At 67.5% G+C, this 42,014-nt stretch carries 37 protein-coding genes, 1 pseudogene and 1 riboswitch (1 of these 39 cut by a window edge); of the genes and pseudogenes, 25 read left to right on the top strand and 13 right to left on the bottom strand.

Translation table 11 applies throughout. From position 1 onward, the window contains the following. Positions 1–10 precede the first annotated feature (10 nt). Positions 11–736, bottom strand: a complete 726-nt coding sequence (locus GOAMI_RS01265) for a neutral zinc metallopeptidase (RefSeq protein WP_006434576.1) — start codon at positions 734–736, stop codon at positions 11–13. Here GOAMI_RS01265 and GOAMI_RS01260 point away from each other — a divergent pair. From GOAMI_RS01260 to GOAMI_RS01220, 9 genes are all read left to right on the top strand, one after another. Beyond that, the gene (locus tag GOAMI_RS01260; RefSeq protein ID WP_006434575.1) at positions 735–1,046 is read left to right on the top strand and encodes a hypothetical protein; all 312 of its coding nucleotides are present in this window, start codon (positions 735–737) and stop codon (positions 1,044–1,046) included. The two genes, GOAMI_RS01265 and GOAMI_RS01260, sit on opposite strands and share 2 nt — an antisense overlap. A gap of 190 nt (positions 1,047–1,236) precedes the next feature. Continuing rightward, positions 1,237–2,133 carry a sulfurtransferase gene (locus GOAMI_RS01255; RefSeq protein WP_006434574.1) on the top strand — a complete coding sequence of 299 codons (897 nt, stop codon included), beginning with the start codon at positions 1,237–1,239 and terminating at the stop codon, positions 2,131–2,133. Positions 2,134–2,146: 13 nt separating this feature from the next. Next, positions 2,147–2,596, top strand: a complete 450-nt coding sequence (locus GOAMI_RS01250; protein WP_006434573.1) for a SufE family protein — start codon at positions 2,147–2,149, stop codon at positions 2,594–2,596. Continuing rightward, the gene (locus GOAMI_RS01245) at positions 2,593–4,140 is read left to right on the top strand and encodes a condensation domain-containing protein (RefSeq protein ID WP_006434572.1); all 1,548 of its coding nucleotides are present in this window, start codon (positions 2,593–2,595) and stop codon (positions 4,138–4,140) included. Before GOAMI_RS01250 ends, GOAMI_RS01245 begins: the two co-directional genes overlap by 4 nt. 209 nt (positions 4,141–4,349) lie before the next feature. Then, positions 4,350–6,134 carry an acetyl/propionyl/methylcrotonyl-CoA carboxylase subunit alpha gene (locus GOAMI_RS01240; RefSeq protein ID WP_006434571.1) on the top strand — a complete coding sequence of 595 codons (1,785 nt, stop codon included), beginning with the start codon at positions 4,350–4,352 and terminating at the stop codon, positions 6,132–6,134. A 121-nt stretch (positions 6,135–6,255) separates the two neighbouring features. Continuing rightward, entirely contained in the window at positions 6,256–6,618 is a 363-nt protein-coding gene (locus GOAMI_RS01235) for a hypothetical protein (protein WP_006434570.1), read from the top strand. Positions 6,619–6,795: 177 nt separating this feature from the next. Next, complete coding sequence (locus GOAMI_RS01230) at positions 6,796–7,245, top strand: DUF6841 family protein (protein ID WP_006434569.1); 450 nt, start codon at positions 6,796–6,798, stop codon at positions 7,243–7,245. Between the two features lie 166 nt (positions 7,246–7,411). Beyond that, entirely contained in the window at positions 7,412–9,025 is a 1,614-nt protein-coding gene (locus GOAMI_RS01225; RefSeq protein ID WP_051995345.1) for an HNH endonuclease signature motif containing protein, read from the top strand. Between the two features lie 89 nt (positions 9,026–9,114). Continuing rightward, entirely contained in the window at positions 9,115–10,485 is a 1,371-nt protein-coding gene (locus tag GOAMI_RS01220) for an NAD(P)/FAD-dependent oxidoreductase (protein WP_255219171.1), read from the top strand. Positions 10,486–10,503: 18 nt separating this feature from the next. Here the strand turns inward: GOAMI_RS01220 and GOAMI_RS01215 are convergent, their stop codons facing one another. Further along, positions 10,504–11,631: a nitronate monooxygenase gene (locus GOAMI_RS01215; protein WP_006434566.1), complete on the bottom strand. Its 1,128-nt coding sequence runs from the start codon at positions 11,629–11,631 to the stop codon at positions 10,504–10,506. A gap of 562 nt (positions 11,632–12,193) precedes the next feature. Then, positions 12,194–12,640 (bottom strand): hypothetical protein, encoded by a 447-nt coding sequence (locus tag GOAMI_RS01205; RefSeq protein ID WP_006434564.1) that lies wholly within the window; start codon positions 12,638–12,640, stop codon positions 12,194–12,196. A gap of 398 nt (positions 12,641–13,038) precedes the next feature. On the opposite strand from GOAMI_RS01205, the pseudogene GOAMI_RS01200 reads away from it, so the two are divergent. Beyond that, positions 13,039–13,662 (top strand): annotated as a pseudogene (locus tag GOAMI_RS01200) (dienelactone hydrolase family protein); the annotation flags it as partial. A gap of 144 nt (positions 13,663–13,806) precedes the next feature. Here the strand turns inward: GOAMI_RS01200 and GOAMI_RS01195 are convergent. Then, on the bottom strand, positions 13,807–15,129 hold the full coding sequence (locus GOAMI_RS01195) for an NAD(P)/FAD-dependent oxidoreductase (protein WP_040004488.1): 1,323 nt from the start codon (positions 15,127–15,129) through the stop codon (positions 13,807–13,809). 128 nt (positions 15,130–15,257) lie between these two features. Here GOAMI_RS01195 and GOAMI_RS01190 point away from each other — a divergent pair, with 128 nt between their 5' ends. From GOAMI_RS01190 to GOAMI_RS01180, 3 genes are read left to right on the top strand one after another with little or no spacing between them, the layout of a single operon-like run. Continuing rightward, on the top strand, positions 15,258–15,773 hold the full coding sequence (locus GOAMI_RS01190; protein ID WP_006434560.1) for a (2Fe-2S)-binding protein: 516 nt from the start codon (positions 15,258–15,260) through the stop codon (positions 15,771–15,773). Beyond that, positions 15,770–16,768, top strand: a complete 999-nt coding sequence (locus tag GOAMI_RS01185; RefSeq protein ID WP_006434559.1) for an FAD binding domain-containing protein — start codon at positions 15,770–15,772, stop codon at positions 16,766–16,768. The genes GOAMI_RS01190 and GOAMI_RS01185 overlap by 4 nt, the downstream gene beginning before the upstream one ends. Then, a complete protein-coding gene (locus GOAMI_RS01180) occupies positions 16,765–18,870 on the top strand; it encodes a xanthine dehydrogenase family protein molybdopterin-binding subunit (RefSeq protein WP_006434558.1) in 2,106 nt (701 codons plus the stop codon). Before GOAMI_RS01185 ends, GOAMI_RS01180 begins: the two co-directional genes overlap by 4 nt. A gap of 6 nt (positions 18,871–18,876) precedes the next feature. Here GOAMI_RS01180 and GOAMI_RS01175 read toward each other — a convergent pair whose 3' ends face one another. Continuing rightward, complete coding sequence (locus tag GOAMI_RS01175; RefSeq protein WP_006434557.1) at positions 18,877–19,614, bottom strand: hypothetical protein; 738 nt, start codon at positions 19,612–19,614, stop codon at positions 18,877–18,879. Positions 19,615–19,816: 202 nt separating this feature from the next. Next, positions 19,817–20,404: a nucleotidyltransferase family protein gene (locus GOAMI_RS01170; protein WP_210737723.1), complete on the bottom strand. Its 588-nt coding sequence runs from the start codon at positions 20,402–20,404 to the stop codon at positions 19,817–19,819. A gap of 56 nt (positions 20,405–20,460) precedes the next feature. On the opposite strand from GOAMI_RS01170, the gene uraD reads away from it, so the two are divergent. From uraD to GOAMI_RS01155, 3 genes are read left to right on the top strand one after another with little or no spacing between them, the layout of a single operon-like run. Then, positions 20,461–21,003 carry a 2-oxo-4-hydroxy-4-carboxy-5-ureidoimidazoline decarboxylase gene (gene uraD, locus GOAMI_RS01165; RefSeq protein WP_006434555.1) on the top strand — a complete coding sequence of 181 codons (543 nt, stop codon included), beginning with the start codon at positions 20,461–20,463 and terminating at the stop codon, positions 21,001–21,003. Continuing rightward, positions 21,000–21,326 (top strand): hydroxyisourate hydrolase, encoded by a 327-nt coding sequence (gene uraH / locus GOAMI_RS01160; protein WP_006434554.1) that lies wholly within the window; start codon positions 21,000–21,002, stop codon positions 21,324–21,326. Before uraD ends, uraH begins: the two co-directional genes overlap by 4 nt. Beyond that, positions 21,326–21,943, top strand: coding sequence for a nucleoside/nucleotide kinase family protein (locus tag GOAMI_RS01155; protein WP_006434553.1), 618 nt, complete (start codon positions 21,326–21,328; stop codon positions 21,941–21,943). Before uraH ends, GOAMI_RS01155 begins: the two co-directional genes overlap by 1 nt. 91 nt (positions 21,944–22,034) lie before the next feature. On the opposite strand, the gene GOAMI_RS01150 is transcribed toward GOAMI_RS01155, so the two are convergent. Beyond that, complete coding sequence (locus tag GOAMI_RS01150) at positions 22,035–25,424, bottom strand: pyruvate carboxylase (RefSeq protein ID WP_006434552.1); 3,390 nt, start codon at positions 25,422–25,424, stop codon at positions 22,035–22,037. A 466-nt stretch (positions 25,425–25,890) separates the two neighbouring features. Between GOAMI_RS01150 and GOAMI_RS01145 the strand changes: the two genes are divergently transcribed. From GOAMI_RS01145 to GOAMI_RS01110, 8 genes are all read left to right on the top strand, one after another. Next, the gene (locus GOAMI_RS01145) at positions 25,891–26,667 is read left to right on the top strand and encodes an SGNH/GDSL hydrolase family protein (protein WP_006434551.1); all 777 of its coding nucleotides are present in this window, start codon (positions 25,891–25,893) and stop codon (positions 26,665–26,667) included. Between the two features lie 118 nt (positions 26,668–26,785). Continuing rightward, entirely contained in the window at positions 26,786–28,315 is a 1,530-nt protein-coding gene (locus GOAMI_RS01140) for an MFS transporter (RefSeq protein ID WP_006434550.1), read from the top strand. Between the two features lie 83 nt (positions 28,316–28,398). Next, positions 28,399–28,635 (top strand): hypothetical protein, encoded by a 237-nt coding sequence (locus GOAMI_RS01135; RefSeq protein WP_006434549.1) that lies wholly within the window; start codon positions 28,399–28,401, stop codon positions 28,633–28,635. Next, entirely contained in the window at positions 28,635–29,447 is an 813-nt protein-coding gene (locus GOAMI_RS01130) for an FAD binding domain-containing protein (protein ID WP_006434548.1), read from the top strand. The genes GOAMI_RS01135 and GOAMI_RS01130 overlap by 1 nt, the downstream gene beginning before the upstream one ends. Positions 29,448–29,451: 4 nt before the next feature. Beyond that, a complete protein-coding gene (locus tag GOAMI_RS01125; RefSeq protein ID WP_006434547.1) occupies positions 29,452–32,220 on the top strand; it encodes a molybdopterin-dependent oxidoreductase in 2,769 nt (922 codons plus the stop codon). A 186-nt stretch (positions 32,221–32,406) separates the two neighbouring features. After that, positions 32,407–32,835, top strand: coding sequence for a DUF7144 family membrane protein (locus GOAMI_RS01120; protein WP_006434546.1), 429 nt, complete (start codon positions 32,407–32,409; stop codon positions 32,833–32,835). Positions 32,836–32,856: 21 nt separating this feature from the next. After that, entirely contained in the window at positions 32,857–34,251 is a 1,395-nt protein-coding gene (locus GOAMI_RS01115; RefSeq protein WP_006434545.1) for a hypothetical protein, read from the top strand. Next, positions 34,248–35,585, top strand: coding sequence for a diacylglycerol/lipid kinase family protein (locus GOAMI_RS01110; protein WP_006434544.1), 1,338 nt, complete (start codon positions 34,248–34,250; stop codon positions 35,583–35,585). The genes GOAMI_RS01115 and GOAMI_RS01110 overlap by 4 nt, the downstream gene beginning before the upstream one ends. Here GOAMI_RS01110 and GOAMI_RS01105 read toward each other — a convergent pair. The 6 genes from GOAMI_RS01105 to GOAMI_RS01080 form a co-directional block, all read right to left on the bottom strand. Further along, positions 35,547–37,271 carry a SulP family inorganic anion transporter gene (locus tag GOAMI_RS01105; RefSeq protein WP_006434543.1) on the bottom strand — a complete coding sequence of 575 codons (1,725 nt, stop codon included), beginning with the start codon at positions 37,269–37,271 and terminating at the stop codon, positions 35,547–35,549. The two genes, GOAMI_RS01110 and GOAMI_RS01105, sit on opposite strands and share 39 nt — an antisense overlap. Before the next feature lie 66 nt (positions 37,272–37,337). After that, a complete protein-coding gene (locus GOAMI_RS01100) occupies positions 37,338–38,072 on the bottom strand; it encodes a polyphosphate kinase 2 family protein (RefSeq protein WP_006434542.1) in 735 nt (244 codons plus the stop codon). 250 nt (positions 38,073–38,322) lie between these two features. Next, positions 38,323–39,549 carry an acyl-CoA dehydrogenase family protein gene (locus tag GOAMI_RS01095; RefSeq protein WP_006434541.1) on the bottom strand — a complete coding sequence of 409 codons (1,227 nt, stop codon included), beginning with the start codon at positions 39,547–39,549 and terminating at the stop codon, positions 38,323–38,325. Positions 39,550–39,661: 112 nt separating this feature from the next. Further along, a complete protein-coding gene (locus GOAMI_RS01090) occupies positions 39,662–40,147 on the bottom strand; it encodes a histidine phosphatase family protein (protein ID WP_006434540.1) in 486 nt (161 codons plus the stop codon). Between the two features lie 18 nt (positions 40,148–40,165). Continuing rightward, the gene (locus GOAMI_RS01085) at positions 40,166–40,999 is read right to left on the bottom strand and encodes a CbtA family protein (RefSeq protein ID WP_006434539.1); all 834 of its coding nucleotides are present in this window, start codon (positions 40,997–40,999) and stop codon (positions 40,166–40,168) included. Between the two features lie 34 nt (positions 41,000–41,033). Then, positions 41,034–41,267, bottom strand: coding sequence for a CbtB domain-containing protein (locus GOAMI_RS01080; protein ID WP_006434538.1), 234 nt, complete (start codon positions 41,265–41,267; stop codon positions 41,034–41,036). Between the two features lie 37 nt (positions 41,268–41,304). Beyond that, positions 41,305–41,483: riboswitch (cobalamin riboswitch) on the bottom strand. Between the two features lie 10 nt (positions 41,484–41,493). On the opposite strand from GOAMI_RS01080, the gene GOAMI_RS01075 reads away from it, so the two are divergent. Further along, a protein-coding gene (locus tag GOAMI_RS01075; protein WP_006434537.1) for an ATP-dependent helicase crosses the window boundary here: on the top strand, positions 41,494–42,014 show its 5' portion. It continues 4,114 nt past the right edge of the window; only the first 521 of its 4,635 coding nucleotides appear in the window; it begins with the start codon at positions 41,494–41,496; the stop codon falls past the right edge of the window.

Raw genomic sequence — 42,014 nt, 5'->3', positions numbered from 1 at the left:
CCTCGAAGGGTCACCCCACCTCGAAGAACTCCGGCCAGTACCGCTGCAGGCAGTCCACGGGCTGTCCCTGACGATTGAACTGCGGTCCGGTCAGGCCGATGGTCAGCGCCCGCGCGCGTTCGGTCGCCGACCCGTGCCCCATCGCGCCGCCGGTGTCACCGATGATCGGGAGCAGGGTCGCAACCTGGAGGATCTCCTTGGCGCCCAACGCATCACGCTGGTAGGCCGTGGCCGCCCAGTTGGATGCGAGGCAGTCGGCGATCAGTTCGCTGTTCTTGCCCTGAGGCAGTCGCCGCTCCGGGATGCCGAACGCCTCGGCCATCCGGAACACCACGTTGTGCCCGTACTCGTGGGCGACGACGATCGCGGCGGTGAAGTCCCCGACGATCGGCGACGGCACCCCGAAGACGTTCCCGTCCCAGATGGCGGCGAAGGTGTCGACCGGCAGCACGATGCTGCCCTCGGTCTCCTGGCCGTCGCCGTTGGGTTCCTCGTCGACCCCGCAGAAGGAGGCGTTCGCCTCGTCGGACGGAATCCGGTTGGACGCCCCGTCCTCGTCGATGCACTCGGTGGCGAACGAGGTGCCCGACTCGATCAGGACACGTCCCGGCGCGGGGTCACCCCAACCGAGTTCACCGAACCATCCACCCCACGTCTGGTCGAGGTCGTCGAGCAGCGTGGTGAGGTACTTCGGTACCGCGGTGTCGACGTTGGACGAATTCACCCCGCTGGTCATGAGTTCCGCCGTCGGCGTCGCCAGCTTCGGGCAGTCGTCCGGACGGCATCCCCTGGGGTCGGCGTCGCCCGGCGTCGACGACGGGATGCTCGACCGTGTACTCGGTGTCGGCGATCCCGGTGACGAGGAGGTCGACGTCGAGGCCGACGCCGACGGCGCCGGGCTCGACGGGTCGTCGGAGGAGATGAGCGAACATCCACTCGTCACGGCGAGCACCAGCACCGCCAACGGAACACTCCACCGGACCATTCGCGAGACATCCCGGCGCTCCACGCGAGCCCCACGTCGATCGATCATTGGGCGAACTTAGCAGGCAACCACCCCTTGACCTGGGGATTGTCATCCGACCGAAGCACGCCCTCATCAGCTGCGACAGACGGGAGCCCATCTGCCACCGGGCAGTCGCACGCGCCCATGCCCTACCCTTTGTATCCGGGACCGGTCACGGTCCGCGCGATGTACGTCGAGACGCCCGAACGCACCAAGCTGGAGAACAGACCGTGAGTGTTGAAACCGACCCGAATCCGGCCTTCGCCGAGTACGCCCACCCCGAGCGGTTGGTGTCCACCCAGTGGCTGTCGGCTCATCTCGGCGCCAAAGGCCTCAAGATCATCGAATCCGATGAGGACGTGCTGCTCTACGACATCGGCCACATCCCCACAGCGCAGAAGGTCGACTGGCACCTGCATCTCAACGATCCGGTGACCCGCGACTACATCAACGGCGAGCAGTTCGCAGAACTGATGCGCAGCAAGGGAATCGAGCGCGACGACACCGTCGTCATCTACGGCGACAAGAGCAACTGGTGGGCGGCGTACGCACTCTGGGTGCTCACGCTGTTCGGTCACGAGGACGTGCGCCTGCTCGACGGTGGTCGCGACGCGTGGATGGCCGAGGACCGGGACACCTCCTTCGACGTCCCCGAATACCCGCGGTCGGACTACCCCGTCGTCGAGCGCGACGACACGAAGATCCGCGCCTTCGCCCCGCAGGTCCTCGAGGCGCTCGGCACCGAACCGCTCGTCGATGTCCGCTCGCCGCAGGAGTACACCGGCGAACGCACCCACATGCCCGACTACCCCGAGGAGGGTGCGCTGCGCGGCGGTCACATCCCCACCGCGGTGTCGATCCCGTGGGCCAGGGCCGCTGCTCCGGACGGCCGGTTCCGTTCGCGCGCCGAGCTCGACGAGATCTACGGCGACTTCGCGAAAGACAAGCCCATGATCGCCTACTGCCGCATCGGCGAGCGTTCCAGCCACACCTGGTTCGTGCTGACCCACCTGCTGGGGCACACCAGGGTTCGCAACTACGACGGATCGTGGACCGAGTGGGGCAACGCGGTTCGCGTACCCATCGCCGTCGGCGACGAGCCGGGTGCCGCGCCCGGCCGCAAGTGAGCCCTGACCGACGATGAGCTTGCCCCCAGCCCTGGCAGAAATCGTCGAAGACTTTGCCGCACTAGGTGATTCCGACAAGATCACCTTGCTCCTGGAATTCGCCGGCGAACTACCCGACCTCCCTGAGCATCTGCAACAGGAGGCGATGGAACCGGTACCGGAGTGCCAGTCACCGGTGTTCCTGTCCGTCGACGCCGGCGATCCGGAATCGGTACGGCTGTACTTCACCGCGCCGCGTGAGGCGCCGACGACGCGCGGATTCGCGGCGATCCTGCACCAGGGTCTCGACACCGCGTCGGCGCAGGAGATCCTCGACGTCCCGTCGGACTTCTACTACGACCTCGGTCTGGGCAGCGCGGTCAGTCTGCTCCGCCTCCGGGGTATGGCGGGCATGCTCGGCCGGATCAAGGCGCAGGTGCGCGATCAGACGGCCGGCTCCGGGTCCGACACACCCGGGGTATGAAGTTCATCCAGATCCGCGACGAGCCGATCGCACCGGGGGGTCTCGTCGAGTGGACCCCCTATGTCTCCGGCGGGTTGGGCGCCTGGCGTCCTGATCCCCGCCTGACCTCGCACAACCACGAACAGCATCTGCGTGCCGCCTTCGACTATCGGGTGCGGACCCAGCGCGAGGGTGGGCGGGAGGCCTGGCTGGGCCTGTCGATCGAGTTGGACGAACCGTTGTCGATCCCGGCGATCCGCTCGGTGCTGACCCAGTGGATCGACCGTCACGAGGTCCTGCGCAGCCACGTCGTGATCACGGGGACGGGCCTGCAGCGACTCACCACCGACCCCGGCACCGTGAAACTCAAGATGGGACGCATCGGCTGGTTCGCCGAGCCCGGCCCCCTCGTCGAGCAACTGGGCGGCTCCTTCGACCGTGCCACCGCGCCGCTGCACTGGCCCGCCTACCTGTTCGCGACGGTGGGACGCGCCGACTCGTTCACCCTGCTGTTCGCCGCGGACCACTCCCTGGTCGACGGCTACTCGCTGATCATGGCCCAGCAGGAGCTCGTCTCGCTGTACCGCGCGGCACGCGAACACCGGACCGCCAACCTGCCCGCGGTCGGCAGCTACGTCGACTTCAGCGCCGAGGAACGACGCCGCGCCGACCAGACCGGCGGCGACCATCCGGCAGTGGCCCTGTGGTCGGAGTTCCTGCGCACGGGCGCCGGCGACATGCCGGCCCTGCTGCGGTCCCCGCAGGGCACCAGCCGCGGAATCGGGGACGAAGCCGATCAGCAGTACCGCGAGGAGACGACGATCCCGCAGGAGTCGCTGTGGGGCGTCGTCGCCGACGACGAGACGGCCAACCGGTTCACCGCGATCTGTTCGGAGGCCGGCGGAACGCTGACCGCGGGCGTCCTCGCCGCGTTCGCGATGGTCCATCACGAGATGACCGACGACGCGGAGTTCCGCTGCGTGCTGCCCCGGCACACCCGTGACGACGCGCAGTGGCTGACCGCGCTGGGGTGGTTCGTGGGCGTCGCGCCGTTCTGGATGGACATGTCCGACTCCCCGACCTTCGACCAGGCGGTCACCCGCGCCACCGCCGTCCTCAAGCGCGGTCGCCGGGGCGCCTCACTACCCTTTCTTCGCGTGGCCGACCTGATCGGCCACCACGGTGAGCCGCGGTTCGTGATCTCGTTCATCGACACCCGGTACGCGCCGGGCGCCGGGGCGGCCGACGCGGGCCGCGCGAAGGTGATCCGCAGCCACAGCTACTCACCGCACGAGGTCTACATCTGGATCAACCGGACGCCGTCCGGTTTGCGGTATTCGGCCCGTTTCCCGCGCGAATCCCCGCTCCGCGAACTCGGCGTCGGCGAGTCGTCGACCGACATTCCGCCCGTCGGGGCCCCGATGCCGGATGCGTCACCTTTTCCGTTCGACGCGGAGGCGAGTGACATCGACCCGACCATCGGTCCCGTACACGCCTACCTGCACAATTTCGCCGAACTCGTACGGCGACTCGGTGATGCGAGCACATTCTCCCGCGCGTTGTGACCCACGGCTCCACCGAACGATTGCTCGGTGGGCTACTGTATTTGCCGGAAGGTCGCGACGCCCGGACTCCCGGCGTCGTCCGCGCCCTCACCGTCCGCATCCCGGCCGGCGAAGGCTGCACCCCCGTCTTGACCGTTGTCCGACAACCGTGTCGCACGCGCCACCGCGCGTCGTGAGCACCTGAGTACGAGTAAGGCCCAGGAGAACAAGTGCCCAGTACCGCAATCAGCAAGGTCCTCATCGCCAATCGAGGCGAGATCGCTGTCCGTGTGATCCGCGCAGCCCGGGATGCGGGCCTCGCGAGCGTCGCCGTGTACGCCGAGCCCGACGCGGACGCACTGTTCGTCAAGCTCGCCGACGAGGCTTTCGCACTGGGCGGCCAGACCTCGGCCGAGTCGTACCTGGTCTTCGACAAGATCCTCGACGCCGCCGCCAAGTCGGGCGCCGACGCGATCCACCCCGGTTACGGCTTCCTGTCCGAGAACGCCGACTTCGCCCAGGCCGTCATCGACGCCGGGCTGATCTGGATCGGACCGTCACCCCAGTCGATCCGTGACCTCGGCGACAAGGTCACCGCCCGTCACATCGCGCTGAAAGCCGACGCACCGATGGCGCCCGGCACCAAGGACCCGGTCAAGGACGCCGACGAGGTCGTCGCCTTCGCCAAGGAGCACGGCGTGCCCGTCGCGATCAAGGCCGCCTTCGGCGGTGGCGGTCGCGGCATGAAGGTCGCCTACACCATCGAAGAGATCCCGCACCTGTTCGAGTCGGCGACCCGTGAGGCCATCGCCGCGTTCGGCCGCGGTGAGTGCTTCGTGGAGCGCTACCTGGACAAGGCCCGCCACGTCGAGGCGCAGGTCATCGCCGACCAGCACGGCAACGTCATCGTCGCCGGTACCCGCGACTGCTCGTTGCAGCGTCGCTTCCAGAAGCTCGTCGAGGAGGCCCCGGCGCCGTTCCTGACCGACGAGCAGCGCACCAAGATCCACGAGTCCGCCAAGGCCATCTGCCGCGAGGCCGGCTACTACGGCGCGGGCACCGTCGAGTTCCTGGTCGGCAACGACGGCCTGGTCTCGTTCCTCGAGGTCAACACCCGTCTGCAGGTCGAGCACCCGGTCACCGAGGAGACCGCGGGCATCGACCTCGTCCGTCAGCAGTTCCGCATCGCCAACGGCGAGAAGCTCGAGTTCACCGAGGACCCGGCCCCGCGCGGCCACGCCTTCGAGTTCCGTATCAACGGTGAGGACGCCGGCCGCAACTTCCTGCCGGCCCCCGGCCCCATCTCGGTCTACAAGGAGCCCACCGGACCCGGCGTCCGCGTCGACTCCGGTGTTGTCGAGGGCGACGTCATCGGCGGCCAGTTCGACTCGATGCTGGCCAAGCTGATCGTCACCGGCGAGACCCGCGAGCAGGCGCTCGAGCGTTCGCGTCGCGCACTCGCCGAGTTCCAGGTCGAGGGCCTCGCCACGGTCATCCCGTTCCACCGCCACATCGTCTCCAACCCGGCGTTCATCGGCGACGGCGAGAAGTTCGACGTCTACACCAAGTGGATCGAGACCGATTGGGAGAACCCGATCGAGCCGTACACCGGTGGCGAGCCGATCGAGGAAGACGACGCCGCACCGCGCCAGAAGGTCGTGGTCGAGGTCGGCGGACGCCGCGTCGAGGTGTCCCTGCCCGGCGATCTCGCCCTCGGTGGCGGCGGCGGCTCGACCAACGGTGTCATCCGCAAGAAGCCGAAGGCCCGCTCGCGCAAGAAGGGCGGCGGCTCAGCCGTCTCCGGTGATGCCGTGGCCGCCCCGATGCAGGGCACCGTCGTCAAGGTCGCCGTGGAAGAGGGCCAGGAAGTCTCCGCCGGCGATCTGGTCGTCGTCCTCGAGGCCATGAAGATGGAGAACCCGGTCACCGCCCACAAGGACGGCGTGGTCACCGGTCTGGCCATCGAGGCCGGCGCCGCGGTCACCCAGGGCACCGTGCTGCTCGAGCTGAAGTAAGCACCTTCTCGCGACTCGCCCCGACGACTGCAAGCTCCATGCTCTCTGACTAGCGAGCTTGCACAGCTCCCCTGCTCCCTGAGTAGCGAGCTTGCGAGCGTATCGAAGGGTCAACGCCACTGTGCAACCAGTCGAGATCAACGCCGGGACGTGGTACCTGCGTTCGCTTCGTGCGGACGACCGGATCACCGACGTCCCGGCGTTGTCTCTTCTCGGGGTCGACTCCCCCGCCGACTACGTCGAGGCAGCCAACTCCGACTGGGACGCCGAGACGCGTTTCGTGTGGGCCATCTGCATCCCCACGACCGGCGAGTTGATCGCGCTGATCGGGGTGACGCCGGACGGCTCCTCGGGCCGGTTGTGGGGTCAGGCGCGCGACGGCTACGACGAGGCGCTCGACGCTGCGATCGGGCCGGTGTCGCGGTTTGCCGAAGGTGCGCTGTATCTCACTGTGGCCGAACCCTTCTCGCGTTCGATCGGCTGAATCGACCGAGAGTGTCAGGTGTCGCTGTCTCCTCCGAGGTCTCAGCGCTTGTCTGCATTGGCCCGTACAGTTCGGCCACGCCCAGAATGCGTTCGGGAAGCTCTGACGCTCTCATCTCGAACCCGCAAGCCCGCAAGCCGACATAGCTGCAACGGCGTTGGTAATAGGTTCAGGGACATGAACCAGATCGACGCGGAAATCGACGACTACCTGACCCGCTACGCCGCAACGCTGAGCGCCTTCGACTCGACCGCGGCCGCACAGTTGTGGGCCACCCCGGGCATGATCATCGATGATCGTTTCGCCGGTGTGGTTGACGACCGCGAAACCATGGCACACAGCCTCGAGCAGTCCTACCCGCTCTACCGCGAACTCGGCTTGGCATCGGTCAGCCACGAATGCCTGAACGTCGAACGCCTCACCGCCGCGATCAGCCTGGTCAAGGTGCGCTGGATCTTCTATGGCGCCAACGGTGATCAACTCACCGACAGCAACGCCTACTACATCGTGCGCCGCGACGACGATGGCCTGCACGCCTGCGTCTGCATCCAACTCGACGACGCCGAGAAGCTCCGAGCACTGGCCGCCGAACACGACATCGACCTCGCCGAGTACACCCGCGAGTAGTCGAAACCAACGCCCGCCGGCAACGGGTGAGGGCCGCGTTCGGCGTCGGTCACAGCTTCCTTCAAGCTCCGTGCGTCAAGATCCTGCACTCAGCGACCCTGCCAGAAGGTTTGACGCACTGAAGACCACCCCTTGACTCGAACACATGTTCGAGTATTGTGGTGACATGGCGCGGGGAGCTGGCATCGAATCCACGGATTCGACAGGTATCGCAGAGCACTCTGTCGAGCCCACCCTGCGTCCCGATGCCGAACTCTCGGCCGCCGAACTTGTCGAGGTCTTGAATCATTGCGCCGGACTCGCCGCATCGACGGCCCATCGAATGATGACCGTTGCCAGCCTCATTCACGACGAACGCGAGATGGATTACGCGCAGCGTCGGGCTGAGATCCACGACGGCCGACTCGATTCCGTCGAGGCCTTCGACGAGCTCGCTGCCCGGGCGGCGGCCGGCGAGGACCCGTACTCCGAGTTCGGCCCGGACGGGCTCGAACAGGCCATTGCCGAGGTCGGCGCGACACTCACCGTCACCCCCGCCGAGGCCAGAGAACTCATCACCGCCGGGGACGCACTGCGCTACCGGTTGTCGTTCACCGGTCACGCCCTGGCCTGTGGCCGCATCGACAAGAGGCGATTCCTCATCGCGCTCAAGCGCACCGAACTGGTCACCGACCTTGACGAGATGCAGACCGTGGACGCCCATCTCGCCGAGGCGATCTTCGCGCGCGCACCGATGTCGACCACCCGGTTCACCGCCATGGTCGATGCCATCGTCGCCAAGTGGGCACCCGACGCGGTCCGCAGGCGTCGCGAGCGAGCCACCGACGACCGCAAGGTCACCGTCGGACCCGATCGGTTCAACCCCGGACAATCCCGCGTGTCCGGGACACTACCGATCGCCGACGCTGCCGCGTTCGACGCCCGCTTGTCCGCGATGGCGGCCGAAGTACATGGCGCCGACCCTCGCACCGTCGCACAACGCCGCGCCGACGCGCTCGTCGCTCTCGCCCGCAGCGAAACATCGCTTGCCTGCGCATGTGACGACTGCTCCACGGGCGCACAAGGAGCCGACGAGGCCACCGAACCCGAGGACTCCCCGGCGGCCGCCGCTTCTGAGGTCGAAGCAGCGCCCGCTGCCGGTTCCCGTACCGTCGACACCACAGCCCCGCGCGCGACCTATCACGTCGTGGTGAACCTCACCACCCTCCTCGGTATCGACGATGATCCGGCATTTCTCGACGGCCACGGCATCATCGACGCCGAGACCGCCCGCACACTGCTGAACGAAGCCCGACGCACCTACCTCCACCCCACCACCGCACCAACCCCGGAATCGGCGCTGCGCTATGCCCCGTCGAAGAAGCTGCAAGCCCTGGTGCGGGCCGGCGAACTGTGCTGCACCTTCCCCGGATGCAACGCGCCGGCCTGGCAGATCGACCTCGACCACACCCGACCGTTCGACCATCAACAACCCCGACGCGGTGGCCGTACCCTCGAACGCAACCTGAAACCACTCTGCCGGTTCCACCACCGGATCAAGACCTTCACCAGTTGGCAGGACTACCAAGACGAGTTCCTGACCGCCTGGTTCACCACACCGACCGGACACATGTTCGTCGGCAACGCCTACAACGGCCGCGACCTGTTCGGCCACCTCGCACCGATACGTCCGCCCGATCATCCAGCGCGTGTCCGACATGACACCCAGCGCGACGATCGGTCCCGCCGAGCCCGGCGGGCCGAACACCGGTGGAACCAAGCCAACCCACCACCGTTCTGACGCCAATCGGACAGAAGTCGCCACGCACCTGCGCGTTCGGCGACTACTGTTCGTTGACCAGCGGCCGATCCGAGCCGATGGAGGTCGCGGTGAGCCACACCGGAGTGAACGCAGCCGAAGAGTTCGACGCCATCATCGTCGGCGCGCGCTGCGCCGGATCTGCCACCGCGATCGCACTCGCCGGCCGCGGATTGCACGTCCTGGTCATCGATTCGGCGCGCTTCCCTTCCGACACACTCTCCACGCATCTGCTGTGGCCGTCGACGATGGCCGAGATCCACGCTCTCGGCGCCCTGCCCGCCGTCGAGGAGGCCGGCGCACCGCGGCTTCCGATCGCTGAGGCCATCCTCGACGAGACCGGCTGGCGCACCGGGTATTCGCCGGTGTCCGGTATCGACTACGGAATGTGTCTGCGGCGTTCACATCTCGATGACGCCCTCATCCGGACGGCGTCGTCCCTCGAAGCCGACATCCGGCAACAGTGTCGGGCAACGGGATTGATCTCCGATGACGGGCGCGTCACCGGCATCCGCTATACCGATGCCGACGACCACGAACGGGCGGCGATTGCTCCCATCGTCATCGGAGCCGACGGCCGCAAGAGCCTCGTGGCCCGCGAGGTGGGAGCGAAGACCCCGCTGATCTCCTCCCGGAGTGGCCGATCGTGCTACTTCGCCTACTGGACGGACCCACGAGACGACCTGCGCCACATCGCCTCCCAATGGCGGGTCGACGGGCTGCTCGGCACCGCATTCCCCTGCGACGCCGGCCAGACGCTGTGCCTGCTGCAACCACCTGTCGAGCTCGATGACGAGTTCCACGGACGTAAGGTCACCGATGCCTACCGCGAGGGCGTCGCAGCGCTGCCCGGCCTGGCGCGGCGCCTCGAAGGCGCGGAGATGGTGTCCCGGGTGCGCGCCTGCACCGGCATCGAGTCGTACTTCCGCCGGTCGAGCGGACCGGGATGGGCACTGCCCGGCGACGCCGGACACTTCAAGGATCCGGTCACCGCGCAGGGAATCCGCGACGGCTACCGGTACGGCCGGTTGCTCGGCGAGCGACTCGCCCCGATTCTCGGCTCTCGCGGTGGTCCCGACCCCGGCGCGGTCGACGCCGCCACCGCGGAATGGGCCGCTCGACGCGAGCAGGACTGCGTCGAGATCTACCAGTGGACGAACGTGCTGGCGTCCGGCTCGCCACCCTCCCCACTCGAATACGAGGTCTACCACCGCGCGCGGGATCACCCCGAGTACGCCCAGATCCTGAGCGACATCTACGACCGCGTCCAGGCGCCGTCGTCGATGCTCCCGCTGACCGCTCTCCCCAGCCTCATCCTCGGCGCACTCCGCCAACCCGCGTCGTCGACGCGGGAGGTCGTCGCCGATGTGCGAACCCAGGTCCGGCGTATCCGCGATGACCGGAACGAAAGGCGAGCCCTGGTCCGAGCATCCGCCGGATGAGCCCGCCCCTCGTCCGGTCTAGGTCGTCGCGTTGGCGAACGTGTCCAGATTGCCGGTCGCCTCGATGTACTCGGTCACCCAGCGCTCGATGACCGCCGACGTCTTCTCGACCTTGCGGAACTGCCCGACCACCTGACCGACGGGATTGAAGGCGACGTCGATGCTCTCGTCGGGATGCTTGTGCGTCGCGGCGACCGCCATACCGGAGACCATGTACTGCAACGGCATCCCCAGCGGATCGGGGTTCTCGGGGTTTTCCCACGCCTCGGTCCAGTCGTTGCGCAGCATGCGGCACGGCTTGCCAGTGAACGAGCGACTGCGAACGGTGTCACGGCTCGACGCATCGATGTAGGTCTGCTGCTGGACAGGGGTGTTCTCGGCCTCTTCGACCATCAGCCACTGCGATCCGCTCCACGCACCCTGCGCGCCGAGCGCGAGCGCAGCCGCGATCTGCTCGCCGCTGCCGATACCACCGGCAGCCAGAACCGGCACGGGCGCAACCTCTTTGACGACCTGCGGCCACAGCACGATCGAACCGACCTCACCGCAGTGACCACCGCCCTCGCCACCCTGGGCGATGATGATGTCGACCCCGGCGTCGGCATGCTTGCGCGCCTGCTTCGGGGAGCCGCACAGCGCCGCGACCTTGCGACCGGCCGCCTGGATCTTCTCGATCATGTCCTTCGGGGGCGTGCCGAGCGCGTTGGCGATCAGCGTGACCTTCGGATGCTGCAGCGCGATCTCCACCTGCGGCGTCGCGGTGGCCTCGGTCCAGCCGAGCAGCTGCAGCGAGTTGTCGTCGTCCTCGGCGAGGGGCACCCCGTGGTCGCGGAGCAGCTTGCGCCCGAATTCCAGGGTCTCGTTCGGCACCATCGACTGGAGCAGCTTGGTCAGCTCCTCGCCCGACATGTTCGAGTCCATGCCCTCGTACTTGTTGGGGATCACGATGTCGACGCCGTACGGGTGGTCGCCGATGTGCTCGTCGATCCAGTTCAGCTCGATCTCGAGCTGCTCCGGCGTGAAGCCCACCGCGCCGAGTACTCCGTAGCCACCCGCCTTGCCGACCGCGACCACCACGTCACGACAGTGGGTGAACGCGAAGATCGGGAACTCGATACCGAGTTCGTCGCAGATCGGGGTGTGCATACAGACTCCTCGCCAGGTCAGAATTAGAACGTGTTCTAATCTGAATACCAGGCTCCGCGACGACGGACAAGCGTTCCGCGGAACAGCCTGACGGGGGGCGCCAGACGACAGCGGCTGCAAGAAGTCAGGTGCTGCTGTGCACCAGTGGCCACATGCGTATCGGATACCCGACCGGGTCCGGCCCGGCGACGGTTTTCAGACCAAGACCGTCCCTCCGGACAGTCGACGTGGTTGAATCCGAAGACGTCACCGGAAAACAACTCAACCGACCGGCGGCCGGTTCGGCTCATCGAATGATGTGAGTGCCGGTCCAGACGATGCGGAACTATCCCACGGAGGTTCAGATGCCCCGGAATGCCGGAGACCGCTACGAGTGCCAGGATTGCGGAGCGAGGCTCGTCTATGAGAAAGAGTGCCCATGCCCCGAAGGAATGGAACACCGGGAGATCTGTTGCGGCAAGCAGATGACGCCGGTGAAGGACTGACTACCCTGACCTTCGTTGACCTTCGTCTGACGTGACCTTCGTGTCTTACGCCGAGTCCGACGACTCGGCTGTGGGACTCAGAGCGAGGGGTAGCTGCTGATCGAGATCACTGACCCGTCCGTGCCGGGGGCCACGTTGATGGACGCTCCCCTGCCGCGCTTCTTCACCGTGATGCTGGCCGCGAACCGTGACACCGTCTCCGACACGATGTCCCAGTCCCCGTCCCGGACTGCGTTCTTGTAGAACTCGCCGATCTTCTCCACCGAGTCCGGCGAGGTGAGAACCAGCGATCCGGGCGCCTTGCTGACCTCATCGGACGGCTCATAAACAGGCAGACCACCGAAGGTCTCGCCGCCCGAGTCGTCGCCGTTCCCCGTCGTCGCAGAACCCGTCTCGGTACTCACCGCGCTGGTCGCCGAAGTGGTGTCCTCAGATGACGTGGTGTCGCTGTCACAACCCACGACCGCGACCCCGATCGTGATCGCGGCAAAGGACGAAACCAGCGCTTTCTGACGTCGGTTCATGATCAGGGCTCCTCAGGGATTGTGCCGCGATCCTCTTACGCCTCTATCCGTAGCACGCGATCAGCCCGCTCGACACGCCGTTCGGACATTTTGGGCCCGAGATCCGCACGGCCGCCGGGTCAGGCCGCATGCCCCCGCCCTCCGAGCTCTCCGGTGAGCGATTCGGTGACATTGCCCCTCTCGACCGATGGATACTGCAAGGACCGGACACCCTCACGGCACGGACGGAGGCGAACATGCAGTTGGATCGGGCGGACGCCTGCCGCCACTTGGCCATCCATCTCGACGATGAGGTCGGCAGTCTGCTCGACCGGGCGCGCACGACAGCCCGCAACCGAACCAGACAACCTGAATGGTGAGAAGACATGAACTCTCAAGCCGACGGTCACCGCGTGGGTGACCACGAGGTCGAGGTGGAAGCGGGACCGGTCAAGGTCGCGGGACACCTCACCGTTCCCGAGAACGCCAAAGGAGTGGTCGTTTTCGCGCATGGCAGCGGAAGCAGCCGGTTCAGCTCCCGCAACATCTACGTGGCCGACGTCCTCAACGCGGCCGGGATCGCCACCTTGCTGTTCGACCTGCTGACGCCGGAGGAAGAACTCACCCGCGCCAACGTCTTCGACATCGACCTGCTGGCACGAAGACTGGTCGATGTCACCACCTGGCTCGCCGCCCGAACAGACGTGGGGTCGTTGCCGGTCGGCTACTTCGGCGCGAGTACCGGGGCGGGCGCCGCGTTGCGTGCCGCCACCGACCCGGGTGTGGATGTCCAGGCGATAGTGTCGCGCGGCGGTCGGCCGGATCTCGCCGGCGACGCACTGGCCCGGACGACAGCGCCCACCCTGCTGATCGTCGGCGGACGTGACGAACTGGTCCTCGACCTGAATCAGCGTGCTCGAGAATCGATCACCGCCGAATGTGAGATCACCGTGGTACCCGGTGCCACCCACCTCTTCGAGGAGACGGGTGCGCTCGAGCAGGTCGCGGTCCTGGCCCGTGACTGGTTTCTGAGCCATCTCTGAACAGGGCGCGGCGGTCGCGGCGTTCACGCGTCGGAGTTGTCGCCGACTCCCAGACTTCGTCTCGACTACCAGACTTCGATCGAGGTCTGGAGGTCGAGATGAGGTCGACCGGACGACAAACTCTCAACGGACAACGCGGCGGACCTACTTCGGTTCCCGGCGCGCGTACGGTGTCCGGGCGGTCTCGGTGTCGCCGTAGATGATCGCGCGTTCCCGGCGGGAATCGGTCATCAGGGTTGCGCCCCAGGTCATCACGGTTCCCAGGCGGTTTCGGACGCCGGCCAGGAAGGCGATGTGGATGGCGCCCCATGCGACCCATCCGGTGAACCCCGACATCTGGAAACGCCCCGACTGCACGATGGCGTGGCGCCGCGCGATGTAGGCGGCGGTCCCGAGGTCCCGGTACTTGAACGGCGCCCGTTCCCGCTGCCCTGCAACGCTTTCCGCGATCACTCGACCGACGTGGTGACCGCCCTGCATGGCGACCTCGGCGACACCGGCCAGGTCCTTGTACGCCATCACGTCGCCGGCCACGAACACGTCGGGATGGCCGGGCACCGAGAGGTCTGATTCCACCGGGATCCGCCCTGACCGATCCTGTTCGACGCCGAGGGCCGTGGCCAGGGTGGTGGCGAACGGGACGGCCTCGACGCCGGTGGTCCACAGCGTCGTCCGCGCCGGATACACCTCTTTGTGCTTGTCGGCCTTGCGGGTCGTCTCCACGTAGTCGTCGCCCACATCGGTCACGTGCACCCCGAGGTGCGTCTCGACGCCCAGGGCGTCGAGGGTTCGCTGTGCACTCGCCGACAGTCGTGCGTCGAATGACGGCAGCACCCGATCCCCGCCGTGCAGCAACAGCACTCGTGCCTGGGCGGGATCGATGGCGTCGTATTCACGCTCGAGGGCGCGGGTGGCGAGCTCACGGATCTGCCCGGCCAACTCGACCCCCGTCGGCCCTCCGCCCGCGACCGCGAAGGTCAGCCAGGATCGCTGTTCCGCGGGGTCGGTGATCGTCTCCGCCATCTCGAAGGCGGCCATGATCTTGCGGCGGATCGTCAGCGCGTCGTCGAGCGACTTCATCCCCGGTGCATATTTCGCGAACTGATCGTTGCCTCGATACGCGGTACGCATACCGGCTCCGACGACGAGGTAGTCGTAGGGCAGACGGAACGACGACCGGTCGAGACGGTCCACGATGATCTCGCGCGTCTCGACGTCGATGCCGGCGGCCTCACCCAGGACGACATCGAGATTGCGCTGACGCCGGGTCAGGTGCCGGATCGGGCTGGAGATCGCGCCTTCGGACAGCAACCCGGTGGCGCACTGGTAAAGCAGCGGCTGGAAGACGTGGCTGGTTCCGCGGTCGACCAGGGTCACGTCGACCGCGGCCTTCCGCAGGCGCCGGACGCAGTGCATGCCCGCGAATCCTGCTCCGATGACGACGACTCTGGGTCTCGAGGGTGCCATTCCGCCGATTGTTCCAGACGGATCGGCCCACGGGCTGAACATCGCGGCGCGCCACCGCACCGGGCGGATACGGCAGGGGACGCCGTCGACCGTGGTTTAACCCCCATGCCGGCGGGTATCCGCGCCCTGTGGAAGCCAGGGTTTCTCTGTCGGTCAACGGTGTGGCCCGCGATGTCGTGGTGGACACGCGCACCACTCTCCTGGACGGCCTCCGGGATCGACTGGGCGTCTTCTCGCCCAAGAAGGGATGTGATCACGGCCAGTGCGGCTCGTGCACCGTCCTCGTCGATGGTCGCCGCATCATCAGTTGCCTGTCCTTCGCCGTCAGCTACGAGGGCACCGAGATCGTGACCGCCGAAGGACTCGCCGACGCCGACGAACTCCACCCCCTCCAGCAGGCGTTCATCGATCAGGACGCCTTCCAGTGCGGGTACTGCACGCCGGGCCAGGTCTGTTCGGCGGCCGGCATGCTCGACGAGGCCAAGAACGGGCACCCGAGTCACGCCACCGACGACCTCGACCCCGACACCTCGGACGAACCCCTCAGCGACGACGAGATCCGGGAACGGATGAGCGGCAACCTGTGTCGCTGCGCGGCCTATCCCAACATCGTCGCGGCGATCCGGCAGGCGGCGGGACGATGATCCCCTTCACCTACGAACGCGCCGACGACGTGGCCGGCGCGGTCGACTTCCTCCGCGACCATCCCGGCGCGAAGCTGCTCGCGGGCGGCACGAACCTCGTCGACCACATGAAGCTGGGCGTAGCCAACCCGCCTGCGCTGGTGGACATCTCACGACTTCCTCTGGACCAGATCGACGAAAACCCGGATGGTTCACTGCGTCTCGGCGCGACGGCGCGCAACGCCGACACCGCCGCCCATCCCCTGGTCCGCCGTCGCTACCCCATGCTTGCACGCGCCCTGCTCTCGGGCGCATCCCCTCAGCTGCGCAACCTGGCGACCAACGCCGGAAACCTGCTGCAGCGGACACGATGCGTCTACTTCCAGGACGTCACGACCCCGTGCAACAAACGCACACCCGGCAGCGGGTGCTCGGCGATCGGCGGCTACACGCGCTATCACGCCGTGCTCGGTGCGCCCGACACCGATGCCCAGGCAACCTGCGTGGCCACCCACCCGTCGGACCTGGCCGTGGCGCTCACCGCCCTGGACGCACGTGTCGTGGTGCAGGGCCCGGACGGTGAACGCGACTTCGACGTGCGTGCGCTGTACCGGCTACCCGGTGAACATCCCGACCGCGACACGGTTCTCGAGCCCCACGACGTGATCGTCGCGATCGACGTGCCCGCCCCGACCCCCGGATCGACGTCGACCTATCGCAAGGTCCGCGACCGTGCATCGTATGCGTTCGCGCTGGTCTCCGTCGGCGCCGAGATCAGTCTGAACGATGGGACGATCGCGGAGGCGCGGGTCGCATTCGGCGGCGTCGCCCACAAGCCGTGGCGCGCCGAACGGGCCGAGGCCGTGCTCCGCGGACAGCAACCCTCGCGCGAACTGTTCGCCGAAGCCGCCGACGCCGAACTCGCCGCCGCCCGGCCGCTCGACGGAAACGAATTCAAGATCCCCCTCGTCCGACGCACCCTGACCGCCGTTCTCGAGGAGCTGACCACCCGATGAGCGTCGTCGGATCGTCTCCAGCCCCCATCGGCCACGCCCGGATCGACGGCGTCGAAAAAGTCCGCGGCACAGCTCCGTACGCCTACGAACACGTCACCGACGCGGTGTACCTGTGGCCGGTCACCGCGACCGTCGCCCGGGGCCGGGTCACCTCGATGGACACCGCCGCAGCCGAGTCGACCGACGGCGTCGTCACGGTCCTCACCGTCGACGACGCGCCGCGTCTCGCCGACACCTCCGACGGCGATCTCACGATCCTGCAGTCCCCGGAGGTCTCCTACCGCGGCCAGCTCATCGGCGCGGTGATCGCGGAGTCACCCGAAATCGCCCGGGAGGCAGCCGCATCCGTGACGGTCTCCTACGACGAGGCTCCCCACGACACCGCGTTCCGCGTCGACCACCCCAATCGCTACCGGCCCCAGAAGGTCAACGGCGGATTCGAAACCACCTCCGAGACAAAAGAACCCGACCGAATTCTGGCGGATCCGCCGGAGGGCGCCGTCGTGGTCGACGAGTGGTATTCGACGCCAGAAGAGCACAACAATCCGATGGAGCCACACACCGTGGTCGCATTGTGGGCGCCCGACGAGGAGCTCCTCACCCTGTACGACTCGACGCAGTCGACGCAGGGCGTGGTCTCCGCGTTGGCTCCCGTCCTTGGACTCGAACCCGCACAGATGCGGGTGATCGCTCCGCATGTCGGGGGCGGGTTCGGGTCCAAGGGTTCACCCCACTCGCACGACGTGCTGGCCGCCATGGCCGCGATGCGAGTGCCCGGCCGTGCCGTGAAGTTCGCGGTCACCCGACAGCACATGTTCGCCTACGTCGGCCACCGTGCGCCCACGCGATCCCGACTCCGCATCGCCGCGGACGCCGACGGCAACATCACCGCGCTGATCCACGAGGCGCACACCCACAGCGCACATGCCAAGGAGTTCGCCGAGCAGGCCGCCGTCTCGTCGCGGATGATGTACACCGCGCCGCACCGGCGCACCGATCACCACGTCGTACCACTCGACGTCCCGCCGCCGTTCTGGATGCGTGCGCCGGGCGAGGCACCGGGGATGTATGCCGGCGAGGTGGCGATGGACGAACTCGCCCATGCCGTGGGGATCGACCCGATCGAGCTGCGTATCCGCAACGAACCCGCCGACGATCCCGAGACCGGGAAGCCGTGGTCGTCGCGACAGCTCGTCGAATGTCTCCGCGAGGGCGCCGAGCGATTCGGCTGGGACCGCCGTCGTCCAGAACCCGGGACACACCGGGACGGCCGGCATCTCGTCGGATTCGGTGTCGCCTCCTCGACGTACCCGCACATGGTGAACCCGGGCAACGAAGCCTCGATCTCGTACCGGGGCACCCGGTATTCGGTGAGCATCGCGGCCACCGACATCGGGACCGGCGCCTGGACCGTGCTGACGCTCATCGCCGCCGATGCGTTGGGAGTCGAGCCGGACCGCATCGACCTCCAGATCGGTGACAGCGCCCTGCCGAGCGCCACCGTCGCGGGCGGCTCGTCGGGCACCTCGTCGTGGGGTTCGGCGATAGTCACCGCGGCACAACGCTTCCGGACACGTTTCGGCGACGATCCCGCGGACGGCGCCGAGGTCAGCGCGAAGACCCACGAGAACCCCGATCTGGAGAAATTCGCCATCGCCTCGTTCGGCGCCCACTTCGTCGAGGTCCACGTCGATGTCGACACCGGTGAGATCCGCATCCCCCGCATGCTCGGCGTGTTCTCGATAGGACGCGCCATCAACCCGCGGACCGTGCGATCACAGCTCATCGGCGGGATGACCTTCGGCATCTCGATGGCGCTGTACGAGGAGAGCGTCCGGGACCCGCGCTTCGGTCACGTCGTCACCCAGGACCTCGCCGAGTACCACGTCCCCGTGCACGCGGACATCGCCGACGTCGACGCCATCTGGCTCGACGATCCCGACGAACACGCGACGCCGATGGGTTCCCGAGGTGCCGGTGAGATCGGCATCGTCGGCAGCGCCGCAGCAGTCGTCAGCGCCGTCTACAACGCCACGGGTGTGCGCGTCCGAGACCTGCCCGTCCACCTCGACGACCTGCTCGAGGGACTGCCGGACAGCTGAGCGGGCTCAGCCGACGCCCGGGTAGGCAGACCAGCCCGGGACCGCCGGTGACACCGGCCACGGGTCGTCGCCCTGCGTCGGCAGCCAGTGCGGCATCCCCGCCTGTCGCGTTGCCGCACAGACCTTCTGGTCGGTGGTCGGCGTGGGATACAGCGCAGAGAAGTCGTATCGCGAGGTGTACCAGCCGCCGAAGACGTTCACCTCCGGTGTCCGTTGACCACCACGCGGGGCAGCCGGTGGCCGGTCGCCGGTGCGCCGGATGTCGATCTCGACGGGCCGGGACGTGTCGTATCCGATCGCCCAGCTCCGGTCGGGTCCGGAGCCGTCACGCTCGACCGAGTGATATCCCTGTCGGCACAGCACGATTCGCGTCCAGTCGGCGTCGTCGGTGCGCCGTATGCCGGTATAGAACGCACTGCCCACCTGCCGTCGGGCGTCCGAGACGCCGGATGGGTAGGCCGTCACCATCTGGTCGATGTTCGACGGTGAGGCCTCGGCGAATCCCGGATATCCCCACTCGACCGAGGCGCCGGCGTTGGCGAGCTCGAAGGACTCGACGTAGGCGCGCACGAAGGTCCCCTCGGCCGACTGCGGGTCGAGCACCGGTGTGGCCGACCAGCGGAAGGTGGTATCGAAGCCCGGTGGCAGATGGGCGTCCTGGGTGGCGGCGGGCGACGTGGCCTGCGGTTCCGGCGACACCGAGCACGCGGCCACTCCGAGACCCGCGGCCAGCGCGGCGATCATCGCGACGATTCGACGGTGGTGTCCTCGCGCCACGTGATCACCTTCTTCGCCGGTGATGGTCCTTTCGGCCCGGTGTGCACCGATTCTGGCTGTTCCGATGCGGGCTCTGTCTGCACCCTATGCACCCTCGCTCGCCAGAAGCGGGATCCCCATGCACCGGAACGGCGACGAGAAGGTCTCGAAATGGGCACATCACGCCGGCTCATCCCCTGGTGTCGACGTCCTCACCCGACGCGAGATCCCCGCACTCGACCGCCGTCACCTCCCGGCTCCTCAGGTAAGCCTGCGCACCGACGTCGCCGCAGATGACCTCGAGTGCAGGGCCGAGATGATCCGCACCGATGTACACCGGATGGCCCGGCCGGCCGTCGAAAACCGCGCGCACCAGACGCTCGCGCCGACCTTCGGATGTCCCGAGGATGCGTCGCACCACGTCGGCTCCGACGTCGGGGGTGTCGACCACGGTGAGCAACACCCCGCCCACCCCGGGCCGACGCGACGCCCATGTCAGCGCCGCCGACACCGACGCACCAATTCCGTCGGCCCAATCGTCGACGACGAGCGCGGTGGCGCCGACCGGCGGCTCGACGACCGCCGCGCCCATGGTCACCGCGATGTCCGCGCAACCGCCGGCCCGCAGCGCGTTCGTCGCCGCATCCAGCCAGTCACCGTCGTGGGCGAGAATCTTCGGCATTCCGTACCGGGTACCGGCGCCGGCGGCGAGCACCACACCGAGAACCGCACCGGTCGTGCTCTCCTCCGGCAACGCTGTCACCGTTCCATCTTCCATGTGTCGGCCGGGCCCGTGAACCGGCGGTACTCGGGTCGACATCCTAGGCTGGACCCGTGCGCCCAGACGATCGCCGCGATGCCGACGAAGGAGACGTCCGCCGCTTCAACGAGCTGAGCGTCGACGCATGCGTCGAACGGTTGCTCGCCTGTTGCAGTTCGCCGACCTGGGCTCGGCAAGTCGCGACGGCACGCCCCTACGTCGATGCGCATGACCTGCTGGACCGGGCGGATCAGATCCTGACCGAACTGACCGAGACGGACCTCGACGACGCCCTCGCCGGGCATCCCCGGATCGGCGACCGGCCCGACAACGCCTCGTCGGCGCGGGAACAGTCCGGCGTCGCCGGTGCCGACCCCTCGGTACTCGCCGAACTCGAAGAGTTCAACGCGGCCTACGAGCAGCGGTTCGGGCACGTCTATCTGGTCTTCGCCAACGGCCGCCCGGCGGACGAACTGCTCGGGATCCTCAAGAAGCGCATCGACAACGACGCCGAGACCGAACGACGCGTGATGCGTGCGGAACTGGCGAAGATTAACCGCAGCCGCCTCATCCGTATGCTGGCGACACACGACACCGACGAGGGAGCTTCCGCATGACCGGCCTGTCCACCCATGTACTCGACGCGACGTCGGGGGCCCCGGCAGTCGGCGTCGAGGTGTCTCTGCAGGACGCCTCCGGCACCGAATTGTCCTCGGGACAGACCGATTCGGATGGTCGTATCGGCGAGATCAACCCCGAACCGCTTGTCCCGGGCATCTACCACCTGGTCTTCGACACCGGGAACTGGTTCTCCGACAACGACATCAAGGCGTTCTACCCCGAGATCGACATCTGCTTCGAGGTCGACGACGCCGATCGCCACTACCATGTCCCGGTGCTGCTGAGCCCGTTCGCGTATTCGACGTATCGCGGTAGCTGATGCCCGTTCGAGAGGACATCTCGGCTCTCCTCGACACGGCCGACCGAGTGCTCGTCGGCATCACCGGGCCTCCGGGCGCCGGGAAGACGACGCTCGCACGGACGCTCGTCGACGACTTCTCGTCGACGCCGGGCGCCGACGCCGTCGGGTACGTGCCAATGGACGGCTTCCACCTGTCGAACGCCGTCCTCGATCGACTCTTCCGCCGCGACCGCAAAGGCGCACCCGACACCTTCGACGCCGCGGGATTCGTTGCCGTGCTTCAGCGCATCGCCGACGGCAACGAGACCGTGTACGTACCCGACTTCGACCACACCGTCGGCGAGCCGATCGCGGCGTCGCTCCTCGTGCCCGAGACCGCGCGACTCGTGATCGTCGAGGGCAACTATCTCGGGCTCGACGAACCAGTGTGGGACGGCGTACGGCCCCTCCTCCATCGCCTCGTCTACGTCGACGCCGACGTGGAGGTGCGACGCGAGCGGCTGCTGAAACGGCACATCGCCGCCGGGAAGACCGAAGCCCAGGCGCGCGCCTGGATCGAGACCGTCGACGAACCCAACGCGGAACTCATCGCGGGTACGCGGTCCCGGGCCGACGTGGTCATCGACGGGCTCTAAAAGTGCTGCCGCGCACGGGTTCCGTTCCCGCTCACCAAGATCGGGTGAGCGGGAACGGAACCTGTGAGCGAGACCCCGGAGGAAGCCGAGATCAGCTGAGCTCGATGAGCAGATCACCCGGCGAGACCTGGGTGACCGGGCCGACCGCGACCCGAGAGACCTTGCCGCCGACCGGTGCGGTGATGGCAGCTTCCATCTTCATCGCCTCGATGGTGCCGATCGTTGCGCCTGCGGCGACCTCGTCACCCTCGTCGACCGACAGGGACACGACCCCGGCGAACGGCGCCGCGATGTGCTTCGGGTTGGAGCGATCGGCCTTCTCGGCGGCGGCGACGGCGGAGTCGATGCTGTGGTCGCGCACCGCAATCGGGCGAAGCTGACCGTTGAGCACACACATCACCGTGCGCATGCCCTTCTCGTCCGGCTCGCTGATCGCCTCGAGACCGATCATCAACTCCACACCCGGCTCGAGCGAGACGCGATGTTCCTCGCCGTACCGCAGGCCGTAGAAGAACTGATTCGCCGACAACCGCGAGGTGTCGCCGTAGGTCTCGTAGTGCTCCTCGAACTCCTTTGTGGGACCGGGGAACAGCAGGTGGTTGAGCCGGACCTGACGATCGCGGCCGGGCTTGTCCAGGATCGCCTCGTCGTCGGTCGTCAGCGTCGCCATCTCCGGCGCGGGTGCGCGGCCCTGCAGCGCCAGGGTGCGCAACGGCTCCGGCCATCCACCGGGCGGGTCACCGAGTTCGCCACGCAGGAACCCGATCACCGAATCGGGGATGTCGTAGGAACTCGGGTCGGCGGCGAAGTCCGACGCGGTGATCCCGCGACCCACCAGCGCCAGGGCCAGGTCACCGACGACCTTCGACGACGGCGTCACCTTGACCAGACGGCCCAGCATCGAGTCGGCGGCGGCATAGGCCTGCTCGACGGCCTCGAAGCGGTTGCCCAGCCCCAGCGAGATGGCCTGCTGCCGCAGGTTCGACAACTGACCGCCGGGGATCTCGTGCGAGTACACGCGACCGGTCGGAGCCGGCAGACCGGATTCGAACGGCGCGTACACCTTTCGCAGCGCCTCCCAGTACGGCTCGAGATCACAGACCCGGGCCAGGTCCAGACCGCTGTCGCGGTCTGTGTTCGCAGTCGCGGCCACGATCGCCGACAACGGCGGCTGACTGGTGGTGCCGGCCAGCGCCGCACTCGCACCGTCCACCGCGTCCGCGCCGGCCTGCCAGGCCGCCATGTAGGTCGCGAGCTGACCACCCGGGGTGTCGTGGGTGTGCACATGGATCGGCAGGTCGAAGTTCTTGCGCAAGGCCGAGACCAGCGTGGTCGCCGCCGGCGCGCGCAACAGACCGGCCATGTCCTTGATGGCCAGCACATGGGCACCGGCCTCGACGATCTGCTCGGCCAGACGCAGGTAGTAGTCGAGGGTGTAGAGATCCTCCGACGGCGACGACAGGTCGCCCGTGTAGCTCATCGCCACCTCGGCCACCGCGGTCCCCGTCTCGCGGACCGCGTCGATCGCCGGGCGCATCGCATCGATGTTGTTGAGCGCGTCGAAGATCCGGAAGATGTCGATACCCACATCGGTCGCCTCGGAGACGAACGCGGTGGTGACCTTCGTCGGGTACGGCGTGTACCCGACGGTGTTGGCACCCCGCAGGAGCATCTGCAGACAGATGTTCGGGATCGCTTCCCGCAACTGCGCCAGCCGATCCCACGGATCTTCCTTCAGGAAGCGAAGGGCCACGTCGTAGGTTGCGCCGCCCCAGCACTCCACCGACAACAACTCAGGAGTCAGCGCCGCGACATACGGTGCGACGTTGACCAGACCGGTGGTGCGCACGCGCGTCGCCAGCAGCGACTGATGCGCGTCACGGAAGGTCGTGTCGGTGATACCGAGACGCGGATTCTCCCGCAGGTCGCGGGCGAAGCCCTCGGGTCCGAGCTGCAGAAGACGCTGACGCGAACCGTCGGGCGGCGACGCGAGCACCGAGCGCTCGACGGTGGGCAGCTTGTCCCGCGGGTACACCGTCGTCGGACGCTCCCCGTGCGGCTTGTTGACCGTCACGTCGGCCAGGTACGAGATGATCTTGGTGCCGCGGTCCGCCGACGACCGCGAGGTCAGCAATTCCGGGCGCTCGTCGATGAACGATGTCGTGACCCGACCGGCGCGGAAGTCCGGATCGTCGAGCACGGCCTGCAGGAACGGGATGTTGGTCGCCACACCGCGGATGCGGAACTCGGCCACCGCACGCCGCGCACGACGCACCGCGGTCGGGAAATCTCTTCCTCGACAGGTCAACTTGACCAGCATCGAGTCGAAGTGCCCGCTCACCTCGGCGCCCAGGTTGGCGCCACCGTCGAGGCGCACACCCGCGCCACCCGGGCTGCGGTAGGCGGTGATGCGACCCACATCGGGACGGAAGCCGTTGGACGGATCCTCGGTGGTGATGCGGCACTGCAGCGCGGCACCGCGAATGCGGATGGACTCCTGCGACAACCCGAGATCGTCCAGGGACTCCCCCGCCGCGATGCGCAGCTGCGAACTCACCAGGTCGACGTCGGTGATCTCCTCGGTCACGGTGTGCTCGACCTGGATACGCGGGTTCATCTCGATGAACACGTGGCGTCCCTGCTCGTCGAGGAGGAACTCGACGGTGCCCGCACAGGTGTAACCGATGTGGCGGGCGAAGGCCACGGCGTCGGCGCAGATCTTCTCCCGCAGCTCGTCGGAGAGGTTGGGTGCCGGCGCGAGCTCGATGACCTTCTGATGGCGGCGCTGCAGACTGCAGTCGCGCTCGTAGAGGTGGATCACGTTGCCGTGGTTGTCGGCGAGGATCTGCACCTCGATGTGGCGCGGGTTGACCACGGCCTGCTCCAGGAACACCGTGGCGTCACCGAACGCGGATTCCGCCTCGCGCGATGCCGCGGCGATCGACTCGGCCAGGTCGGCACGATCGTCGACACGCCGCATACCGCGACCGCCACCACCGGCGACCGCCTTCACGAACACCGGGAACTGCATGTCCTCGGCAGCGGCGAGCAGCTCGTCGAGATCCGACGACGGCGCCGAGGACGCCAGCACCGGAATGCCCGCGGCCTTCGCCGCGGCCACCGCGGTGGCCTTGTTGCCGGTCATCTCCAGGATGTCGGCGCTGGGTCCGACGAAGGTGATGCCGGCCTCGGCACACGCAGCCGCGAGACCCTGGTTCTCCGACAGGAAGCCGTAGCCGGGATAGATCGCATCGGCGCCACAGCGCACTGCCGCGGACACCACTTCGTCGACCGACAGGTACGCCCGCACCGGATGGCCCGGCAGACCGATCTGATACGACTCGTCGGCCTTCAGGCGATGCACCGAGTTGCGGTCCTCATACGGGAACACCGCGACCGTGCGCGCACCCAGCTCGTAGGCGGCGCGGAACGCACGGATCGCGATCTCACCCCGGTTGGCAACCAGAACCTTCTCGAACATCGGGTGTTCCCTTTTCTCCCGCTGCGACATTTTTATCGAGTTATCTCGGGTCCGTTCACTCGACGGACCTGTGCAGTACATCACGTGATCCTACTCACAACACAACCCACCCCGAGCATCCCGCGACACCTCCCCGACGAGTACCGAAACAGACTGCCGGACAACATAACCGGGAGAGATTGCACGGGGGTTGTGGAATGCTCTCACCGCAGGTTGGCACGGTGAGAGATCACCAGCGCGGAATATGCCCGAAAACCGACCGATCGCTCTGTCGAGAATTGTTGCCGCACAGTATCCGGATTACGAATAAATCGATCCGAATCGCGCAACCCGAGCACTCGCCTCGGTCAGTGACGCACGCCGCAGACTTTGGTTCGGCAGGCCCGGCACAACTAGCGTCGACTCCGGATTCGCCGTCGCCGTTCGTCACCGGCATTCGTCACCGCCGACCAGGAGGGTCAACATCGTGGGCTTCACACGCTTCGTCGCGCTCGGGGATTCCTTCACCGAGGGTGTCGGCGACACGGACCCGGCCCGACCGAACGGCCTGCGCGGCTGGGCCGACCGCGTCGCCGAACAACTCGCCGCCCGTAACGAGGACTTCAGCTACGCGAACCTGGCGATCCGCGGCCGGCTGCTCGACGCCGTGATCGCCGAGCAGCTCGACGCGGCGGTCGCCATGAACCCCGACCTCATCACCCTCTACGCCGGCGGCAACGACATCACGCGGCCGTCGATCGACCTCGACGCGCTGATGGCCCGATACGACGCCGCTCTCGGCAAGCTGGTCGCCACCGGCGCCACGGTCGTCGTCTTCACCGCCTACGACACGGGCTGGGCCCCGGTCCTCCGCACGCTGCGCGGTCGCATCGCCATCTACAACGAACTGCTCCGCGAGGTCGCCGAGCGGCACGACGTCGTCGTCTTCGACTACCGGCGACTCAAGGGCTACGACGACTACCGGATGTGGGACACCGACCGCCTGCACATGTCGCCTCTGGGCCACACCCGCATGGCCGCCGAGGTTCTGGACCTCCTCGGTGTCGGCCACGACATCACCCCCGTCGAACTCGAGGCCGCGGCCGAGCTGACCCGCCGCGAGCAGCGTCGACAGAACGCCGAATGGGCGCGCACCTTCCTCGGCCCCTGGGTGATGCGGCGGGCGCGCGGCATCTCCTCCGGCGACGGCGTGACGCCCCGCTGGCCCGAACCCGTGTCGGGCGCGGCCCTGATCGCACGCTGAGACCGTTCCCTCCGGACGTCTCGGGCCGGGACGCAAACGTTCTCCCGCGACCGGGCCGGGATAGTCTGACCTTTCGGAGGTGTGAACGACGCATGAATACAATGGGTCGGACGAGCGAGTGACCAGCAGGACCGAGACCAACGGATCGCAGGGCGAAGAAGACCCGCACACCTCGTCGGACATCCGCCCTCCGCTCGACGCCACCGACGGACACGTCCACCCCCGTGCCGCGGTCACGGTGCTCTGCCTGGCAGGCATCGTCGTCGCCCTGATGCAGACGATCATCGTCCCGCTGATCCCCCAACTCCCGACCCTTCTGAACGCCGACGCGTCCAACACCACCTGGGCCATCACCATCACCCTGTTGGTGGGAGCCGTCGCGACCCCGATCGGCGGCCGCATCGGCGACATGTACGGCAAACGGCTCGCGATCCTCGCCAGCCTCGGATTCGTCGCGGTCGGTTCGATCACCTGCGCCCTGTCCACCTCACTGCCGCTCTTCATCCTGGGGCGCGGTCTCCAGGGCCTCGGATTCGGCATCATCGCACTGGGCATCAGCGTCATGCGCGACATCGTCCCGGCCCGCTACCTCGGCTCGGCGGTCGGCACGATGAGCGCCTCGCTCGGGATCGGCGGCGCGCTCGGACTTCCGTTCGCCGCGGCCATCGCCCAGCACGTCAGCTGGCACGCCCTGTTCTGGTCGTGTGGCGCCGCCGCCGCCCTGGCGGCCGTCGGCGTCGTGTTGACGGTCCCCAAGAGCTCCTCCGCATCCGGTGGACGATTCGATCTCCTCGGCGCGCTCGGCCTGGCCGGGGTCCTGGTCTGCCTCCTCCTGCCGCTGTCGAAGGGCGCGGTGTGGGGTTGGGCCGCCCCGCTCACCCTCGGCTGCTTCGGCGGGTTCGTCGTGCTCCTCGGTGTCTGGTCCGCGGTCGAACTGCGACGCCCGAACCCGCTGATCGATCTCCGCATCCTCGGCGAGCGTCCCCTGCTCCTGACCAACCTGGCGTCGATCGCCACCGGTTTCGCCTTCTACGCCATGCAGCTCATCCCGATCCAGCTGCTCATGGCACCCACCAGCAGTCCCAACGGCTTCGGCTACGACATGGTCCACGCGAGTCTGATCCTCGCCCCGAGCGGCCTGGTCATGTTCGCGCTGTCCAACCTCAGCGGTCGCATCAACGCCGCACTCGGCGCGCGGGTGTCACTCGCCCTCGGCGGCGCGGTGATCGGCATCGGATACGTCGTCTTCATCGTCGGACTCGCGGGCCCGTGGGCCCTGACCTGGGTCCACATGCTGGTGATCGCCTGCTGCATCGGCGCCGGACTGGGAATCGCCTACTCGGCGATGCCCGCACTCATCATGCAGTCGGTGAGCATCGAGCAGACCGGTGAGTCGAACGGCGTCAACGCCCTCATGCGCATCATCGGCACCTCGACCGCCTCGGCCGTCGTCGGCATGCTCCTCACCTGGTCGATGATCACGGTCACCGGACCCGATGGCACCGATCCCGACGGAGGTGTGATCTCGGTCCCGGCCAGCGAAGGCTATCTGTGGGCGTCCGGTATCGCGCTGACCGCCTGTGTCGTGGCGTCGGTGGTCGCGATGGCCATCCCGGGGCGGCGCGGACTCACCGAAACCCCCGTGTGACACCGGACCTCGCCGAACCTGACGTCGCCGACGTCGCCGGTCATCGAGATGCGCGGCCGGGCCGATCCACGTAGCGTGACGCCGTGCCCCCTGCGACGCTCATCGAGAACGCCTACGACGCCGAATCTTTCGGCTGCGCCCCACCGGACCACATGGAATCGGCCGGCCGGGTCGGGCCCGGCGCCGAGCGGTGCATGTGGTCGGCACCGCGTCGTCGAATCGCGTCGATCGAACCCGGCGAGTTCACCGACCTCGTACTGTGGGACCTGACCACCGCGGTCGCGACGCAGCTCCGCCGCCTTCTCGACAAGGCACACTGATGGATCTCACCGCCGTCACCCAGTACCGATTCGCGCGTTCTCGGGGCGACGTGTTCGCGGGCCCCGGCGAACAACTCGTCGCCGGGGGAACCTGGGTCTTCTCCGAACCCCAGCCGGCCACCACCGGTCTCATCGACCTCAGCGAAATGGGTTGGGAATCGGTCGAAGACCTGCCCGACGGCGGTCTCCGCATCGGCGCCACCTGCACCATCGCGGAGCTGGTCGCACTGCCGCCACGCCCCGGCTTCCGTGCCCATCCCCTCTTCGCCCAGTGCGCGAACGCCCTTCTCGCGTCGTTCAAGATCTGGAACATGGCCACGGTCGGCGGCAACATCTGCCGGTCCTTCGCGGCGGCGTCGATGGTGTCACTGGCCGTCGCACTCGACGCCACGGCGCTCATCTGGAATCCCGACGGTGCCGACCGGTGTGTGCCGGTCGCCGAACTGGTGATCGGCAACGGCATCAACCTCCTGGGCCCCGGGGAAGTCCTCCGCGCCATCGACTTCCCGGCGCACGCACTGGCCGCGGTGACCGGGTTCCGAAAGATCGCCCTCGCCGACCTGGGACGCTCCGGGGCCGTCGTGACCGGCCGCATCGACCCCGACGCCACCACGGTCTTCGGGATCACGGCCGCAACGGAGTGGCCCACGGTTCTGCGGTATCCCCGTCCGCCGACCGCGGACCGGCTGCATCACGACATCACCACCGCCCCCGGCTACTACACCGATCCGCTCGGGTCCGCCGACTGGCGGCGCGGGGTGTCGGCGGCCCTCGCCGAGGAGATCCGCCTCGAGCTCACCGGGACGGGGTAGAACGATGGAGTTCGAGGTCAACGGCGAGACGATCGACGCCGAACCCGCTGCTGGACAGTGCCTCCGGATGCTGCTCCGCGAACACGCCCACTTCGAGGTGAAGAAGGGTTGCGACGCAGGCGATTGCGGTGCGTGTTCGGTACTCGTCGACGGACAACCCGTGCACTCGTGCATCTTTCCCGCACAGCGCGCCGCCGGGAAGTCGGTGACCACGGTCGCCGGCCTCGGCACACCCGACGATCTGCATCCCGTGCAGCAGTCCTTCGTCGACAGCTTCGGCTTCCAATGCGGGTTCTGCACCGCGGGCATGATCGTCACCGCCTCGACGCTCACCCCGGACGACCTCGGTGACCTGCCGCGGCGGATGAAGGGAAACCTCTGCCGCTGCACCGGTTACCGTTCGATCCGGGACGCCATCGGCAACGCCCTGGCGCCTGCCCGTCCCCGTCCGGCGGTCGGCGCCGGCGTGGGCACCTCGGTCAATCCGCCCGCGGCGCGACGCGTGGTGACCGGTACCGAGGCGTACACCTTCGACGTCCCGGTCGACGGCGCACTGCACATCCACGTACTCGGTTCGCCTCACCCACACGCCCGCATCCTCGCGATCGACACCTCCGACGCCTCGGCCCTCCCCGGCGTCGAGGTGATCCTCACCCACGAGAACGTCTCGACGCCAAGGTTTTCCACCGGACGTCATCAGAACCGGCTCGAGGACCCCGACGACACCCTCGTCTTCGATCCCGTCGTTCGCTTCGTCGGACAGCGCGTCGCCGCCGTCGTCGCCTCGACACCGGGGGTCGCCGAGCAGGCCGCGGCGCTGATCCGCGTCACCTACGAGGAACTGCCCGCGGTCTTCGACCCGGAGGATGCACGCACGCCCGGGTCCCCCGTCATCCATCCCGACCGCACCGTCGACGACCGGGTGATGGAGGCCGAACGCAACATCGTCGCCACCTTCCACGAGGGTTTCGGCGGTGACGTCGACGAAGCACTCGCGGCATCGTCGACGACGGTGCACGGGACATGGCGCAACGGTCGGGTCTCCCACGCACAGCTCGAGACCCACGGTTCGATCGCCTGGACCGATGCCACCGGACGTCTGGTGGTCCGCACCAGCACACAGGTCCCGTTTCTCGTACGCGACGAACTCGCCCGGATCCTTGATCTACCACCCGAGAAGGTCCGCGTGTTCAGCGGCCGCGTGGGCGGCGGATTCGGCGGCAAACAGGAGATGCTCACCGAGGATCTCGCCGCCGTCGCCACACTGCGCACCGGGCGTCCCTGCGTCTACGAGATGACACGCACCGACGAGATGACGCGAACGACCTATCGCCACCCGATGCGGGTGACGGTGGATCTCGGGGCCGACGACAGCGGCCGGCTCACCGCGCTGCGCGTCGACGTGTTGTCGGACACCGGTGCGTATGGCAACCACGCGATCGGCGTGATGTTCCATGCCTGCGCCGAGTCGGTCTCGGTGTACAACTGCCCGGTCAAGAGGATCGACGCCGAGGTCGTCTACACCAACAACCCGCCGTCGGGCGCGTTCCGCGGTTACGGTCTCGGGCAGGTGATCTTCGCCGTCGAGTGCGCGATGGACGAGCTCGCGATCCGCCTCGGCCTCGACCCCTTCGAACTCCGGCGTCGCAATGCCGTGGCCGACGGCGATCCGCTTCTCATCGCACGTCCCGACCCCGAGGTGGACCTGGTCTACGGCAGTTACGGTCTCGACCAATGCCTCGACCTGGCCGAGTCCGCCCTGCGGCGGGGCAACGGTGCCGTCGTCCCGCCCGGACCACGGTGGCGCGTCGGCGAAGGGATGGCGATCTCCGCGATCGCCACCATGGCCCCACGCGGTCATTTCGCGGATGTCACCGTGGCGGTCGACTCCGTCGGCAACTATCACGTCGGTGTCGGGACCTGTGAGTTCGGCAACGGCACCACGACGGTCCACACGCAGATCGTCGCGACCGCGCTGTCGACCGAACCGGGCCGGGTCTCGTTGTGGCACGGGGACACCGACGCTGTCCCACACGACACCGGAGCGTTCGCCTCTGCGGGTACCACCGTGGCCGGGAAGGCCGTGTACGGCGCCTGCCTCGCGCTCCGCGACATTCTCGTGGGGGCTGCGAGCCGACTCACCGGTATCGATCCCGCCCACATCCAAATGCATTCGGACGGCGCCCTTGCCGACGATCGGCTGATCGGGTTCCGACACCTGATCGACGCGGTCGACGACCGTCACCGGGTGCTGCATCCGGACGGTCCGCGCGCCATCGCCGCCGGCGAGGAACGGGGCGAGATGCGTTCCATCGCATTCGATGTGCAGGCCTTCCGGGTGGCGGTGGACACCGAGACCGGCACCGTCGCGATCCTGCAGTCCGTCCACGCGGCCGACGCCGGCACCGTGATGAATCCCGAACAGTGTCGGGGTCAGGTGGAAGGCGGTGTGGCGCAGGGCATCGGCTCTGCCCTCTACGAGGAGATCATGATCGACGACCACGGCGCACCGCTGACCAAGGTGTTCCGCACCTACCGTGTACCCCAGATGGCCGACGTCCCGTTCACCGAGGTCTACTTCGCCGACACCGCCGACGAACTCGGCCCGTTCGGGGCCAAATCGATGTCGGAGTCACCCTTCAACCCGGTCGCTCCCGCGCTGGCGAACGCCATCCGACGTGCCCTCGACGACCGCCCGTACGAGACGCCGATGTCACGGGACCGGATCTGGCGGCTCACGCACCCCGAATCCGCCGACAAACGCCGGAGTTAAAGAGCTGGCAAACAGGCATTCAACATCGGATAAACACTTCTTTGATTCCCTAACAAGTTTGGTGCTCAACAGATTTCATTTGGATGGCAATTGGGACCAAAGATCAAACATTTCGGCAGAATTCCTGCGAAATCGCCTCGCCGAGACGCACACTCCTCATAATCCGACAGTCCAGAGGAGGGCACCATGACACATACTGCACCCGTAGACGACGGCGGAACCCTGTCTGCCAAGCAGGGTATCGCCGCAGGGACGTCCATCGGCGCGGCGATCATCCTGATCGTCGTCGGTGTCGTCCAACTCGCACAGGGCATTGCGGCCGTGGCCGAGGACGAGGTCTTCGTCCGCGGAGTCGACTACGTCTACAAGTTCGACTTCACGACCTGGGGCTGGATCCACATCGTGTTGGGCGCCATCGCGATCATCGTCGGCGCCGGACTCATCAGCGGTGCCGGCTGGGCCAGATTCACCGCCATCGTGATCGCCGGCCTCTCCGTCATCGCCAACTTCCTGTGGCTGCCGTACTACCCGTGGTGGTCGGTCCTGATCATCGCGCTCGATGTGGTCGTCATCTGGGCGGTCTCGACCTGGAATCCCCGGGCCGACTACCGCTGATGATCCCGATCGGCGCCCTCGATGAACACGGAAACCCCTGAGGGCGATCAGGATCCGCACGGAGGATCCCCCATCAGCACGTCCGAACGTGCCGAGCTCGAGCAGCTGCGCACCGAGGTGGCCCGGCTGCGCGAACGGGCCGACACGGGCGAACCAGCGTCGGCCGGCACCGCGAAACGGCGGTCCGGCTGGCGCTGGTTCGCAGTGGGGATCCTGTGCGTCCTCGTCGCACTGCTGGCGATCACCTCGGTCACGTCCCGCTTCGTGCGCGGGGAGATCCTCGACACCGACCGCTATCTGACGACGGTCGCACCGCTGGCCTCGGAACCGGCGTTGCAGGCCGAGATCACCGACACGGTCACCGACGAGATCTTCCAGCGGATCGACGTCGAGGCGTTGACGGCGAACGCCCTCAACGCGCTGAGCGATGCGGTTCCCGCCACCGCGAACGCGCCCCGCGTGGATCGTGCGATCGACGGACTCGCACCGGTCCTCGCCGGCCAGGCCCGCACCTTCGTACAGCAGACGGTGTCGTCCCTGGTCGCGAGCGACCAGTTCGAAACGCTCTGGGTGGAGGCGAATCGCAGGGCGCATGACGCTCTCGTCGCCGTGGTGACCGGAGACGTCGGGCCGTCCTCGGTGACCGTCGATGAGTCGGGAACCGTGAGTATCTCACTCGGGACGGTGATCGAGAACGTCAAGAAACGCCTCCTGGACCGCGGGTTCACCTTCGCCGAGAAGATCCCCACGGTCGACAAGCAGTTCGTGCTGTTCCGGTCACCGGAACTGGTCCGCGCGCAAAGCGCGGTCTCCACGCTCGATACCGTCGCCGACGTCCTGCCGTGGCTGGCGATCGCATGTGCCCTGGGCGCCGTCGCGATCGCACCACGAGGTCGACGACTCCGCGCCCTCTCCCTCACCGGCTTGTCGTTGGTGGTGGGCATGCTCATCCTGGCGATCTCGCTGATCGTCGTCCGCGCACTGTATCTCGATGACATACCGGCGGAGGTGTTGTCGCCCGACGCGGCGGCCGTCATCGCCGACACCGTGACCGAACCACTCCGACTCGCGCTGCGAGCCGTTGCCGTGCTGGGACTCGTGATCGCGATCGGCGCCTATCTGATCGGCGGTTCGTCGTCTGCGACCGCGGTGCGGCACGGATTCTCACACGGTCTCGACTCCCTGCAACATCTGCGGAAGGCACGGCCCCCGAATGCGTTCGAGACGACCGCCTACCGTGCGCGCATCGCGCTGCGGGCGACCGTCATCGGCATCGCGGCGGTGCTGCTCATGTTCTGGAACTACCCGACCGGCCTCGTCGTCCTGCTCATCGCGTTCTTCGCACTCGTCGCGTTGCTGGTGATCGAGATCGTGATCCGGCCGGCACGGGCGTGGCAGGACGACGCGACGGCATGAGGCAGGAGCCGGGTACGGCCGTCCAGGAGGCACCGGTCTCTCGTCGATGGTGGGCGCGTGCGGCAGTCGCGGCGGTGATCGTCGCGCTGCTGCTCCCGGTCGCCGTGTCGGGACTGCGGGCACTGGTGTTGCTGCTGCTGGTCTGCATCGCGTGTGCCGTGGTCATCGTCGTGGCGATCTACTGGTTCCTCATCAGCCGCGGCGCGATCCGCGCGCTGGCCGCTGTCGTCGCCGTCATCCAGCTTCCACTGCTGGCAATCTTCTTGATCCGCGAACGCCAGCTCTGGGTCGTGATCGCCTCAGGGGCACTGGTCGTCGTCGCGATCGCCTGCGCCCGACGCGCATTGCGACCGACTCGGGCACAGTCACTCATGCCGGAACATCCGGCGGCGCCGGTGAGCCGTCCCTTCCTGGTGATGAATCCACGGTCAGGCGGCGGCAAGGTCGTCCGCTTCGACCTGCAGCGCCGGGCCGAGGAACTCGGCGCCGAGGTCGCCATGCTGAGCGGGCCGGAACAAGTCGACGTCACCGAACTGGCCAGGGATGCGGTGAGACGAGGAGCCGACCTCCTCGGGGTGGCAGGTGGTGACGGCACGCAGGCCCTGGTGGCCGCCGTGGCCGCCGAACATCAGGTGCCGTTCCTCGTGATCAGCGCCGGCACCCGAAATCACTTCGCGCTCGACCTCGGGCTGGACCGGCGCGATCCCACCCGATGTCTGGACGCACTTCACGACGGAATCGAGTTGCACGTCGACCTCGGCTGGATCAATGGGCGCCCGTTCGTCAACAACGCGTCATTCGGCGTCTATGCGGAGGTCGTGCAGAGTCCGCAGTACCGCGACGACAAGACCGGAACGGTCCTGCGGATGCTGCCGGACCTGCTCGGCGCGGACTCCGGGCCGGGCCTGCGAGCCCGGATCGGGGACGACACCGTGACCGGGCCACAGGCGATCCTGGTGAGCAACGGTCCCTACGCCACCAATGACCTGGCGGGGCTGGGACGCCGAACGCGCATCGACTCCGGACTACTCGGCGTGGTCACCGTCTCGGTCGCCGACACCCGCCATGCCGTGGGCCTGCTCCGGCGCGGCCACGAACAAGGCCTCGTACAGCGCACGGCGACGCAGGTCGTCGTCGACGCCGACGCCGCCGAGATCCCGGTCGGCATCGACGGCGAGTCGGTGCGACTCCGGACTCCGGTGCGCTGCACCATCGCCCCGGGTGCGTTGCGTGTCCGTGTACCTCGCGAGCGTCCCGAGATCCGCGTCGCACCGCCCCAACTCGACTGGGTCCGGTTACGGGATCTGCTCCGGCCGCGGCTCAGCGGTGGCTGAACCACGGTTCCGGTACGCCTCGACAGCCGACTCGACCGTGGGATAGAACCGCGATTCGTCGAACCGGTCATCGATTTCGAACCGGATGAGCTTGTCCTTGACCGGCCCCTTGAGCTCCGCGAACACCAGACGGATCGATGACGACTCGAGCGAGCGGTCGAGATCGACGAGTTCATCTGCGGCGGTCGTGTCGAGACCGGTGATCGGTTCGGCGGCGACGATGACCCAGTCGACAGGTGACCCGTGGCGCGCCAACGTTTCCCGAACGTGTGAGGCGAAGATCTTGCCGTTGGCGAAGAACAGCGGCGCGTCGAAACGGACCAGCACGAGCCCGGGAATCCGGTGGCCCTCCGGATGCCGATCGACGTCGTGAAAGCCGGTGTCCCGCAACTCCACCAGTTCTGTTCGGTACGGCTGCCAGGCGCGCGCCACCACCGCGACGAACGACAGTCCGATCGCGACCAGGATGCCCTGGAGAACACCCACGAGCGCAACGCCCACGAATGCCGCCGCGGCCAAGCCGAACTCGATCTTGCTCAACTTCCACACCCGGACCATTCCAGATATGTCGATCAGCGCGGTCGCCGCGACGATGACGACTGCCGCCAGCGTCGCGTCGGGCAGATAGGCGGTCACGCCGGGAGCCACCAGGACGAACACCAGTACCGCGACCGCTCCCACGACGCCCGCGAGCTGGGTGTGCGCGCCGGCCTGTTCGGCGACCGGCGTACGGGAACCGCTCGCCGAGATGGGGAATCCGCCGAAGAGTCCACTGGCGATGTTGGCCGTGCCGATCGCCTTCATCTCCGTGCTGCCGTCGACATCCTCGCCGCGCCGGGCGGCGAAGGTCCGCGACAGCACTCCGGAGTCGGCGAAAGCGATCAGCGCGATCCCCGCGGCGGGTCCGACGAGGGACAGCACGTCGTCCCAGTCGATGCCGCCGTACTGCGGCAGCGGCAGTCCCGCCGGCAGCGCGCCGACCATCCCGATGTCGTCGTCGAGTCCGAACAGGGCGGTCACCACGATCGAACCCACCACGGCGACAAGAACCCCCGGTATCCGCGGGAGCCAGCGTCGGAAGACCACGATGACCACGAGACAGGCGATCCCCATCGCGGCGGCGACCGTGTCGACGTCACCGGCGACCAAGGAGGTGACGATCTCACCGATCTCCTGGAACAACCCCGAGGCGTCGACCGAGAAGCCGAGCAGTTTCGGCAACTGTCCCACGACGACGATGAGCGCTATCGCGTTCAGATAGCCGAGTCGCAGCGGCTTGGACAGGAGTTCGGTGACGAATCCGAGCCGAAGAAAGCCGCCCAGGAGGAGAATTGCGCCGACGAGCACGGCGAGGATCCCGGCGAGTGCGAGAGCGTCCTCCGGGTCACCGACCGCGGCCAGTGGCAGGACCGCCGCGGCGATCAGCGGCGCGAGCGACGAATCCGGTCCGAGCACAAGGATCTTCGACGGGCCGACCGCGGCATACGCGAGCAGCGGCACGATCGTCGCCCACAGGCCCGCATAAGCCGGCAGCCCGGCGGCTTCGGCGTAGCCCATCCCGGCGGGGATGAGCAGCGCGGTGAGCACCAGCCCGGCGGCGACGTCGGTACGAAGCCACTCGCGCTTGTATCCCCGGGCCGTCGCGAGACCTGGAAGGCGCCAGAGCGCCGACCTGCCGACGCTCATGCGCGCGCTCGCCGCAGTGCGACCGCGTCCAGGCAACGCCGCACCGCGGGTTGGTCGGCGGTCACCTCACCGCTCCTGGTAGGGCGTGGGGATCCAATGCAGCGCCTGGTCGGTATGTCGATACCCATGCGGCTTCTGCCGCTTCGGCAACGTGACGTCGGGAAGTTCGAGCGGGTCGTAGGGCACCTGACCGAGCAGATGGCTGATCACGTTGAGCCGTCCGCGCTTCTTGTCGTCGTTGGACACGACGTACCAAGGCGCCCAGCCGGTGTCGGTGTAACGGAACATCTCGTCGCGCGCCCGGGAGAAGTCGTACCAGCGGCTGTAGGACTCGAGGTCGGCCTTCGACAGCTTCCAGATCTTGCGCGGATCGTCGATGCGGCTCTGGAGGCGCAGCGTCTGCTGTTCCTGACTGGCCTCGAGCCAGTACTTCAGGAGGATGATCCCGGAGTCGACCATCGCCCGCTCGACGGTCGGCGTCTGTTCCAGGAACTGACGCGCCTGCTCCTCGGTGCAGTACCCGAGGACACGTTCGATTCCGGCACGGTTGTACCAGCTCCGGTCGAAGATCGCGGTGTCCCGGCCTTCGAAGACCACGCAGACCTTGGCACCCGACGACCGGACCCATTCCTGCATCGCCACCAGTTCGGCATGCAGCGGTTTGAGGGCTTTCCGGTACGCCTTGTCGGACATCGGGTGGGCAGCGGTCCCGCCCGGCCGACCGCAGCCCGGTTGATCGGCCGCGGCCACGCCCGAAAGACCACTGCCGGAATTCTTCCCGCGATGCTTCTTGCCACCCATCGTTCACCTCACAGTCGCCCGACGTCCTGGGCAGCGGATGCGGCGTCCTCGACCACTCGAAGACCTCACATTGCCACACCTCTCCTGAGGGGGCATCGACGAATCACGTCGTATTGTCGACGGCCACGACTCATCTCACGCGCGATGACGCCGAAAAGGGCTCAGATCGATGCCTTCTCGCCACAAACAACGACGAGCGACGGCCCCGGCAGGCGTCTGCCGGGGCCGTCGCTCGGTGCGGTTCGCCGGGTCAGCCGCGCAGCAGCCCCTTGGCGACATGGGTCACCTGGATCTCGTTGCTGCCGGCGTAGATCATGAGCGACTTCGCATCTCGCGCGAGCTGCTCGACCCGGTACTCGGCCATGTACCCGTTGCCGCCGAACAGCTGAACGGCCTCCATCGCCACGTCGGTGGCGGCCTTCGACGAGTAGAGCTTCATCGCCGACGCCTCTGACAGACTCAGCGGCTTACCCGCCTTGCCCCGCTCGATCGCGCTGAAGAGCATGTTCTGCACGTTGATCCGGGCGATCTCCATCTCGGCGAGCTTGAGCTGGATGAGCTGGAACTGGGCGATCTCCTGACCCCACAGCTTGCGCGTCTTGGCGTAGTCGATCGACAGTCGCTGCGCCTCGTTGATGATGCCCAGCGACAGTGCGGCGATGCCGACACGTTCGGCGGTGAAGCCGGCCTTCGCACCTTCGGAACCACGGGAATCTCCCCCGGTGTCCTCCGTCTCGCCGAGCAGACGGTCCTTGCCGACCCGGACGTTGTCGAAGAACAGCTCACCGGTCGGCGAGCTCATCATGCCCATCTTCTTGAACGGCTTGCCCTGGGTGAGCCCCGGCATCCCCTTGTCGAGGACGAAGGACAGCACCTTGCGGTCACGCATGGGCGTTCCGCTGCCGTCGTCGAGCTTTGCGAACACGACGATGGTGTCGGCGTACGGGCCGTTGGTGATGAACGTCTTCTGCCCGTTCAGGATGTAGTCGTCACCATCGCGGCGGACGGTCGTCTTCATGCCGCCGAGGGCGTCGGAGCCCGAATCGGGTTCGGTGATCGCCCAGGCGCCGACCTTCTCCATCGTCACCAGCTCGGGCAGCCAGCGCTTCTTCTGCGCGAGCGTGCCCTTGCCGCGGATCGTCGAGGCGGTCAGGCCCATGCTCACACCCAGCGATGCGACGAGACCCAGGCACACACCCGCGAGCTCGATGTTGACCATCATGAACATCGAGCCGCCCATACCGCCGCCATCGCCGGAGGACTTCTTCTTCTCCCCGTTGGCTTCTGCGGCGAGTTCCTTCTCCAGCGCATCCTTGGCCATCGCGTCGACCCCGAATGTCGACAGCAGCTTGCGGGTGATGTCGTACGGGGGCAGCACGCCGGACTCGAGCTCGTCGAGATGTGGCCGGATCTCCTTGTCGATGAACGCGCGCAGGGCGTCCCGCACCATCAGATCTTCTTCGGACCACTCGAACATCGTCACTCTCCCAGACCGGTGCCCGCCGTGGCGAACACGTTTCAGTTTTGCCGACTCAACTGTGTCAGGAGTCACCCAGGATGTCTAGGTACGTTTACGCGAATTCGTTTCCTCAGGGTCTCGACCAGAGGTAGGAGGCCGCCGGACGGACCTCGACCCCGAAGTATCGAGCGGGGTCGTCGCACAGCAGAGCCTGGGCGACGGGCATCGCGACCACGATCGAGGCCGTCGCGGTGTCGTGATGGTCGCGCCAGGCATGCACCCTGCGCACGAACTCCGCCACGCTCTCGCCGCCGTGGGGCCGGGCCGTCGGGTCGGTGAAGAAGGCCGCGAGATCGCTCGGGGCGATCTCCTCGGGCATCGATCCCGCCCAGGAACCGACGTCGAGTGTCCGGAGCGCGTCGTCGACGTCCGGCCGCCCGCCCAGGAGGCGGGCAGTCTCGCGGGTCGCGGCCTCGGGTCCGCAGAGGGTCACCGGTCCGGCGACCGATGCGGCGAGCGTTTCGATGTCGCGCCGCCCGCGCTCGTCCAGCGGCGCATCACCGCCGAAACGCACAGATCTGTTGGGACCGGTGCGCCCGGCGGTGATGATCTGCATGAGAACGTCCGGGGCCGTTCAGTTCCCGGTGGCGTCGACCGTCCGGGGCGTGGCCGGGTTCTTCGACCGCGCCATCGCGCCGAGAATCAGCGCGAAGGTCACCGTCAGCACCGTCCACAGGATGACCTGGTTGGTGATCGTGTACACGCGGAAGTCGGCGACCACGTCCGCCGGGAATCCCGGGAACACGATCTGACCGGTGCTGTTGCGCACCGGCTCGGGCACCTCGTCGAACGACGGCAGGAACGCGATCGTGATGCCGACGGCTGTCAGATACGCCGCGCCGCCCACGACCGCCGACACCAACCCGCCGATCCGCGGACGCAGCCACAGCGCGAGTACGACGGCCGCGATCGCCAGCACCACCGACGCGATGGTGATGGTCAGGAAGGCGCCGGTCCGATCCCCGATCGTGTCGTCGTCCCCCACGGCCGGCGGATTGGCCGGGTAGGCGAAGAACGGCACGCCGAAGACGGCCACGAAACCGATCGCGCCGGTCACTCCGGCGACCGCGCGGGCATCGGTGGCGGGATACCGGTTGCCGAGGTAGCTCCACAGCACGGTGAAGGCGACCGCGAAGAACGCCCCCATGCACAGCGCGAACACCAGGTTGCCGACGCCGGCGCCCAGGTTCTCCTGCATGGCGCGGGTGAAGACCTCACCGCCGTCGCCGTGGTGGTGCCCACCCGCCTCGGCGGCATGGGCCAGTGTCTCCTCGGCCTCTGAGCGGGCGCTCTCGTAGTCGACGGCCTTCGACACCACCGGTTCGATGTAGAAACGTGCGAAGACGAACGACAGGATGCCGGCGATCAGGCCCGACAGCAGGCCTGCGCCGATGAATCTCTTCTCCATGTGAACTTGTCCCTGCTGATCGGGTCAGACCGACTCAGTGGCAGGGAAAGCCGAGAAAGTGGCGGGCGTCGTGCACGAACTCGTGCACGTGCGTGTCCTCGCCGAAGACGGACACGACACCCTGGTCGTAGCCGAGGAAGTAGTAGGCGAGCCCGGCCAGCAGCACGGTGAGGCTCAGCCAGAGCGCTGCGCCGGCGACCGACAGATTCGGTACCGCCAGAGCGCGCGGTGCGGGTGTGACTGCTTCGGACGTACGGGTAGCCGTCATGTGAGTTGTCCTTTCGCCGATCTCGCGTCGGAGAGCTGTGGATCAGTTGTCGCCGGCACGGCATCCTGACTCACGTCGTCTCTGGGCACCGTCGAATCACTCGACCGCATCCCCCGAGTCGGCTTTCACAGTGGCGCGACCGTTCCGGATTCTCACCGGATTCCCCGTACAGGCGTGAGATGACTGTATACCCCGACCTGTCACACATGTGAGACATAGTGGAGAGATGCCCCGCCCTTCGGTACTCGACCGCTTCACCGCCCCCACCCGGCGATGGTTCACCGGGGCGTTCACCAAGCCGACCGCGGCGCAGAAGGGCGCCTGGACCTCGATCGCCGACGGCGCGAACACGCTGGTCATCGCACCGACCGGCTCCGGCAAGACCCTGGCGGCGTTCCTCTGGGCCCTCGACCGGCTCGCCGCCGACACCGCTGCACGCCGTCCGGGCACGAAGGTCGTCTACATCTCGCCGCTGAAGGCGCTCGCCGTCGACGTGGAGCGCAACCTGCGCGCGCCGCTCACCGGTATCACCCGCGCCGCGCAGGAACTGAACCTGCCCGAACCGAACATCACGGTCGGCGTCCGCTCCGGCGACACCTCGGCCGCCGACCGCCGCACCCTGGTGAAGACCCCGCCCGACATCCTGATCACCACCCCGGAGTCGCTCTACCTCATGCTGACCTCGGCGGCGCGGGAGAGTCTCACGAACGTCGAGGCGATCATCGTCGACGAGGTGCACGCGGTCGC

This window comes from Gordonia amicalis NBRC 100051 = JCM 11271, assembly GCF_000332995.1.
GTDB classification, from domain to species: Bacteria; Actinomycetota; Actinomycetes; order Mycobacteriales; family Mycobacteriaceae; genus Gordonia; species Gordonia amicalis.
The sequence above is the reverse complement of the archived record's forward strand: the minus strand, read 5'-3'. Positions and strand labels throughout refer to the sequence as shown.

Bases quoted from the DNA above. Each gene is read 5' to 3' on its own strand.
- GOAMI_RS01260 (WP_006434575.1), top strand. From the start codon at position 735: ATGAGTTCCGCCGTCGGCGTCGCCAGCTTCGGGCAGTCGTCCGGACGG.
- GOAMI_RS01265 (WP_006434576.1), bottom strand. From the start codon at position 736: ATGACCAGCGGGGTGAATTCGTCCAACGTCGACACCGCGGTACCGAAG.
- GOAMI_RS01250 (WP_006434573.1), top strand. From the start codon at position 2,147: ATGAGCTTGCCCCCAGCCCTGGCAGAAATCGTCGAAGACTTTGCCGCA.
- GOAMI_RS01245 (WP_006434572.1), top strand. From the start codon at position 2,593: ATGAAGTTCATCCAGATCCGCGACGAGCCGATCGCACCGGGGGGTCTC.
- GOAMI_RS01230 (WP_006434569.1), top strand. From the start codon at position 6,796: ATGAACCAGATCGACGCGGAAATCGACGACTACCTGACCCGCTACGCC.
- GOAMI_RS01225 (WP_051995345.1), top strand. From the start codon at position 7,412: ATGGCGCGGGGAGCTGGCATCGAATCCACGGATTCGACAGGTATCGCA.
- GOAMI_RS01215 (WP_006434566.1), bottom strand. From the start codon at position 11,631: ATGCACACCCCGATCTGCGACGAACTCGGTATCGAGTTCCCGATCTTC.
- GOAMI_RS01205 (WP_006434564.1), bottom strand. From the start codon at position 12,640: ATGAACCGACGTCAGAAAGCGCTGGTTTCGTCCTTTGCCGCGATCACG.
- GOAMI_RS01195 (WP_040004488.1), bottom strand. From the start codon at position 15,129: ATGGCACCCTCGAGACCCAGAGTCGTCGTCATCGGAGCAGGATTCGCG.
- GOAMI_RS01185 (WP_006434559.1), top strand. From the start codon at position 15,770: ATGATCCCCTTCACCTACGAACGCGCCGACGACGTGGCCGGCGCGGTC.
- GOAMI_RS01180 (WP_006434558.1), top strand. From the start codon at position 16,765: ATGAGCGTCGTCGGATCGTCTCCAGCCCCCATCGGCCACGCCCGGATC.
- GOAMI_RS01175 (WP_006434557.1), bottom strand. From the start codon at position 19,614: ATGATCGCCGCGCTGGCCGCGGGTCTCGGAGTGGCCGCGTGCTCGGTG.
- GOAMI_RS01170 (WP_210737723.1), bottom strand. From the start codon at position 20,404: ATGGAAGATGGAACGGTGACAGCGTTGCCGGAGGAGAGCACGACCGGT.
- uraH (WP_006434554.1), top strand. From the start codon at position 21,000: ATGACCGGCCTGTCCACCCATGTACTCGACGCGACGTCGGGGGCCCCG.
- GOAMI_RS01155 (WP_006434553.1), top strand. From the start codon at position 21,326: ATGCCCGTTCGAGAGGACATCTCGGCTCTCCTCGACACGGCCGACCGA.
- GOAMI_RS01150 (WP_006434552.1), bottom strand. From the start codon at position 25,424: ATGTTCGAGAAGGTTCTGGTTGCCAACCGGGGTGAGATCGCGATCCGT.
- GOAMI_RS01130 (WP_006434548.1), top strand. From the start codon at position 28,635: ATGGATCTCACCGCCGTCACCCAGTACCGATTCGCGCGTTCTCGGGGC.
- GOAMI_RS01125 (WP_006434547.1), top strand. From the start codon at position 29,452: ATGGAGTTCGAGGTCAACGGCGAGACGATCGACGCCGAACCCGCTGCT.
- GOAMI_RS01120 (WP_006434546.1), top strand. From the start codon at position 32,407: ATGACACATACTGCACCCGTAGACGACGGCGGAACCCTGTCTGCCAAG.
- GOAMI_RS01115 (WP_006434545.1), top strand. From the start codon at position 32,857: ATGAACACGGAAACCCCTGAGGGCGATCAGGATCCGCACGGAGGATCC.
- GOAMI_RS01110 (WP_006434544.1), top strand. From the start codon at position 34,248: ATGAGGCAGGAGCCGGGTACGGCCGTCCAGGAGGCACCGGTCTCTCGT.
- GOAMI_RS01105 (WP_006434543.1), bottom strand. From the start codon at position 37,271: ATGAGCGTCGGCAGGTCGGCGCTCTGGCGCCTTCCAGGTCTCGCGACG.
- GOAMI_RS01100 (WP_006434542.1), bottom strand. From the start codon at position 38,072: ATGGGTGGCAAGAAGCATCGCGGGAAGAATTCCGGCAGTGGTCTTTCG.
- GOAMI_RS01095 (WP_006434541.1), bottom strand. From the start codon at position 39,549: ATGTTCGAGTGGTCCGAAGAAGATCTGATGGTGCGGGACGCCCTGCGC.
- GOAMI_RS01090 (WP_006434540.1), bottom strand. From the start codon at position 40,147: ATGCAGATCATCACCGCCGGGCGCACCGGTCCCAACAGATCTGTGCGT.
- GOAMI_RS01085 (WP_006434539.1), bottom strand. From the start codon at position 40,999: ATGGAGAAGAGATTCATCGGCGCAGGCCTGCTGTCGGGCCTGATCGCC.
- GOAMI_RS01080 (WP_006434538.1), bottom strand. From the start codon at position 41,267: ATGACGGCTACCCGTACGTCCGAAGCAGTCACACCCGCACCGCGCGCT.